The sequence below is a fragment of the Marinobacter sp. MIT930201 genome, from assembly GCF_047122665.1.
Lineage (GTDB): Bacteria > Pseudomonadota > Gammaproteobacteria > Pseudomonadales > Oleiphilaceae > Marinobacter > Marinobacter salarius.
Map to the genome: position 1 here is coordinate 976,671 of NZ_CP138916.1, position 56,876 is coordinate 1,033,546.

Annotated in this window: 56 protein-coding genes (2 of these 56 cut by a window edge); 21 read left to right on the forward strand and 35 right to left on the reverse strand. The window is 57.7% G+C overall.

The annotated features are described in order from the left end of the window. From thrC to ffh, 9 genes are all read right to left on the reverse strand, one after another. Positions 1 to 812, reverse strand: the 5' portion of a protein-coding gene (gene thrC, locus SIC19_RS04655; RefSeq protein ID WP_041333520.1) for a threonine synthase. Its footprint begins 592 nt before the window's first position; only the first 812 of its 1,404 coding nucleotides appear in the window; it begins with the start codon at positions 810 to 812; the stop codon falls past the left edge of the window. Between the two features lie 12 nt (positions 813 to 824). Continuing rightward, complete coding sequence (locus SIC19_RS04660) at positions 825 to 2,126, reverse strand: homoserine dehydrogenase (RefSeq protein ID WP_036204154.1); 1,302 nt, start codon at positions 2,124 to 2,126, stop codon at positions 825 to 827. Positions 2,127 to 2,238: 112 nt separating this feature from the next. Then, positions 2,239 to 2,982 (reverse strand): DsbC family protein, encoded by a 744-nt coding sequence (locus SIC19_RS04665; RefSeq protein WP_127400806.1) that lies wholly within the window; start codon positions 2,980 to 2,982, stop codon positions 2,239 to 2,241. Positions 2,983 to 3,130: 148 nt separating this feature from the next. Further along, a complete protein-coding gene (xerD, locus tag SIC19_RS04670) occupies positions 3,131 to 4,063 on the reverse strand; it encodes a site-specific tyrosine recombinase XerD (protein WP_127400805.1) in 933 nt (310 codons plus the stop codon). 109 nt (positions 4,064 to 4,172) lie between these two features. Continuing rightward, the gene (gene rplS, locus SIC19_RS04675) at positions 4,173 to 4,529 is read right to left on the reverse strand and encodes a 50S ribosomal protein L19 (RefSeq protein ID WP_007154388.1); all 357 of its coding nucleotides are present in this window, start codon (positions 4,527 to 4,529) and stop codon (positions 4,173 to 4,175) included. A gap of 26 nt (positions 4,530 to 4,555) precedes the next feature. Continuing rightward, on the reverse strand, positions 4,556 to 5,314 hold the full coding sequence (trmD, locus tag SIC19_RS04680) for a tRNA (guanosine(37)-N1)-methyltransferase TrmD (protein ID WP_036204148.1): 759 nt from the start codon (positions 5,312 to 5,314) through the stop codon (positions 4,556 to 4,558). A 3-nt stretch (positions 5,315 to 5,317) separates the two neighbouring features. Then, positions 5,318 to 5,845, reverse strand: coding sequence for a ribosome maturation factor RimM (gene rimM, locus SIC19_RS04685; protein WP_127400804.1), 528 nt, complete (start codon positions 5,843 to 5,845; stop codon positions 5,318 to 5,320). 32 nt (positions 5,846 to 5,877) lie between these two features. After that, positions 5,878 to 6,123: a 30S ribosomal protein S16 gene (gene rpsP / locus SIC19_RS04690; RefSeq protein ID WP_007154391.1), complete on the reverse strand. Its 246-nt coding sequence runs from the start codon at positions 6,121 to 6,123 to the stop codon at positions 5,878 to 5,880. Positions 6,124 to 6,276: 153 nt separating this feature from the next. Next, a complete protein-coding gene (ffh, locus tag SIC19_RS04695; RefSeq protein WP_036204143.1) occupies positions 6,277 to 7,665 on the reverse strand; it encodes a signal recognition particle protein in 1,389 nt (462 codons plus the stop codon). 182 nt (positions 7,666 to 7,847) lie between these two features. Between ffh and SIC19_RS04700 the strand changes: the two genes are divergently transcribed. The 4 genes from SIC19_RS04700 (at position 7,848) to SIC19_RS04715 (ending at position 13,372) form a co-directional block, all read left to right on the forward strand. After that, entirely contained in the window at positions 7,848 to 8,654 is an 807-nt protein-coding gene (locus SIC19_RS04700; RefSeq protein WP_036204139.1) for an inner membrane protein YpjD, read from the forward strand. A 96-nt stretch (positions 8,655 to 8,750) separates the two neighbouring features. After that, positions 8,751 to 10,028 (forward strand): HlyC/CorC family transporter, encoded by a 1,278-nt coding sequence (locus tag SIC19_RS04705; RefSeq protein ID WP_041333515.1) that lies wholly within the window; start codon positions 8,751 to 8,753, stop codon positions 10,026 to 10,028. A 283-nt stretch (positions 10,029 to 10,311) separates the two neighbouring features. Further along, positions 10,312 to 12,552: a DUF1631 domain-containing protein gene (locus SIC19_RS04710; protein ID WP_036204133.1), complete on the forward strand. Its 2,241-nt coding sequence runs from the start codon at positions 10,312 to 10,314 to the stop codon at positions 12,550 to 12,552. 25 nt (positions 12,553 to 12,577) lie between these two features. Further along, positions 12,578 to 13,372, forward strand: a complete 795-nt coding sequence (locus tag SIC19_RS04715) for an energy transducer TonB (protein ID WP_127400803.1) — start codon at positions 12,578 to 12,580, stop codon at positions 13,370 to 13,372. Between the two features lie 11 nt (positions 13,373 to 13,383). Here SIC19_RS04715 and grxD read toward each other — a convergent pair whose 3' ends face one another. After that, positions 13,384 to 13,710: a Grx4 family monothiol glutaredoxin gene (gene grxD / locus SIC19_RS04720; RefSeq protein ID WP_036204127.1), complete on the reverse strand. Its 327-nt coding sequence runs from the start codon at positions 13,708 to 13,710 to the stop codon at positions 13,384 to 13,386. Between the two features lie 312 nt (positions 13,711 to 14,022). Between grxD and argF the strand changes: the two genes are divergently transcribed. Both argF and SIC19_RS04730 read left to right on the forward strand, forming a co-directional pair. Next, positions 14,023 to 14,937 carry an ornithine carbamoyltransferase gene (argF, locus tag SIC19_RS04725; protein WP_126810491.1) on the forward strand — a complete coding sequence of 305 codons (915 nt, stop codon included), beginning with the start codon at positions 14,023 to 14,025 and terminating at the stop codon, positions 14,935 to 14,937. Positions 14,938 to 14,941: 4 nt separating this feature from the next. Further along, a complete protein-coding gene (locus tag SIC19_RS04730; RefSeq protein ID WP_036204120.1) occupies positions 14,942 to 16,012 on the forward strand; it encodes an ABC transporter ATP-binding protein in 1,071 nt (356 codons plus the stop codon). A gap of 11 nt (positions 16,013 to 16,023) precedes the next feature. On the opposite strand, the gene glpK is transcribed toward SIC19_RS04730, so the two are convergent. From glpK to SIC19_RS04745, 3 genes are all read right to left on the reverse strand, one after another. Further along, positions 16,024 to 17,505, reverse strand: coding sequence for a glycerol kinase GlpK (gene glpK / locus SIC19_RS04735; protein WP_036204117.1), 1,482 nt, complete (start codon positions 17,503 to 17,505; stop codon positions 16,024 to 16,026). 276 nt (positions 17,506 to 17,781) lie between these two features. Beyond that, complete coding sequence (locus tag SIC19_RS04740; RefSeq protein ID WP_036204115.1) at positions 17,782 to 19,356, reverse strand: ATP-binding protein; 1,575 nt, start codon at positions 19,354 to 19,356, stop codon at positions 17,782 to 17,784. Positions 19,357 to 19,414: 58 nt separating this feature from the next. Continuing rightward, the gene (locus SIC19_RS04745) at positions 19,415 to 20,152 is read right to left on the reverse strand and encodes a response regulator (RefSeq protein ID WP_036204113.1); all 738 of its coding nucleotides are present in this window, start codon (positions 20,150 to 20,152) and stop codon (positions 19,415 to 19,417) included. A gap of 299 nt (positions 20,153 to 20,451) precedes the next feature. On the opposite strand from SIC19_RS04745, the gene SIC19_RS04750 reads away from it, so the two are divergent. Together SIC19_RS04750 and SIC19_RS04755 are read left to right on the forward strand one after the other, a co-directional pair. Continuing rightward, complete coding sequence (locus SIC19_RS04750; protein WP_075195990.1) at positions 20,452 to 21,216, forward strand: GNAT family N-acetyltransferase; 765 nt, start codon at positions 20,452 to 20,454, stop codon at positions 21,214 to 21,216. Between the two features lie 36 nt (positions 21,217 to 21,252). Continuing rightward, positions 21,253 to 22,059: a lysophospholipid acyltransferase family protein gene (locus SIC19_RS04755; protein ID WP_075195991.1), complete on the forward strand. Its 807-nt coding sequence runs from the start codon at positions 21,253 to 21,255 to the stop codon at positions 22,057 to 22,059. Between the two features lies 1 nt (position 22,060). Here the strand turns inward: SIC19_RS04755 and SIC19_RS04760 are convergent, their stop codons facing one another. The 4 genes from SIC19_RS04760 to SIC19_RS04775 form a co-directional block, all read right to left on the reverse strand. Further along, on the reverse strand, positions 22,061 to 22,519 hold the full coding sequence (locus SIC19_RS04760) for an FKBP-type peptidyl-prolyl cis-trans isomerase (RefSeq protein ID WP_041333500.1): 459 nt from the start codon (positions 22,517 to 22,519) through the stop codon (positions 22,061 to 22,063). Then, complete coding sequence (locus SIC19_RS04765) at positions 22,519 to 24,729, reverse strand: acetyl-CoA hydrolase/transferase C-terminal domain-containing protein (RefSeq protein ID WP_075196024.1); 2,211 nt, start codon at positions 24,727 to 24,729, stop codon at positions 22,519 to 22,521. Before SIC19_RS04765 ends, SIC19_RS04760 begins: the two co-directional genes overlap by 1 nt. 160 nt (positions 24,730 to 24,889) lie before the next feature. Next, entirely contained in the window at positions 24,890 to 25,204 is a 315-nt protein-coding gene (locus SIC19_RS04770; protein ID WP_041333497.1) for a hypothetical protein, read from the reverse strand. A gap of 249 nt (positions 25,205 to 25,453) precedes the next feature. Next, positions 25,454 to 26,491 carry an NADP(H)-dependent aldo-keto reductase gene (locus tag SIC19_RS04775; RefSeq protein ID WP_036204104.1) on the reverse strand — a complete coding sequence of 346 codons (1,038 nt, stop codon included), beginning with the start codon at positions 26,489 to 26,491 and terminating at the stop codon, positions 25,454 to 25,456. Positions 26,492 to 26,581: 90 nt separating this feature from the next. On the opposite strand from SIC19_RS04775, the gene SIC19_RS04780 reads away from it, so the two are divergent. Together SIC19_RS04780 and SIC19_RS04785 are read left to right on the forward strand one after the other, a co-directional pair. Then, the gene (locus SIC19_RS04780; RefSeq protein ID WP_075195992.1) at positions 26,582 to 27,829 is read left to right on the forward strand and encodes a glycosyltransferase family 4 protein; all 1,248 of its coding nucleotides are present in this window, start codon (positions 26,582 to 26,584) and stop codon (positions 27,827 to 27,829) included. Further along, positions 27,795 to 28,370: a phosphatase PAP2 family protein gene (locus SIC19_RS04785; protein ID WP_036204101.1), complete on the forward strand. Its 576-nt coding sequence runs from the start codon at positions 27,795 to 27,797 to the stop codon at positions 28,368 to 28,370. Before SIC19_RS04780 ends, SIC19_RS04785 begins: the two co-directional genes overlap by 35 nt. On the opposite strand, the gene dinB is transcribed toward SIC19_RS04785, so the two are convergent. Further along, entirely contained in the window at positions 28,345 to 29,409 is a 1,065-nt protein-coding gene (gene dinB, locus SIC19_RS04790) for a DNA polymerase IV (protein ID WP_036204097.1), read from the reverse strand. The genes SIC19_RS04785 and dinB overlap by 26 nt on opposite strands. A gap of 124 nt (positions 29,410 to 29,533) precedes the next feature. Between dinB and SIC19_RS04795 the strand changes: the two genes are divergently transcribed. From SIC19_RS04795 to minE, 5 genes are all read left to right on the forward strand, one after another. Further along, positions 29,534 to 29,815 (forward strand): DUF1244 domain-containing protein, encoded by a 282-nt coding sequence (locus SIC19_RS04795; RefSeq protein ID WP_036204094.1) that lies wholly within the window; start codon positions 29,534 to 29,536, stop codon positions 29,813 to 29,815. Continuing rightward, positions 29,812 to 30,201: a HopJ type III effector protein gene (locus SIC19_RS04800; RefSeq protein WP_036204091.1), complete on the forward strand. Its 390-nt coding sequence runs from the start codon at positions 29,812 to 29,814 to the stop codon at positions 30,199 to 30,201. Before SIC19_RS04795 ends, SIC19_RS04800 begins: the two co-directional genes overlap by 4 nt. Then, complete coding sequence (gene minC / locus SIC19_RS04805) at positions 30,198 to 30,968, forward strand: septum site-determining protein MinC (RefSeq protein WP_036204088.1); 771 nt, start codon at positions 30,198 to 30,200, stop codon at positions 30,966 to 30,968. Before SIC19_RS04800 ends, minC begins: the two co-directional genes overlap by 4 nt. Positions 30,969 to 31,033: 65 nt before the next feature. Further along, a complete protein-coding gene (gene minD / locus SIC19_RS04810) occupies positions 31,034 to 31,846 on the forward strand; it encodes a septum site-determining protein MinD (RefSeq protein ID WP_036204085.1) in 813 nt (270 codons plus the stop codon). A 3-nt stretch (positions 31,847 to 31,849) separates the two neighbouring features. After that, entirely contained in the window at positions 31,850 to 32,104 is a 255-nt protein-coding gene (gene minE / locus SIC19_RS04815; RefSeq protein ID WP_007154416.1) for a cell division topological specificity factor MinE, read from the forward strand. Positions 32,105 to 32,112: 8 nt separating this feature from the next. On the opposite strand, the gene SIC19_RS04820 is transcribed toward minE, so the two are convergent. Next, positions 32,113 to 33,126 (reverse strand): DUF2804 domain-containing protein, encoded by a 1,014-nt coding sequence (locus tag SIC19_RS04820; RefSeq protein WP_075195993.1) that lies wholly within the window; start codon positions 33,124 to 33,126, stop codon positions 32,113 to 32,115. A 131-nt stretch (positions 33,127 to 33,257) separates the two neighbouring features. Here SIC19_RS04820 and SIC19_RS04825 point away from each other — a divergent pair, with 131 nt between their 5' ends. Genes SIC19_RS04825 through SIC19_RS04835 form a run of 3 tightly spaced genes read left to right on the forward strand, consistent with a single transcriptional unit; the run spans position 33,258 to position 35,963 of the window. Then, positions 33,258 to 34,007, forward strand: coding sequence for an START domain-containing protein (locus tag SIC19_RS04825; RefSeq protein ID WP_075195994.1), 750 nt, complete (start codon positions 33,258 to 33,260; stop codon positions 34,005 to 34,007). A gap of 58 nt (positions 34,008 to 34,065) precedes the next feature. Next, positions 34,066 to 34,557 (forward strand): CBS domain-containing protein, encoded by a 492-nt coding sequence (locus SIC19_RS04830; RefSeq protein ID WP_036204075.1) that lies wholly within the window; start codon positions 34,066 to 34,068, stop codon positions 34,555 to 34,557. Positions 34,558 to 34,577: 20 nt separating this feature from the next. Then, on the forward strand, positions 34,578 to 35,963 hold the full coding sequence (locus tag SIC19_RS04835) for a PhoH family protein (RefSeq protein ID WP_036204072.1): 1,386 nt from the start codon (positions 34,578 to 34,580) through the stop codon (positions 35,961 to 35,963). 70 nt (positions 35,964 to 36,033) lie between these two features. Here SIC19_RS04835 and SIC19_RS04840 read toward each other — a convergent pair whose 3' ends face one another. From SIC19_RS04840 to SIC19_RS04850, 3 genes are read right to left on the reverse strand one after another with little or no spacing between them, the layout of a single operon-like run. After that, a complete protein-coding gene (locus SIC19_RS04840; protein ID WP_036204071.1) occupies positions 36,034 to 37,560 on the reverse strand; it encodes a tripartite tricarboxylate transporter permease in 1,527 nt (508 codons plus the stop codon). Further along, complete coding sequence (locus tag SIC19_RS04845; RefSeq protein WP_036204068.1) at positions 37,560 to 38,006, reverse strand: tripartite tricarboxylate transporter TctB family protein; 447 nt, start codon at positions 38,004 to 38,006, stop codon at positions 37,560 to 37,562. The genes SIC19_RS04840 and SIC19_RS04845 overlap by 1 nt, the downstream gene beginning before the upstream one ends. Further along, positions 38,003 to 38,980 (reverse strand): Bug family tripartite tricarboxylate transporter substrate binding protein, encoded by a 978-nt coding sequence (locus SIC19_RS04850; RefSeq protein WP_036204065.1) that lies wholly within the window; start codon positions 38,978 to 38,980, stop codon positions 38,003 to 38,005. The genes SIC19_RS04845 and SIC19_RS04850 overlap by 4 nt, the downstream gene beginning before the upstream one ends. A 266-nt stretch (positions 38,981 to 39,246) precedes the next feature. Here SIC19_RS04850 and SIC19_RS04855 point away from each other — a divergent pair, with 266 nt between their 5' ends. Together SIC19_RS04855 and SIC19_RS04860 are read left to right on the forward strand one after the other, a co-directional pair. Further along, positions 39,247 to 40,839 carry a sensor histidine kinase gene (locus SIC19_RS04855; RefSeq protein ID WP_075195995.1) on the forward strand — a complete coding sequence of 531 codons (1,593 nt, stop codon included), beginning with the start codon at positions 39,247 to 39,249 and terminating at the stop codon, positions 40,837 to 40,839. Continuing rightward, a complete protein-coding gene (locus SIC19_RS04860) occupies positions 40,836 to 41,516 on the forward strand; it encodes a response regulator (protein ID WP_075195996.1) in 681 nt (226 codons plus the stop codon). Before SIC19_RS04855 ends, SIC19_RS04860 begins: the two co-directional genes overlap by 4 nt. A gap of 16 nt (positions 41,517 to 41,532) precedes the next feature. On the opposite strand, the gene SIC19_RS04865 is transcribed toward SIC19_RS04860, so the two are convergent. The 11 genes from SIC19_RS04865 to SIC19_RS04915 all read right to left on the reverse strand — a co-directional run bounded on the left by SIC19_RS04865 (position 41,533) and on the right by SIC19_RS04915 (position 54,036). Then, positions 41,533 to 42,885, reverse strand: coding sequence for a sigma-54-dependent transcriptional regulator (locus SIC19_RS04865; RefSeq protein WP_075195997.1), 1,353 nt, complete (start codon positions 42,883 to 42,885; stop codon positions 41,533 to 41,535). After that, positions 42,882 to 44,696 (reverse strand): sensor histidine kinase, encoded by a 1,815-nt coding sequence (locus SIC19_RS04870; protein ID WP_075195998.1) that lies wholly within the window; start codon positions 44,694 to 44,696, stop codon positions 42,882 to 42,884. The genes SIC19_RS04865 and SIC19_RS04870 overlap by 4 nt, the downstream gene beginning before the upstream one ends. 113 nt (positions 44,697 to 44,809) lie before the next feature. Beyond that, positions 44,810 to 46,990, reverse strand: coding sequence for a TRAP transporter permease (locus SIC19_RS04875; protein ID WP_075195999.1), 2,181 nt, complete (start codon positions 46,988 to 46,990; stop codon positions 44,810 to 44,812). 90 nt (positions 46,991 to 47,080) lie between these two features. Beyond that, a complete protein-coding gene (locus SIC19_RS04880) occupies positions 47,081 to 48,061 on the reverse strand; it encodes a TAXI family TRAP transporter solute-binding subunit (RefSeq protein ID WP_036204049.1) in 981 nt (326 codons plus the stop codon). 241 nt (positions 48,062 to 48,302) lie between these two features. Continuing rightward, the gene (locus SIC19_RS04885; RefSeq protein ID WP_075196000.1) at positions 48,303 to 49,292 is read right to left on the reverse strand and encodes an ornithine cyclodeaminase family protein; all 990 of its coding nucleotides are present in this window, start codon (positions 49,290 to 49,292) and stop codon (positions 48,303 to 48,305) included. A gap of 100 nt (positions 49,293 to 49,392) precedes the next feature. Further along, positions 49,393 to 49,818 carry a secondary thiamine-phosphate synthase enzyme YjbQ gene (locus tag SIC19_RS04890; protein ID WP_075196001.1) on the reverse strand — a complete coding sequence of 142 codons (426 nt, stop codon included), beginning with the start codon at positions 49,816 to 49,818 and terminating at the stop codon, positions 49,393 to 49,395. A gap of 14 nt (positions 49,819 to 49,832) precedes the next feature. Next, complete coding sequence (locus SIC19_RS04895; RefSeq protein WP_036204041.1) at positions 49,833 to 50,900, reverse strand: succinylglutamate desuccinylase/aspartoacylase family protein; 1,068 nt, start codon at positions 50,898 to 50,900, stop codon at positions 49,833 to 49,835. Between the two features lies 1 nt (position 50,901). Next, entirely contained in the window at positions 50,902 to 51,807 is a 906-nt protein-coding gene (gene rimK, locus SIC19_RS04900; protein WP_036204038.1) for a 30S ribosomal protein S6--L-glutamate ligase, read from the reverse strand. Then, complete coding sequence (locus SIC19_RS04905; RefSeq protein WP_087148985.1) at positions 51,804 to 52,289, reverse strand: ATP-dependent zinc protease; 486 nt, start codon at positions 52,287 to 52,289, stop codon at positions 51,804 to 51,806. Before SIC19_RS04905 ends, rimK begins: the two co-directional genes overlap by 4 nt. Further along, complete coding sequence (locus tag SIC19_RS04910) at positions 52,282 to 53,142, reverse strand: mechanosensitive ion channel family protein (protein WP_041336562.1); 861 nt, start codon at positions 53,140 to 53,142, stop codon at positions 52,282 to 52,284. Before SIC19_RS04910 ends, SIC19_RS04905 begins: the two co-directional genes overlap by 8 nt. Before the next feature lie 75 nt (positions 53,143 to 53,217). Beyond that, entirely contained in the window at positions 53,218 to 54,036 is an 819-nt protein-coding gene (locus tag SIC19_RS04915; RefSeq protein ID WP_036204032.1) for a hypothetical protein, read from the reverse strand. A 106-nt stretch (positions 54,037 to 54,142) separates the two neighbouring features. Here SIC19_RS04915 and phrB point away from each other — a divergent pair, with 106 nt between their 5' ends. Beyond that, complete coding sequence (gene phrB, locus SIC19_RS04920; RefSeq protein WP_075196002.1) at positions 54,143 to 55,543, forward strand: deoxyribodipyrimidine photo-lyase; 1,401 nt, start codon at positions 54,143 to 54,145, stop codon at positions 55,541 to 55,543. Positions 55,544 to 55,682: 139 nt separating this feature from the next. Here the strand turns inward: phrB and SIC19_RS04925 are convergent, their stop codons facing one another. Beyond that, on the reverse strand, positions 55,683 to 56,441 hold the full coding sequence (locus SIC19_RS04925; RefSeq protein ID WP_075196003.1) for a HesA/MoeB/ThiF family protein: 759 nt from the start codon (positions 56,439 to 56,441) through the stop codon (positions 55,683 to 55,685). After that, positions 56,428 to 56,876, reverse strand: the 3' portion of a protein-coding gene (gene prmC / locus SIC19_RS04930; protein ID WP_075196004.1) for a peptide chain release factor N(5)-glutamine methyltransferase. It continues 403 nt past the right edge of the window; only the last 449 of its 852 coding nucleotides appear in the window; its start codon lies beyond the right edge, outside the window; it ends in the stop codon at positions 56,428 to 56,430. The genes SIC19_RS04925 and prmC overlap by 14 nt, the downstream gene beginning before the upstream one ends.

The following is a 56,876-nucleotide window of genomic DNA, read 5'->3' on the forward strand; positions in this document are numbered from 1 at the left end:
ATTTTCTTGGCCAGATAACCCGCGAAGATATCGCCGAAGTTACCCGTGGGCACCGAGAAAGCCATACTCCGATCCGGACCGCCGAGCGCCAGGGAAGCATGAAAGTAGTAGACGATCTGAGCCATGATACGGGCCCAGTTAATGGAATTCACCGCCGCAAGCTGGGTTTGACCACCGAGGAACGACTGGTCACCAAAGCTCGCCTTCACCATGCGCTGGCAGTCATCAAAGTTGCCGCGCACCGCGATGTTATGGATATTGTCACCCTTCACGGTGGTCATCTGGCGACGCTGCACCTCGGACACCCGTTCATGGGGATGCAGGATGAAAATGTCGACGTGTTCGCACCGGCGGCACCCCTCAATGGCGGCGGAGCCGGTATCACCGGACGTTGCCCCCATGATCACCACGTGCTGCTTGCGTTTCTCCAACACGTAGTCCAACAGGCGCCCCAGCAGTTGCAGGGCAAAATCCTTGAACGCCAGGGTTGGGCCACGGAAAAGCTCCATGACCCACTCATTGGTGTCCAACTGAACCAGTGGGGCCACCGCTTTATGGGCAAATACATCACCGTAGGTCTCGTCCAGCATCCTGCGGAAATCCTCCGCAGGAATCGCATCGTCGACAAACGGGTGCATTACCTTGAAAGCGAGCTCGCTGTAGGAAAGCCCACGCCAGCTGCGAATTTCTTCCAGGCTGAAATGAGGCAATGATTCCGGGACATACAGGCCACCGTCGGTGGCCAGGCCTGTCAGCAGGACGTCTTCAAAGCCCAGGGCGGGAGCTTCGCCCCGTGTACTGATGTATCTCACCTTGCGTTCCTGTCAGTTAAAGTTTTCGGCGCGGATACGGACGACTTTTTCGTCGATATCGCTCAGGGCTTCCAGCTCTTCAATAGCGCGGTTGATCTGTCGCTCCTGGACCGTGTGGGTCAGGATAATTACCGGGATGCGGCCATCTTTCAGCTCCGATTCCTTCTGCATAATGGACTCGATGTTGATGCCGTGCTCACTGAGAATGGAAGCGACTTTCGCCAGCACGCCGGGACGGTCCAGCGCCTGTATGCGCAGGTAATAGGCGGACTGAACATCCTCCATCGGCAGCACCGGCAGATCTTCCATTGCCGCAGGCTCGAAGCCAAGGTAGGGAACCCGCTGGTTGCTCTTGGCAGCCACGGAACGGGCCGCGTCGATGATATCGGCGATAACCGCTGATGCCGTGGCCTCATCGCCGGCGCCGGGGCCGTAATACATGGTCTGGCCAACGGCATCACCGTCCACCAGAACTGCGTTCAACACACCATCCACCTGTGCAATGAGATGGCTGCGCGGAACCAGCGTGGGATGCACCCGCAACTCGATGCCCTCATCGCGGCGACGTGCGATCCCCAGGTGCTTGATGCGATAACCAAGAATTTCCGCGTGAGCGATGTCGTAAGGGGTGATTTCCGAAATCCCCTCGGTGTAGGCTTTTTCAAATTGCAGCGGCACACCAAAGCCTGCAGAGGCCAGGATCGTCAATTTGTGTGCAGCGTCAATGCCTTCCACATCGAAGGTCGGGTCCGCCTCGGCATACCCCAGGTCCTGAGCTTCTTTCAGCACTTCAGCGAACTCGCGACCGGCGCGCATCTCGGTGAGAATATAGTTACCGGTGCCGTTGATGATGCCGGCGATCCAGTCAACGCGGTTGGCGGCCATGCCTTCGCGAACAGCCTTGATGACGGGGATACCGCCAGCAACGCCAGCCTCGTAGGAAACGATCACATTCTGCTTCGCCGCTGCCTCGAAAATCTCGTTGCCATGGACCGCAATCAACGCCTTGTTGGCGGTGACTACGTGCTTGCCATTTCGGATGGCAGCCAGCACCAGCTCCCGAGCGGTTTCGTAACCACCAATCAATTCGACCACAACATCCACAGACGGGTCGTTCACCACGTCAAAAATGTCGGTACTGAACGGGATATCCCCCAGATCAATATCATTGCGCGGGGTGCGTGTCGCCACCCGGGCAATACGGAGATTGAAACCTGTCCGGCCTGTGATCAGGCTGGCATTACGGGTCAGTACGTTGAACGTACCACCACCGACTGTTCCCAGTCCGCAGATTCCGACATTGACGTCTTTCAAGCTTTCACCTCTGTTCCCGATGGGTTGCTGTGGGGAGCGATAGTATAACGGTTAACGGGCGCCCGAATAAGCCCCGCCTGATGAACAGGCAAACAAGGCATTCCGTAGCCTATCAGAGCAGCCCCAGGCCTTCAGCCAGTTTTTCAGACGGCACGTAACCACGCACCATATTACCGTCTTCCAGTACGATCGCCGGGGTACCCGTCACACCGACGCGACTACCCAGCTCGAATTGCTCCCTGACCGGGTTCTCGCAGCTCTGATCATCCACGGATCGACCCTGCTTGGCGGCATTCATGGCAGCCTGCGGATCATCGGAACACCAGACGGAAATATACTTGCGAAAAGAGGGCGTATTGGGGCCGGAACGGGGAAAGCCATAGTAATTGACAGTAATACCCAATTCGTTCAGTCGCGGAACCTCGTCATGCAGCTTGCGGCAGTATGGGCAATCGATATCGGTGAACACAGCAATAGAAGCCTTTTCGGTGCCCTTGGCCGGAAAACTGATCAGCCCCTCATCACCGAACTCGTCCATGGTTTGAGCGCGCTGGGACGCCCTGCCCTGTTCAGAGATATTGGCAATACCGTTCGCGGTCACTTTCAGCAGGTCGCCGGTCAGGAGGTACTGACCATCGGCCGTTGTGAAAATGGTATCGCCGTTATTACTGTACACCTCGTACAAACCCTCAGCCTCCGATTTGCGGACATCGGATATCTTCAGCCCCGGAATCGCTGCGGTGAGTTTGTCGGCAATCGTATCCTCGACCTCGCCCGCATGAGCAGTGTAAGCGCCAGCCGCCAGAGCCGCGAGCACCAGTGGCAGCATGGGTTTAAACAAGTTCTTGATCAGCATATTGGTTTCCAGTTTTCCAGAATCACGAAGGTATATAGCCTGTCAGACGGCGAATTCCGCCGAGTTTGTGCGACACCGCTGCCCGCAAAAAGTTCAGTGTACCAAGCGCCATGCCCGCCGACTAACCCGGGATGTTACGACACTCTAACTAACCGCGCGGATGGTGAGCCTGATGCAGCGATTGTAATCGCTGACGTGCCACATGGGTGTATATCTGGGTTGTCGACAAGTCCGAATGCCCAAGTAACATCTGAACCACCCGTAAGTCGGCACCATGATTCAACAGATGCGTCGCAAAGGCATGGCGAAGGGTATGGGGTGACAGATGCTTGAGAATTCCAGCACGGAGTGCGTAATGTTTGATCCGATGCCAGAAGGTCTGCCGCGTCATCGCAGCGGGACGGTTACCCGGAAACAGTGCGTTGCTGGCCCGCCCCTTGAGAAGCTCACCTCGCCCCTCCCTCATGTAACGTACCAGCCAATCAACTGCCTCTTCACCAAGCGGAACCAGGCGCTCCTTGTTTCCCTTGCCAACAATCCTGACCACCCCCTGGCGCAGGTTCACCTCATCCACCGTTAAAGCCACAAGCTCCGAAACCCGCAAACCGCAGCCGTACAGGATTTCCATCATCGCCTTGTCGCGAAGCTCAATGGGCACTTCAGGATCGGGTTCCGACAACAGGTTTTCCACGTCGTCTTCCGACAAAGAATCCGGCAACCGTCGAGGAAGGCGGGGGCTATCTATTCGCAGCGTAGGGTCTTCAGCGATCACGCCTTCTCGCAAAAGGTAGCGGAAAAAACGACGAAGACCGGAGAGGCGACGGGCAGCCGTGGAGGTTTTGAAACCATCAGACAACCCACGGGATATCCAGCCCAGCAAGTCGGTCCGGCGCACCTCGGTCAGCAGGGGCGTTCCCGGCTGCTCCTGCAGCCAGGCCGCCAACCGCTCAAGATCACTCCGGTACGCCTGACGGGTTTTTTCCCCCAAGCCATCTTCAAGCCAGATGGCATCGGTGAAGCGCACAATGACCGCTTCATCCTGCGATCTAAGCTCAACTCTGGAGGTGGGTTTCCGGGGCATGGCGGCCTACTCGAAACGAAACGGGAACGAAAAGTTCCGGCAACCGGATACGAAAAAGGCAGCCTTGGGCTGCCTTTTCCTGACGAACTGTACCAGCAACTTCTGCTGATCAGCCCAGCTTTTCCTTGATACGAGCTGCCTTGCCAGACAGGTCGCGCAGGTAGTAAAGCTTAGCCTGGCGAACGTCACCACGACGCTTCACACTGATGCTGTCGATCAGCTTGGAGAAGGTCTGGAAGGTACGCTCAACACCCACACCGTAGGACACTTTCCGTACAGTGAAGGAAGAGTTCATGCCACGGTTGCGCTTGCCGATCACAACGCCTTCGAACGCCTGCAGACGCTCACGGTTGCCCTCGGTAACGCGAACCTGGATTACCACGGTATCACCCGGCGCAAAGGCAGGGATTTCCTTGGTCATCTGCTCTGATTCAATTTGACTGATGATGTTGTTCTTGCCGCTCATCGTATGTGCTCCTGATACCCAATCTTTTAATGCCCTGATGATTCAGAGGCACCCGGTTCGTTCAAAATCTCTTCCAGCAGCTCACGCTCTTCGTCCGTAAACACCCGCTTATCCAGCAGGTCGGGGCGTCGCTCCCGGGTTCGCCTCAACGACTGTTTCAGCCGCCAACGCCGGATCTGATCATGGTGACCGCCTAACAAAACATCCGGCACAGCCTGACCTTCGTAAACCTCCGGCCGGGTGTAGTGCGGACAATCCAGCAAACCGTCAGCAAAGGAATCCTGCTCTGCCGACTGCGCATGACCCAACGCTCCGGGGATGAGGCGTGTAACCGCATCAATGACAGCCATGGCCGCCAACTCGCCACCGGAAAGCACGAAATCTCCCAGTGACACCTCCCGATCGACTTCCGCCGATATCAGGCGCTCATCAACACCCTCATATCGCCCAGCGACGAGAATAAGACTCTCTTCCGCTGCCAGCGATTCAACCACGCCCTGATTCATCGCCTCCCCCTGGGGAGACAGATAAACCACGCAGGCGCGTCCGGGTGCAGACTCCCTTGCCGCATGGATGGCATCCCGCAGTGGCTGAATTTTCATCAGCATACCCGGGCCTCCACCGTAAGGCCGGTCATCTACCGTTCGGTGACGATCATGAGTGAATTCCCGAGGATTCCAGGCCGTGAACGTCAACAGACCATCACGAACGGCCCTTCCGGTAATCCCGTAATCCGTCACCGCAGCGTACATCTCCGGGAACAGACTGACTGCGCCAATCCACACCCGTCAGAACTCCGGATCCCAGTCGGCCACCAAACGCGAGCCGGCCAGATCCACACTCCGGACCACTTGGTCCGGAAGATAGGGAATCAGCCGCTCACGCTGGTCAATGGAGGCGTCGGTTGCCCGCACCACCAGGACGTCGTTGGAGCCTGTTTCTATCAGATGATGCACCTTACCCAGGTACTCATCCTCTGTCGTGAAAACGTCAAGGCCTTCCAGTTGATGCCAGTAGTATTCCCCTTCGGGGAGCTGCGGCAATTCCTCGGTAGACACAACAACGTCGGCACCACAGTAACTGCGGGCCACTTCACGATCATCGATACCTTTTAGCCTGACGACGATCCCCTGGCCTTGCCGGCGACCTTCCTCAAGCTTGGCCGGGATACGCTTGCCGTTGTGAACCAAGGTCCAGTCCCGGTAGTTCAGTATTCCGTCCTTGGGGTCAGTATAGGAGTAGACCTTGAGCCACCCCTTAACCCCAAACACCGAGGTAATCTGACCAATCACAGTTTCCTGCGAATGTTGAGCCATACCCTAACCCCGGTGGTGAAACGTTCTTTCAATTACTCTGCAGCAGCGCCTTTCAGCAGCTGTGCAACGCGCTCGCTGGTCTGGGCGCCTTGACCCAGCCAATGATCGATGCGATCACGATCAATACGCAGACGCTCTTCCTGGCCACGGGCAACCGGGTTGAAGAAACCAACACGCTCGATAAAACGACCGTCGCGGGATTTGCGGCTATCTGTCACTGTCAGATGGTAGAACGGGCGCTTCTTGGAGCCGCCACGAGCCAAACGGATTATTACCATTTCGACCAATATCCTGTTCTGTTGTACGAACTTTGTACGATTCACACCCGCCAAGCTTCAGAAATCACTGGCTGGCGCGAAGACCCATACTCGAAAGGGGCGCTATTCTATGCTAAATGAACGCCAAAGAAAACAGGGAAAACATCCCGGTTTCTACATACGCCCACGCGGAGGCATACCACCGCCTGCGCCACCCGGCGGCATCATACCGCCAAGACCGCGCATCATGTTAGCCATTCCGCCCTTCTTGCCGAATTTCTTCATCATTTTCTGCATTTGCTTGTGCTGCTTTAGCAGACGATTCACATCCTGGATTTGCGTACCGGACCCCGTCGCAATGCGGCGCTTGCGAGAGTTATTGATCACATCCGGGTAGCGGCGCTCCTTTGCCGTCATTGAGCAGATAATGGCCTCCATCTGCCCCATGGACTTGTCATTGACCTGTTGCTGGGCCATCTGTGCCATCTGGCCCATGCCGGGCAGCTTATCCATCAGACCGCCGATGCCGCCCATGCTTTTCATCTGCTGAAGCTGGTCACGGAAGTCTTCAAGATCAAAGCTCTTACCCTTCTTGATCTTCTTTGTCAGTTTCTGGGCTTTCTTCTGATCAATCTTGCGCTCGGCTTCCTCTATAAGGGAGAGCACATCCCCCATACCCAGAATCCGGGACGCCACCCTGTCAGGGTGGAATGGCTCCAGGGCATCGGACTTCTCGCCCACACCCAGGAACTTGATCGGTTTACCAGTAATGTGACGCACCGACAGCGCGGCACCGCCACGGGCATCGCCATCGGTCTTGGTCAGGACAACGCCCGTCAGTGGCAGCGCATCATTAAAGGCCTTGGCCGTGTTGGCAGCATCCTGGCCCGTCATGGCGTCGACCACAAACAGGGTTTCAACCGGGTTGACGGCTTTATGAAGACGACCAATCTCGCCCATCATCTGCTCATCGACGTGCAGGCGGCCGGCGGTATCCAGAATCACAACATCAACATGTTTCTTGCGGGCTGCATCCATGGCGCCATTGGCGATATCAACAGGGTCCTGGTCCTCAGAACTGGGAAAGAACTCCACACCCACTTCACCGGCCAGCGTTTCCAGCTGACGAATGGCCGCCGGGCGATACACGTCGGCGCTCACCACCAGAACGGACTTTTTCTGCCTTTCCTTAAGGAAGCGGGCAAGCTTGGCCACCGTGGTGGTCTTACCGGCACCCTGCAAGCCGGCCATCATAATCACTGCCGGTGGCTGTACTGCCAGGTTGAGGGATTCGTTGCCATCCCCCATCACGCGTTCCAGCTCCTGCTGGACAACCTTCACGAATACCTGGCCCGGACTCAGGCTACGCTGAACTTCCTGCCCGATTGCCCGCTGACGCACGCCCTCAATGAATGCCTTGACCACAGGCAGGGCAACGTCCGCCTCCAACAGCGCCATGCGCACTTCACGCAGCGTTTCCTTTATATTGTCGTCGGTCAGCCGCGCCTGCCCAGATATCTTGCGCAGACTGCCGGAAAGTCGGTCCTGGAGGTTTTCAAACATGTTGCTCTTCCGTACCCGGATAAATTGGTTGCATGAAACACCGGAACCCGATCAGGTTCCTTGATTCCTGTTGCATAATCGCGACATTATAACCAGACTATCGCCCTGAAACGACCAGCCCGGTCAAATCGGCGTGGAACCCCGCCGATCTCGAGTCAGAAAGTGGTTATAAAAAGGACGTCATGGGAACGTTGATCCTCGCGGTCACTTCGTTATTGCTTTACAGCGTAGGTACCGCCCTGCAGGCTCTCAGCTTCCGGGGACGGGTACACACCAGCATTGCCATCACCACCCTTATCGGCCTGCTGGCCCTGACAGCACATGGACTGTTGATTGCCCAGACCGTTCATCGTGAAGGCGGTTTCGATTTCGGCTTCTTCCAGAGCTCTGTCCTTATTTCCTGGCTGATCGCTTTTTTGCTGCTAGCCCTCAACCTTCGCAAACCGGTACAAAGCCTTTTCCTTGGCGTTTACCCGCTGGCAGCGCTGACCATCATTATGGGTCTGATTACTCACTCCCCTTCCCGATTGGTGCCGGAAGACCACTACGGCATGCTCTCCCATATCGCACTGTCGGTGACAGCCTACAGCCTGTTTACGCTGGCCGCCATACAGGCGGTGCTGCTTTACCTGCAGAATCGCCAGCTCAAACAGAACTATAACAGCGTCCTGATACGCAACCTGCCGCCGCTGCAGACCATGGAGTCATTGCTGTTCGAGCTGGTGTGGGCAGGCGTGGTCATGCTGATTCTGGCCATCGTGACCGGCGCCCTGTTCATTGACGACCTGTTCGCTCAGGATCTGGCCCACAAAACGCTGTTCTCGCTGTTGTCACTCATCGTCTTCATCGCATTGCTAATCGGACGCTACACGAAGGGCTGGCGCGGCATTACCGCCAGCCGCTGGACACTGGCAGGGTGCGCCCTGTTAATGCTCGCCTTCTATGGAAGCAAGTTCGTGCTGGAACTGATCTTTCACCGGGGCGGCTGACGCTACCATGAATTTCCCCGGACAGACACCAACTTGACACCCCGACTTTCAACCACCTATTTTCCCAACTTGTCGGTAACATAAGGACACTCAGTCTTGAACGAAACATCGCTTACTGCGCTGTTCATCATCCTGGCAGGACTCATCCTGCTTTCCGCCTTCTTCTCCAGCTCTGAAACCGGGATGATGTCACTGAACCGGTACCGGCTGAAGCACATGGCCAAGACCGGCCATAGAGGCGCCCGCAGAGCCCAGTCTCTCCTCAATCGCACCGATCAGCTGATCGGCGTCATCCTGATCGGCAACAACTTCGTCAACATCTTTGCCTCAGCCATCGCCACGGTGATCGCCATCCGCATTTGGGGCGACGCCGGGATTGCCATTGCCACCGTTCTGCTGACCATCGTTATCCTGATTTTTGCGGAAGTCACCCCCAAAACCCTTGCTGCACTGTTTCCCGAAAAGATTGCCTTTCCAGCCAGCCACGTACTGGGACCGCTGCTCAAATTACTCTATCCCGTGGTTTGGGCGGTTAATCTGTTTACAGGCGCCATCCTGAAGATCATCGGCGTGTCCGCCGACGATGCCGCCAACGAGCACCTCAGCCGCGAAGAACTGAGAACCCTTGTAAATGAGGCGGGCGCACTGATCCCAGCCAAACACAAGGACATGCTGGTTAGCATCCTCGACCTTGAGAAAGTGACCGTGAACGACATCATGGTGCCACGCAACGAGGTGGTCGGCATCGATCTGGATGATGACCTGGACACCATCCTGCGCCAACTAAGAAGCAGTCAGCACACTCGCTTGCCGGTGTTCAAGGGGGACATCAACAACATTCAGGGCGTGCTTCACCTGCGCAACGCCTCAAAACTCCTGCTTCACGATGAAATCAACAAGGCCATGCTGATGCAGCTGTGCCGTGAGCCCTATTTCATTCCGGAAAGCACACCCCTCAACACCCAACTGATCAACTTTCAGAAGGAGAAACGACGCTTCGGCATCGTTGTTGACGAGTACGGAGAAGTACTCGGCCTGGCGACACTGGAAGACATTCTTGAGGAGATCGTTGGCGAATTCACCACCGATTACGCCGCCACCAGCCCCGACATCATTCCCCAGGACGACGGCACATACATCATCGATGGTACGTCCGCTGTGCGAACCATCAACAAAACCCTTGGCTGGAAGCTACCTATTGATGGCCCCAAAACACTCAACGGCCTCATCACCGAAACCCTGGAAAACATCCCGGACACCAACGTGTGCCTGAAGGTGGGCGGGCACCGCGTTGAGGTGCTCCAAATCAAGGACAATGTGGTCAAGGCTGCGATCGTTCACCCCAAAAAGAAGAAAAAGCGCGCTATGGGCTAGATCATCTGGCTATAACACCTGACTATTTAGAAAGATCAAATTTTAATATTTTTCTTGACCGAAATGCGGTTCCACCCAAGACTGGAGTCACGCAAAAAATAATAACAACATGCCGTAAGGCATATGATCCGCCGTTCCTTAGGGTGCTTTGGAACATTAGTGGGTTTTGTTAGCGTTTGGTCATGTTACCGTGTGTTAAAATGCGGTAGATTTAACGTATAAAGAAAAAATACAGCTGTAAGCTCGGTCATGTATCCGGTTGAGGCGTACACAGGAGTCGGCCATGAATAAGCAGTCCGGCATACATTATCTCCGCGAGCACCGGGAGGCAGGGAGCTCAAATCCCGTACCTGCGCAGGTGGTTCGCATCCGCGACACTGTCGTTGCTGGACTGGGGGATTTGTTGCAGGGTGCATTTGATGCAGTTGATGACTCGCTGTTCGAGCTGGCAAACAACGCCAGAAGCAACAACGAGCAGAACCGCTATTTCGAGGCCATGCGCGAAATCCGTATCAAGCGGAAGGGTGTAGAGCGTCACTTCCAGAATGCGGTAGCACAACTGTTCGCCAATCCGCCTCAAAGCGGCAGCGTGGCAGCCGACGAAAGTCTAGCCAGCCAGACCAGCTCAGACAGCCTGTCGCTGGTAGGCGACGACGACCTGGAAGAACAGGTTGCCCTCAATGCCATGATCACCAAGTCCAAGGTCCACTTTCAGGGTCCCCTGTTACAACTGCAGACACGCTTCAGCGTGGTTTATCCGGGCGCCAGTGACGAAGCGCCGGTTAACCCCATGGCGCCAGAACATCTCTGCAGCGCCTTTGTGGAAGCCATCCAGGCGCTGGAAATCCAGATACGCGAACGCCTGATTCTGCTCAAGCAATTTGATCGTTACGTTGTTTCCAACCTTGGCATGTTGCTGGACGAAGCCAACCGAATCCTCATCCAGGCCGGCGTGATTCCGAATTTCCGCTACCACGGCAAGGCTGGTAAACAGCAGAGCAAGACAGCATCCGGCACTCACGCTGACGAAACAGGTGGGAACGCCAGCGCGATGACGGAACCCGCTGCTGCGGAAAGTCAGCAAGGGCACCATGAAGGCGCCATGTTCGACCAGATCCGGCAGATGCTGGCGCTCCAGCGCGCCAACGCAGGCATTCCGCCGCGGGCATCCGACCCCAATATTCATGTCGTTGGGGGAGCGGAACTGGCAAGTCTGCTCGGCTCACTTCCCCAACACCCCCCTGGCGAACAGATTAGCGGCAACCTGAGTGCCGGCGAGCCGGTGATGGTTGACCTCCATCAGGTTGTCCAACAGTTGCTGGCACAGGCCGGAACGACCAGCGATGGCAAAAAGCCGGCGTTGGCGGAAATGGACGAGGACCTGATCAACCTCGTGTCCATGTTGTTTGAATTCATTCTCGACGATTACAACCTCTCGGCCCCCGTGCAGGTCCTGATCAGCCGATTACAGATCCCCATCCTCAAGGTGGTGATCAAGGACAAGTCATTCTTCAGTAAAGCAACTCACCCAGCCCGCCGCCTGCTGAACTCCCTGGCACGGGCCGGCATTGGCTGGAGCGAGAGTGACGAGAAAACCCGCGACAAGCTGTACGAGCAGATCCACGCCATTGTCGTTCGCATACTGAACGAATTCGATGGTGACGTAACACTCTTTGAAACCCTGGGCGAGGAGTTCGAACAGTTCCTGGCAAGGGAAAACCGCAAGTCCTCCCTGGTGGAGCAGCGCACCCGGGAATCCGAGCGCGGACGTATCAAATCGCAGAAAGCTCAGGAAACCGTCGATCAGTTGCTGCAGAAAAAACTGGCGCGATACAAGCTTCAGGAGCCAGTGCGGAACATCCTGATCAACGGCTGGAGCCGAGTGATGTTCCTGGCTTACCTGAGGGACGACGTGGAACACCGCTGGCTACAGACTGTCCGCGTGGTGGATGACCTCATTTGGTGCCTGCATCCGCATCAGGAAGATGAAGAGCGGGATCAGTGGGTTCGCGTGGTTCCCGGCTTGCTGAAGTCACTCCGGGCCGGGCTTGAAGAGGTTTCCTACAACTCATCCAAGCTGGATGAGATGATGGCGGACCTCAAGCACGAGTTAACGGAAGCTTTTCGGGCCAACGCGCTGGCCGAGGCCATGGAGGACTCTCCCGAACCGGAACCCGAAGAAGACATCCCCACGGCTCATCAGACTGCCATTGAGCGCCAACAGGAGCTTGAGGACGCCGCCATCGCCGAATATGTGGCACAGATCGATGCTATTGAAATCGGCAATTGGGTGGAGTTCAACCTGGTCAACGGGGCCAGCTTCCGCTGCAAACTGTCCGCCATCATTGAGGAAGCAGACTGCTTTGTTTTCGTAAATCGCATGGGGCTCAAGGTGATCGAGAAAACCCGCACCGACCTGGCGCATGAGATGCGGCGCGGCCGTCTGACCGTCCTTGAGCAGGGAGCGCTGATTGACCGGGCGCTGGACGCAGTCGTGGGCAGCTTGCGGAGCAAGGCAGGTTAAAAGCACTGGGAGCGTCTGAGCAACAATGCTGGAGTATGGCAGTGTTACCGGCCTCCCGGACAAATACCGGATCACCCTGGCGATATCGGTTGCCTTACTGCTTCATACCCTGATAATGGCCACCCTTCCCTATACGGCTCCAAGCGCGGAAAGCCATCGCCAGACGGTGAAAGTGGAACTGGTCAGTCCTGGCAGTATTCCCTTGCCGGAATCCGCCGCCAGCGCGACATCGCCGACTCGCACGACAGCTCCGGACCGCAACACGATCACAACTGAACCAACGTCCACCAGCGACCAGCGTGACCCCGTTGCTGTGGAATCGCCGCAAGTCGACACCAGTCATCCCCGGCACAAAGAACCAACTGCGCGTTCGGCGCCATCACCACAAACACCCGTGGTGGAGCCCCAATCTCCAGCACGGACAACGCCCTCGCAGGACTCGGCCGCTACTGCCGCAGGCAACCCGGAGCAACCGGTGGAGGACACGCCGAAAAAGGTCACTCAGATAACATCGTCGCCACGAGATGTGGATCCCTATACGGCAAGCCTGGCCGTACACATTGGTAAGGAACTCGGCAAACGACCGGTTCCTTCCAGCCGCAGTGTCACCGAGCCGGTGAGCAGTCAGCTTGAGCTGAAACTACTCCCAAGCGGAGCACTTACTGGTGCCAAAGTCACCAAATCGACGGGGTTCAACGACATAGACCGAGCGATTTATCAGGCTGCCCTGCTAGCCAGCCCTTATCCAAAACCACCGGAAGAATACTCAGGAAGGAAGCAATTCCGGGTCGAACTCATTTTCGCCCCGGAACGCATTTAAACGCGGTTAACTCAGGCTTCTGCCTGTTTCGCAGCGGCTTTGACCTGCTCGGCCAGCTCACCACTTTCCGACATTTCGAGAATAATGTCGCAGCCGCCTACCAGCTCACCATTGATATAGAGCTGCGGGTAGGTGGGCCAGCTTGAATAGACCTTGAGGCCTTCACGCAATTCCTGGTTATCAAGAATATTTACAAAGGCGAACCGCTCGCCGCATGCCATCAGCGCCTGGACGGTCTTCGCTGAGAAACCGCACTGCGGAGCCTGTGGAGTGCCTTTCATATAGAGGATAATGGCGTTTTCCTCAAGCTGGCTCTTGATGGTTTCGTTGATGTCCATGAACTCTCACCTCTCATTGGAAACGGGGTCGCCCGGTTGCGACATGCCTGCCACTATTGTACACGTCCCGTGACGCTCACCAAACACCGCCTGACACCTGCATATGCCCTGGCGTTGTCTTCAGTCCCCTGACGGGCTAGACTTGAGCCCCTGCCTTTCAGGCAACCTCCGTTTCCGTATTTCCCGCCAGTGCGGCTCTCACCGCGTGCTGGCGTATTGCCGTTTCAGGACAATGACCACCGCGGGCCGGTTGTAACCACGAATAGATCCGGATTTCTTGGATAGGGTTATCGATTAATTAAGGGCCACTCCATGGCAGCAAGACATTTTCTCACACTCAATGACTTAAGCTCCGACGAGCTTGAAAGTCTGGTCGACCACGGCACTAAACTCCGCAACGATTGGCGTCAGGGCGTCGTGCGCGAAACCCTGAAGAATCGTGTCCTGGCAATGATCTTCGAGAAGTCGTCAACCCGTACGCGGGTATCCTTCGAGGCGGGCATGACCCAGCTCGGTGGCGCTGCGCTGTTCCTCTCTCCCCGTGATACCCAGCTCGGACGAGGAGAACCCATTGAAGACTCCGCCATCGTGATTTCAAGCATGGTGGACGCTGTCATGATCCGGACGTTTTCCCACGATACCGTCGACGCATTCGCGGCGGCCTCCAGAGTGCCCGTCATCAACGCTCTGACAGATGATTTCCATCCTTGCCAGCTGCTGGCCGACATGCAGACGTACCGGGAACATCGCGGCAGCATTCGTGGCGGTACGGTTGCCTGGATTGGCGATGGCAACAACATGTGCCAGTCCTATATCAATGCAGCGACGCAGTTCGGCTTCAACCTGCGCGTTGCCTGTCCGGAGGGTTACGAACCTGACAGTGAATTGCTGAAAACCCATCAGGATCGGGTGTCTGTGGTTCATGATCCGGCTGAAGCCGCCAGAGGTGCCGATCTCCTGGTCACGGATGTCTGGGCCTCCATGGGGCAGGAAGATGAGCAGAAAGCCCGTCAGAGAGTCTTCCAGAACTACCAGATCAATCCCTCGCTGATGAAATTGGCGGACAAGGACGCGCTGTTCATGCACTGCCTGCCGGCGCACCGTGGCGAGGAGATATCCGCGGACATGATGGAACACCCGCGCTCGGTGGTCTGGGACGAAGCCGAAAACCGCTTGCACGCCCAGAAAGCGCTGCTGGAATTCCTGATCCTCAATCGACTGGACTGACCGAATGACCGATAGCCTGGCTCAGCCTGCTGACTGGCTGCTGGAAGTAAACAACCTGTCCTGCGGGTATGGCGATGGCTCAGTGGTCAGGAACGTCAACTTTGCCCTCAGTCACGGCGACATCGGCTGCCTGCTGGGCCCCAGCGGTTGCGGAAAAAGCACCATCCTCAGGGCATTGGCAGGATTTCTTCCCATCAATACCGGTGAGATTTGCCTGCAGTCCAGTTCCATCAGCCTGCCCGGTCGCACTCTCGCCCCTGAGAAGCGCCGAATCGGCATGGTGTTTCAGGACTACGCCCTGTTCCCGCACCTGACAATTGCCGAAAACGTCGGCTTCGGCTTGCGCAGAGAGGATCGCGAGGAAAAACATCAGAAAGTCACCGAGTTGCTCAAGGTGGTTCATCTGCAGGATCTTGCCGACAACTACCCCCATGAACTGTCGGGTGGGCAGCAACAAAGGGTGGCGCTTGCCCGTGCCCTGGCACCGGAACCCACGTTGATACTGCTGGACGAGCCGTTCTCTAACCTCGACGCAGATCTGCGCCGCCGACTCAGCCTGGATGTGCGGGAAATCCTCAAGACACTGGGCATCAGTGCCATCCTGGTCACTCACGATCAACAGGAAGCCTTCGCCATGTGTGATCAGGTGGCGGTTCTGAAAGACGGCGGAATACAGCAATGGGACGTGCCCTACAACTTATACCACGAACCCGCCAACCGTTTTGTTGCAGGTTTCGTGGGCCAGGGAGGTTTCGTTCCAGGAAAAGCGTTGGGGCCGGACACGATTGAGTCCGAGCTGGGAGTCATCCGCGGCAACCGCGCATACACCTGGCAACCCGGCACGCTGGTCGACGTGCTGATCCGGCCAGACGACATCGTCTACGATGCCAACTCCGAACTTAAGCCAAAAGTGGTGGAAAAGACCTTTGCCGGGACGTCGACGCTCTATCGCTTTCGCTGCTCGGAAGACACCGAGTTCGAGGCCCTGTTCCGGAGCCATCTGGACTTTCACCTGGGCGAACACGTGCCAGTCCGGGTGGAGGCAGACCATCTGATCGCCTTCGAGAGAACCTGAGAGCCCGAGCCTCAGTTATTACAAACCCGCTCCACGGAATCCAGCCAGCCGGCGTACAGGGTCTCCCGCAGTGCCGGCTTCATAGCCGCCTCGAAGCGATGTTCCCGCTCCCAGAGTTGTGCTATCTCGTCCAGCCCCTGGTATACACCGGTCTGCAGCCCGGCCAGATAGGCCGCCCCCAGAGCCGTGGTCTCTGTCACGCGGGGGCGGTCCACTGGCACGTTGAGGATATCCGCCAGAAATTGCATCACCCAGTCGTTGACCACCATGCCACCATCCACCCGCAGTGCCTGCAGGGACGCACCATCGTTCTGGATGGCGCGGATCAGGTCCTTGGTCTGATAGCAGACGGATTGCAGGCCGGCGGTGACGATCTCGCCGATTCCGGTGTCCCGGGTAAGGCCAAGAATCGCCCCGCGGGCGTGAGGATCCCAATGTGGCGCACCCAGACCGGTAAAGGCCGGAACCAGATAAACAGGGTTTTCCGCCCCCACTTTCGAGGCGTAATCAGAGGATTCGCTGGCGTGACTGATAAGCTTCAACCCGTCCCTGAGCCATTGCATGGCGGCGCCGGCAACAAAGATGCTGCCTTCCATGGCGTAGCACGGTTTGCCATTCAAACGATAAGCCATGGTTGTCAGCAACCGGTTTTCGGAGCGTAGCGCCTTTTCGCCGGTATTCAGCATCAGGAAACAACCGGTGCCATAGGTGCTTTTCGCCATGCCGGGCTCGAAACAGGCCTGCCCAATCAATGCTGCGTGCTGGTCGCCCGCGATACCGGCGACCTGCACCGATGCCCCCAGCCACTGCCTGTCGGTGGTGCCAAAATCCGCGGCAGAATCGAGCACCTCCGGCAACAGCGCCCGGGGAACCCGGAAGAGGGTCAACAACTCGTCGTCCCATTGCTGACTATGAATATTGAACAACGCGGTGCGCGAGGCGTTAGTGGCATCGGTCTTGTGGGAGCGCCCACCAGTCAGATTCCAGAGCAGCCAGCAGTCCACAGTACCGAAGGCAAGCTCGCCAGCTTCCGCCCTCTGACGGGCACCGTCCACATGGTCGAGTATCCAGGCAATCTTGGTGGCGGAGAAATACGGGTCGATCAGGAGCCCGGTGCGTTCCACCACCCTACCTTCATGGCCATCGGACTTGAGTTTGGTGCAAACAGACGCTGTGCGTCGATCCTGCCAGACAATCGCGCGGTGAATTGGCTCTCCGGTTTTCCGATCCCAGATCACCGTGGTTTCCCGCTGATTGGTGATGCCGATACCTGCCAGGGTTGAGGCATCCAGCCCTGACGACTCGAGAACCTCCCTGCACACCGCCAATGTACTTTGCCAGATTTCGCCGGCCTCATGTTCCACCTGGCCATCTTTCGGAAAGTACTGGTGAAATTCCTGTTGCGCCGTGGCGATGGCTTGGCCGGAGGCATTGAAAATGATCGCGCGGGAACTGGTGGTCCCCTGATCGATGGCGAGCAGGTGCTGGGTCATGGGGCGTCCTTTCAGGGGCTTCAGCATTATTCTGGTCAATGCTGCAATCTTCTCAAAGGATTGCTAAGAACGCTACGGTAAAGTCGGGCATAAAAAAAGGGCCGGAAAACCGGCCCTCAAATGACGAATGAAACAAGGAAAGTTCGTAAGAACTACAACCTCAAAAGTCATCCCTTACACATTTAGTATCGGCTCGGATTGCCCAGCCTTCAGTTGAGGTTGTGTTGCGCCTTTGTTACATCAGGTTAGGGGCTGAGAGGCGCATCACAAAACGGCTTAGAGGGTGTGCTCCACCGGCTTCTTGCGAGGCCAGACCAGACTGAAGCGGGCTCCGCCCAACTCGTCGCTGCGACTGACAAACGCCTGCCCGCCATGCCAGTAGAGGATTCTCCTGACAATGGAGAGGCCAAGGCCATAACCGCCCGAGGTTCGGGTACGGCTGTCATCGAGGCGAGCAAATGCAGTAAACACTTTTTCCCAATCCTCTTCGGGAATACCAGGGCCGTCATCCTCCACATCAATGCGGCAATTATCCTCATCAAACTGGCAGTGGACTTTCACGCGGCCGGCCGCGTAGCGTGCAGCGTTTCCTACCAGATTCTGAACCGCCCGGTGCAGATACCGAGGCTCCACATCAGACAGTGACCAACGCTCGGATTCATCGTCAATGTCTGCCTCGATGGTGTGATCCGGGCGGACCATCTGCTGCTCGCTCACCACCTGGCGAACGATATCACTGACCGACCGCTCCTGAAGCGCAAATACGGGACCACCCTGCTCCAACCGGGCGTAGGTCAGGATTTCATCGATCAGCTCATCAAGCTCCTGGATGTCGCCGTCAATGCCATCAAGCTGCTTCTGGAGCGCCTCCGGAGAATTGGCGCTTTCGATCATCTGGACACCGAATCGAATACGGGCAACCGGTGTTCTCAGCTCATGGGAAACCGCGTGGATCATTTCCCGCTGAACCCCTACCAGCCGCTGAATATGCTCCGCCATACCGTTGAAGGCTGCGGCCAACCGGGACACAAGGCGACTGTCGCCTGCATCCACCCGCGCCCCCATCTCGCCGCGGGCTATGCGAATTGCCACCGACTCCACGGCCCGGAGATTGCTGTCTACATCCCTTAACGCCAGATAGAGAGCCAGTGCGAGAACGCTTCCCGCCACTACAAGCAATAGCAGCATTACCGGCCATGCCCAGGGACTGAAGGGCGCAGGCATAGCCATGTCCACGAGAGTGCCATCTTCCAGACGGATCAACACCTGGGCACGATCCCGGGAGGGATGATGGTATAGCGAGATACCCCGCTCGGAGACGCGTTCGAGAACCTCGGAATCCGGGAGTGCGGCCTGATCCCGAACCGCCATCAGCTCTACCCCGAGCGTATCGGATAGCTGCGACATGGCACCTTCCCTGCCATCCGAAGACATGTCATCAAGATGCAGGCGAGCGATGAGAGCGGTTGCCTCGGCAACATCGCTGTAGATATCCCGAAATCGCAGGTCGATGATCCCACCGCTATCGTTCCGGACCATCACCTGCTGGCCGATACTGGTGTCCATCGCCACTACCTGGCCATAGGAAAGGCGCTCCATGATGACATCGGACACCGACAGGTTACCCGGCGGCGTCACCCGGAAATCGTAGAAAGACTTGAGCCAGGGATACTGTTGCTGAGGATGAGGAGTCGCGACAAGCCAACGCAACAGGGGCTCTGAAAAACGCTCCTGCCAGTACTGCTCCCTGACGGAATTCACACCCAGGAACAATGCGGCACAAAACAGGAGAATCAGAAAGGTAAGACCAATCAGCCGGGCGTAAAGCTTGAGAAAAAACTTGAGGGGCATTGCGATAACCCTGGCAATGAACGCCGGCCCCGCCGGGCCAGCGCCAGAGACTGAACAGTCAGGCTTCCTTTACGAACAGGTAGCCTTTGCTGCGTACGGTTTTAATGCGCCTCGGGTGGATGGGATCGTCGCCAATCTTGGGACGTATCCTCGAAACCCGGACATCGATCGAACGGTCCTGGCCATCGTATTCGATCCCTCTCAGGGCGGTGAAGATTTCCTCCCGACTGAGCACTCGGCCAGCATTGCTTGCCAATAGCCAGAGCAGGTCGAATTCCGCGCTGGTGAGGTCGATACTGTCGTCGCTCAACCATGCTTCACGCATTGACCTGTCCACCACCAGGTTGTTGAACTGCAGCCTGACCGGTTCTTCACCGCTACCCTCTTCCGCAGCCACCGAACCATTCTCGGTAACCCGCCTCAGCAAGGCGCGGATTCTCGCCAGCAGCACCCTTGGCTGAACCGGTTTGCCGATGTAATCGTCGGCACCCATTTCCAGGCCGAGCACTTGGTCCAGATCGTCCGTGCGGGCAGTAAGCATGATAATCGGGCCTGGATAAAAAGGCCGCGCACGCCTGCAGATAGACAGTCCATCCTCACCCGGTAACATCAGGTCAAGCACGACCAGGTCCGGCTGTTCCTTGCGAATGCGCTCCACCGCGTTCCCACCGTGAGTTTCGAGGGTGACAGTCAACCCGTTACTCTCCAGGTACTCCCTGGTCAGCTCTGCCAGCCTCTCATCATCTTCGACTATAAGAATCCGCCAACTTTCGTTCGTCTGTTCCACGCCATCCATCTCTGATTTTGTTTTTCCGGTTTCTGAAACGTCCGGCCAACGTCACCCCACATGGCCGGAACAGAGCTGCCTGTCAGAAGATCAGCTACCCAACTGACAATACAGGCTACCTCCTGTAACAGCAATTATACATGCTATTCAGAAATATACATGGAACCGCCTGTTCGTTACAGCCCGTGACAAAGGTCACACCTCCACACCGATAACGGGACTTGTCACAAAGTCGTCATCCCCCGTTCATTCCGATGTCACACGGGATTCATAGCCTTGTCGAAAAGTGGAAACAAAGAGACATTGCCATGAACGCCCAGACCGCCCGCCTGTCACGCTCGGCCCGACAGCTCAAAACCGTCATTACCCAACAGCCGGATCTCGTTGAATCCGCTCAGAAATTGCGCTATCAGGTTTTCTCGGAAGAGTATGGTTCTGACCTGGGGGCTACCGTCCCTGGCATTGATGCGGACGAGTTTGACCGATTCTGCGATCATCTGATTGTCACCGATGAGAACACCGGTGAACTGGTCGCTACAACACGAGTGCTTCACCACAGCCAGGCCATGGAAGCCGGAGGCTTCTATTCCGAGGGTGAGTTCGAACTCTCTTCCCTTTACCAACTCCCCGGGACTGTCGCCGAGCTTGGGAGAACCTGCGTGCACCCGGACTATCGTAATGGTGCGACCATCAGCCTGTTGTGGGCATCCGTTGCGGAATACCTGGTATCGCGAAACGTGGATTACCTGATTGGCTGCGCCAGTATCGGTATGTCAGATGGCGGCCTGAAAGCCTGGCGCATAGCCCGATACCTGCAGCGGGAATTCCTGGCCGGCGAGGAGTACCGGGTAACCCCGTTACGGGCAATGCCGCACCTGACCCACACTGTCAGCGAGGATCGCCCGGTGGACGTTCCCGCGCTGATCAAGGCCTACATGCGCCTCGGCGCCCGCGTCTGCGGCGAGCCCTGCTGGGACCCGGACTTCCGTTGCGCAGACCTGTTGGTGGTGCTGGACGTCAACAACCTGGCCAGTCGCTACAGCCGCCATTTCATGCGCAAACAGGCCCAGTAGACAACCGGGACTACCCTGGCAACCCGAGGATTGGTTATGGAACTGATACGCCTGACCGCAAGACTGGTACTCTTTACCGGCTTCATGGGCCTGACGGCAACGCTTGCCGGCACTCTGTTACTGGTTGAGACCCTGTTCCGTTGCCAAATCGACCGCGCGCCCTTCGCCCGCATCTGCTTTAACGGAGCCAGTCGCTGCCTTGGCTTTCGCATGTCCACGCAGGGCACCTTCAGCAACAGGCCCGTGCTCTATGTCAGCAACCACATCTCCTGGTCGGACATTCCTGTACTTGGCGGACAGGTGCCCCTGCGCTTCCTGTCCAAAGCGGAAGTAGGCCGCTGGCCGGTGATCGGTTGGCTGGCCACGCAGGCGGGCACGCTGTTCATTCAGCGCGGCAGTGGCAAAGCCGGCCAGGCCCGCGACGAAATTGCCCGCACCCTTCTGAACGGGCAATCGGTGCTGGTGTTTCCCGAAGGCACCACCACAGCCGGAGTGACCGTCCTGCCCTTCCATAGCCGGCTGCTTCACGCCGCGGCGGATGCAGGCGTGGACATACAACCTCTGAGCATCGGTTATTTGAGAAACGGCCATCCCGACCATTTGGCGCCGTTCATTGGTGACGATGAGTTTCAGCATCATTTAATGCGCATGCTGCGCCAGCCGGCGGTCGAGGTCGGCGTTATCGCCCATCCGGTGGTGACTATCGACGACAGCACGGACCTGACAGATGTAACGCGGGATTTGCGGCAGACAGTACACGATGGGTTGCGGCAGATTCAGGCGGGACGCCTTTCAGACCAGGCATCAGACGGGCCGACAGCGGTTGCCGGCCCGGAGCTGTAATTCAGCTCAGCGGATGGCCGGCGTTGATTTCCTCTTCCGTGGCTTCACGCTTACCGATGATCTCCAGATCAAAGTACAGGGTAAAACCCGCCAGAGGATGGTTGGCATCCACCCGCACCAGATTGCCATCAATGCTTACCACCTGTACCACCTGGGCCGTGTCGCCGGTATTGGTTTGAAACTTCATCCCTACCTGCAGGTTCTCCACGTTCTCGAACATGGAACGGGGTACTTTGCGGATCAGCTCCGGATTATGTTCTCCATACGCCATGGCCGGAGGTACGGTCACTTCCAGGCAATCACCGACATTACGGTCTTTCACCGCTTTCTGGATGCCTTCGATGATTTCCGGGCTGCCTTCCAGGAAATGAAGCGGCTCGCTGCCCTCGGAGGTGTCAACCAGCTCACCGAGCTTGTTCTTGAGGACATAGTGGACGGTTAATACAGCAGGTTTTTGCATCAGGCGTTTGTGTTTCCTGTATTCGGGGGTGTATCAGTCAGATTCAGGCCATGGATAACCAGGCGCCGGTCCAGTCTCGCCTTCAGGCTCCGGGGTTTATCCAGGCTCATGCGCTCCAGCAACGGCTGGTAGCGATTGTCGTCGTCGTTTGCCTTAACGGCGCGCCAAAAAGTCAACAGTTTACCACGACGAGTCGCCGTTGCGGCCTTCAGAGTTTGTAAAGCCTTGCCCAGCCGGAGTTCTTCATCGGTAAAGTCCCGCCCGAACGGGAATGCTGGAAACATATCCGTGTCTCCGGCGATCTTTACAGCCTCTCCAACCGCCTCCGGCGTGTTATTGCACCAGTGCTCAGGCAGACGAAACGAAGCATCCACTTTTCCCGCTTTCTGGGCCTGCTTCAGCAAATCGGCCTGGAAACGGGAATCTGCAATGCGGATCAGTTGCAGGTATACCTGCTCGTCGGACTGACCCCTCAGATCCGCAATACCGTACTCGGTGATGACTATGTCGCGAAGATGACGGGGAATGGTGCAGTGCCCGTAACTGAAGACAATGTTGGACAGTGTTTCCTCACCGGACTTACGGGTGCTGCGCAGGGTCAGGATAGACCGCGCGCCCGGCAGCTCGTGGGCCATGGCGACAAAATTGTACTGGCCGCCAACACCGCTAACCACACGGCCGTCTTCCAGCCCGTCGGACACGGCCGCACCGCTTAGCGTATGCATCATCGCCGAGTTGATAAACCGGCCATGCACCCTCTGTGCAGCTTTCAGACGCTGGTTGCCGAACGCGTGGTCATATAAGTGGTTGATGTAGTTGACGCTGGTCATGCAGATGCGTTGGCGGTCGCGCGGCGCCAGGTCCCGCAACCGCTGATAGAAGGCTTCGGGGCCGACGAAGAAGCCACCATGCACCACAATCCCTCCGGTCAGTGACTTTCCCAGGGCCAACGACTCAATGGCGCTTCTCGCCTCCTCACTGTCGAGATCCGGATCCAGGGATTGCTCGCCCACACGCAACCGCCCGCCTTTGAACTCGACCTCCGGATTAAGGATGCCGTAACGACACAGCCACTGCACGTCCCTGGCCCGTAACGGCGAGTCGATCAACTGTTCCCGCCGCAGGACATCCAGGGTGTCGAGAGAAACACTGTGAGTAAGTTCGCCCCGGTTTATCAATGTTTGCAGTCCGGCATGATCAAACACCTCGCGGGTCAGGACACCCGCCTCCATGAGGTAAATAAAACCATCCACCATCATTTCACTGCAGCCGTAGAGTCCCTCCTCGAAGACATCCGTGCCACCGCACTCGGAAACCACCGGGAAGCGGTCTGCCACCTTCAGGTGATCAAACACCTGCGTCCAATGCTCGTTGTGACGATGCCGCAGAATCGCGCTGTGAACCAACGCCGCGCCCAGCGAGCCAATCCCCACCTGCAGGGTCCCTCCATCCCGGAGCAACGCACTGGCGTAGAACCCGATAAGGTGATCCTCCGGGCTGACCGACATTTGTGGTGCCGAAAACAGGGGGTAGTCGGAGGCGGCATGCTCCAGGACGATATCAAACTGGCCCGTCTCGACGGCGGCGTCATTGCCGAGAAAGGGCAAATGGCTGTTGGTCTCTGCCACCAACGCCACGGGGGTTCCGGCCGCTTCCCGCGCCCGTAACAGGGGCAGCAGGTCCAGACTCAGATCCGGGTTGCAGCTCAGGCTAACGTAGCCTTCCTGATCCGGCTCGGTCGCCGGAGCCACCATCTGGCCGACGACATTGACACCGAGCGCCATAAGGTCGCGCACTGCATGGGTGTAGTTGGTACAGACATAGTTGCGCTGTTGGTCCTTGTTATTCAGGAAGGACCCGGCCTTGAAGAAGAACTCGGATACCCGCACGTTCTCGGGCAAACGCTGACCAATCACGTCCCGTGCGTAATCAAGTTCCGGAATCCGCCCGTACAGGCGCTCGGCGAACGGGCCCATGAAACGCTTTTCCAGCGATGAACTGCCACCGGGCGCGGTCAGGGATAGCGCCGTGACAATGTGAAGCTCTATGGACGGATCGTCCTTGGCACGCTGGTAGAGAGCATTGGCAAAACGTATGGGTTTACCAAGCCCCAGTGGCAGGCCGAGTGTGATGCGCTTACCCACCCGGCGAATCAGCTCGTCTACACAGGCGCTGCTGTCTGCGAGCGTTACCGGTTGTTCCTCCACCATCGCGGCCATAGTGTTACTCCCTTAGTTGCCGTCAGAATGCTTACCGATATGGATAATCACATGTGCCATTGCGACAGGCAATGCACTGAGACAGATAAGCGGTGGCGAGGATTCGTGGGAGGTCAGTCAGGGTTCAGAAGGAGAAAACGTCGGCGGGAGTTCAGAAATTCCAGCGAAGGTTGAGGCAGGCGCCCTCTTCAAGCAATGCAATACCGTGGTCCGGCTTGGCACGATCAGACGCGTAGGACTTCTTTCCCGAATCTGAGCCGCTGAGACTGAGGCTCAGCAGGCGAGAACCAATGGTCGCATACATGTCGGATTCTTCACGCTCGAAGTCACCCGACATCTCTTCCTGAAGCTGATACACATTCTCGGCCGGAACTTCGTCTGCAAACACACGTTCGCTCGCTTCGGCGCGAACGACGAAGGCGATCATGTTGAGTGCAAGTAGTGCGACGAAGATACGGATAATCATAATAATTCTGGCGACCTGTAATCGAAGCGGAATTCTACTGTCATGTAATGCTTAAGTCTAATGATTAAAGGTCAGAAAGATGTGATTTTGCACACAAAAGCGCCGCTTTTTTGTCACAGGATCACCGCATTTTTGTCAAGAAAACAGCAATTTTTGTTGCAAACTGTAAGCACCCCACTCTGCCGCCTGTAACGGTCAGAGTGGCTGCTTCACGATGGGAGTTGTTAAAAAACCGTAACGCTTGCAGGATTAAGGGCAGGGGTAGGTGTACACCTGGTTAAGGTTCTCTATCTCCCCAAGCACCTCTTCGCTCAGGGACACCGACGCTGACCCCAGGTTTTCACGAAGCTGCTCAAGCGTCGTGGCCCCAATAATGTTGCTGGTAACGAAATCACGGCTGGTCACGTACGCCAGCGCCATCTGTACCGGTGACAGCCCGTGGCTGGCCGCCAGGTCTACGTAGGCTCGGGTCGCCTCGGCACCACGACCGCTGGTGTAACGGGTGAAGCGCTCAAACAAGGTCATCCTGGCGCCTTCCGGGCGCTTGCCATCGAGATATTTGCCAGAGAGCATGCCGAAGGCCAGCGGGGAGTACGCGAGCAGACCAACCTGTTCACGGCAGGCAATTTCCGCCATTCCCACCTCAAACGTGCGGTTGAGCAGGTTATAGGGGTTCTGGACGCTGACCACCCTGGGCCAGTCATGCTCCCGGGCCAGCCTGAGGTATTCGTTCGTTCCCCATGGGGTTTCGTTGGAGATTCCTACGTGGCGGACTTTGCCTTCCTTGACCAGCTCCGCCAGTGTGCCCAGTGTCTCTTCAATGGGGGTCGCCTGCTCGTCCACACTGTGCCGGTACCCCAGCTTGCCAAAGAAATTGGCGTTACGATCCGGCCAGTGCACCTGATAGAGGTCGATATAATCGGTCTTGAGCCGGCGCAGGCTGTCTTCACAGGCCTGACGAATATGGTCCCGGGTCAGGCGCGGGCCATCCCGGAGGTAACCCAGTCCATTACCCGGCCCCGCCACTTTGGAAGCAATCACCAGATCGTCGCGACGGCCCCGCTTCGCCAGCCAGTTGCCCAGATAGCTTTCCGTGAGGCCCTGGGTTTCAGCCCGCGGGGGCACCGGGTACATCTCCGCGGCATCGATGAAATTAATGCCCTCGGAGGTGGCCAGGTCCAGCTGCTCAAACGCTTGCTGTTCGGTATTTTGCTCGCCCCAGGTCATGGTGCCCAGGCAAATCTCGCTTACATCAATGTCGGTCCTGCCGAGCTTGCGGGTTTTCATGCGTACTCCCGAATCTGATTGGTGAAAAAGGTAAAGGGATTGTCACGGGATTGTCCCGGAACTGTCATGCCAGGTTTCCATAGTGGAGGCATGAAAGAGGAAACCACAGGTAACACCGCGATGAGAGTCACCCAGGCTTCAGGGCGCAAGCACCACATTACCATTGTTTCGGAGACCTTTCCTCCGGAAATCAATGGCGTGGCGAACACCCTCAGGCACCTATGCCTGGGCCTGATGCAACGTGGCCACAAGGTGACGGTCATCCGTCCACGCCAGCGCCATGAATCGAAAGGACGATTCGATGGTGCCGGGGAATGCCTGTTTTCCGACGAGCAAGTTGTGACCGGCCTGCCGCTACCGGGTTACAGTGACCTGAGGTTCGGAATGACCCGGCCGGGCTTCCTGGCCTCACTCTGGAAGCATCAACGCCCGGATGCCATTTACGTTGCCACTCAAGGCCCCCTCGGCGTAGCGGCCGTTGCGGCCGCCAGACGGGCCGGCATCCCGGTCAGTTCCGGCTTTCACACCAACTTCCATGCCTACAGTCGCTACTACGGTGCCGGGTTCCTGGAAAAACTGTTGTGCAGCTACGGCCGTTGGTTTCATAACAGGACGGCCATAACACTGGTCCCCACCCGGAAAATCGCACAAACCACCCATGACATGGGCATTCAACCGACATCGGTCTGGAGTCGCGGCGTTGACTGCACCCGTTTTTCGCCCCACAAACGGGACACGGTGCTCCGGCAACAATGGGGACTGCAAGCCAACGACCGCGCGGTACTCTATGTTGGTCGCCTCGCTCCGGAAAAAAACCTTCAGATGGCGGTGTCATGCTTTGAGCGTATCCGCGGGCTGCACCCCTGCGCGAAATTCATACTCGTAGGTGATGGGCCGATGCGCAAGCGCCTTGCCGAACGCCATCCGGATTACATTTTTGCAGGAACCCGCCGTGGCGAAGATCTGGCCCGGCACTATGCCTCCGGTGACATCTTCCTGTTCCCCAGCAAAACCGACACCTTCGGCAACGTGGTTACTGAAGCCATGGCCAGCGGCCTGGCGGTGGTTGCTTTTGACGATGCCGCCGCCAGCGAACATATCCGCCATGAAGACAACGGCATGAAGGCTCAGCTCAGCAACGACGAAGGCTTTGTCGATCATGCCCTGCGCCTGGCTGACCAGCCAACCCTGATGAACAGGGTACGGGCACAGGCACGCCTGGACGCACTGGACCTGAATTGGGCCGCACAGGTTGAGCAGTTCGAACACCTGATACTGAACCAGCCACTGAGGAACAGCTACAATGCCCTCCACAAGCAAGGCATCTCGCTTCTTTAACGTGGTGGATCAGAGGGAATTTGCCCTCTGCCAGTCCATCAATCGCTCTCTGCGGTTTCGACCGGTTCAGGGGTACTTTAAGGTTGTCAGCCGGCTGGGTGATGGTTGGCTATGGTATCTGGTCATCCTGTCGATGCCAGTGCTTATGCCTCAGGCCGGGCTCGCCATCGCGCTGCTGATGGTGGCTACCGGCCTGACCTGCACCATTACCTACAAGCTGCTGAAGCGCTGGCTGATCCGCGAGCGCCCGTTTATATCGTTTCCTTCGATAAACTGCGGCACACCGCCCCTGGACCGTTACAGCTTTCCGTCCGGCCACACCCTACATGCCGTCTGCTTCAATACGGTGCTGGCCATGACAGCGCCTGAGGTGGCCTGGCTGTTGTTGCCGTTCACCCTGAGTGTTGCCGCCTCCCGGGTCGTGCTCGGCCTTCATTACCCCAGCGATGTAGCGGCAGGCGCCTTGATCGGCGGTTGCCTGGGCCTGGCTTCGGTTAACGGCCTGTACGACCGGTTTATTCAAATAGCCGCAGTTGCATAACCGGCGACTCATCACTGCGAAAGCGCACGCCCAGCCCCAACAGGCGCACCGGGCGACCCGTATCAGTCACCAGTTCATCCAGCAGCGGCTGATAGTCTTCCAGCTCGGGCTCCTGAATCCGGTCGCGCACACGCTCCAGGGTATGGGTGGAAAAGTCGCTGTAACGAATCTTGATAAACAGCTTGTGAATGGGTTTTCGGCCGGCCTTGCGGCTGAGCCGGAGGTTCAGGTCGGCCACCAGCGAGGCCATCACCGACTCGCAGGCGCGCTTGTCCGGCAGGTCCTGGGAAAAGGTCCGTTCCACGCTGACGGACTTGGCAATGCGCGACACCACCACATCCCGGTCATCACGGCCGAACGCCATTTCCCGCAGCCGGTACCCCTGCTTGCCAAACTTCTCCGGCAGGGCTTCAGCGGGTAGCGCCTGAATGTCGCCACAGGTGGCAACGCCCATCGTGTGAAGTTTGCCAGCGGTCACTTGCCCCACGCCAAAAAGCTTCTCGACCTTCAGGTCCTGAACGAAACCCTTGACGTCCTCAGGGCGGATCACGAACAGGCCGTCAGGTTTTTTCCAATCACTGGCAATCTTCGCCAGGAACTTGTTGGGGGCCACACCGGCGGAAATGGTGATACCCACCTCATCTTTCACTCGTTTGCGCAAGTACTGCGCCATCAACGTGGCACTGCCCTTATGCTCGGTTACCTCGCTGACATCCAGGAAGGCTTCGTCCAGCGACAGCGGCTCCACCAGATCGGTCAATTCCCTCAGAATGGCCATCACCTGTTTCGACACCGCCCGGTAGCGGGCCATGTCCGGCGGCACGGTCACCAGGCCGGGGCACAAGCGCCGGGCTTCGCCGCCAGGCATGGCGGACCGCACGCCAAAAGCCCTCGCTTTATAGTTGCAGGTGGTAACCACTCCGCGGCCACCTTCGCCACCCACGGCCAGCGGAACTTCCCTTAATGAGGGATCGTCCCGCATTTCCACGGCGGCGTAGAAGCAGTCGCAATCTACATGGATAATCTTGCGCTGGGCCATGACTCTTCAATCAAGTAAATTATCTGTACATATGTACAGCCTTGTATCTTACGGTAACATGCTGAGAATGTCAGGAGCTCCGAGTAGCAACTCCCAACGACGACAGAGACAGGTGTGAGCAATCATGACAAACCCGATCCCAGAACAATCGCAGACGGAAATCGAAGCCGCCGCGTTTCGAAAGCTGGTCAACCATCTGCGCGAGCACACCGAGGTCCAGAATATTGACCTTATGAACCTGGCAGGGTTCTGTCGCAATTGCCTCTCCAAATGGTATCGCGCCGAAGCCGCCGAGAGAGGCTTCGAGCTGTCTGACCCGGACGCCCGGGAGATCATCTATGGCATGCCTTATGAAGAGTGGAAAGCCCGCTATCAGCAAGGGCCCAAACAGGACCACAAGGCATGAACGTCAATGACGCGGTTCGTATCCACCTGGCATCGGTTGAGGCCGGCCATGGCGACTTTGACGATACCCTGGCGCTGATTGACCGATTCTTCGACTATCAGCCCACCGGGTTTCACAACGGACCGCTGTACAATGGCACCGGCGAGAACGCCGGTTCATGCCGGGTATTTTCCCTGGCCCAATACTGCAACCTGACCGAATCCGACACGTTGCGTCTGTTTGCCCAGCACTACCAGCAAGTGCTGGACGAACCGGCAGGTGAAAGCCATGGCAATATCCGCCAGTTCATGGGCACCGGCTGGTCCGGTATCCGCTTTGACGGCCCGGCGCTTCGCAAACGCCCGGGCACTACTCAGGACGACACCACGGAAGAGACCCATCCATGAGCGAGACCGCCGTATCCGGGGTAAAGCAGTGCTTCCAACTGAAGAGTGCGAACGTTTCCATGACCGCACTGGAGCTGTATTTTTTTGACAATGACGACTTCGAAAGCACGCTCAGAGACAAAATCAGCCAGGCACCCGGATTCTTCAAGGACATCCCCCTGATCATCAGCCTGGAAAAGTATGAGGGGCTGAGCAGCGAACTGGATTTTTTCAAGATCATCGGCGCCTGCCGCCGCCACAACATCCATGTCATCGGCGTACGCGGTGGCAACGATGATCAGCGCCGCCTCGCCCGCGGTGCGTCATTGGCGCTGCTTCCCGGTGGCAACCAGCGCGACCGGGACATCGATACCGCGCCGGCCACGGAATCGGCCGCCACTGAACCGACCGAAAACCCGACTCCCGCCAGGGTCGAGAATCCGGGTGAGCCAGCGCCCGCGAAAATCATCAATCAGCCAGTCCGTTCGGGCCAGCAGGTTTACGCACCCGAGGGCGACCTGATCATCCTTGCGCCGGTTCAAGCCGGCGCCGAAGTGCTTGCGGCCGGCAACGTTCATGTGTACGGACCATTGCGCGGGCGGGCCCTCGCGGGTATTCACGGCGCGGAACATGCACGGGTATTCTGCCAGTCTCTTGAAGCAGAGCTTGTGTCCATCGCCGGACACTATAAAATCTCCGAAGATCTTCAGGACAACGGCTGGAAAACCGCCGTACAGATCCAGCTCAGGGATGACCTGCTGGTGGTAACGCCACTGGAGAAGGCCTGAAAAGAACGTAACTACCCGCACGGGCGGGAAAAACGACGAATCCACCGCAAAACAGGAATGCAACCTTGGCTAGAATCATTGTCGTTACCTCAGGAAAAGGTGGCGTAGGTAAAACCACAACCAGCGCCTCTATCAGCACCGGCCTGGCGAAGCGAGGCCACAAAACCGTGGTGATCGATTTCGACGTGGGCCTGCGCAACCTGGATCTCATCATGAACTGCGAACGCAGGGTGGTGTACGACTTCGTGAATGTGATCCAGGGCGAAGCCACTCTCAACCAGGCTCTGATCCGGGACAAACGGGTCGACACCCTGTATATCCTGCCGGCCTCCCAGACCCGGGAAAAGGAAGCCCTGACCAAAGATGGCGTTGAGAAGGTGATCAACGAGCTGTCCGAGCGGTTTGACTACATTGTCTGTGATTCTCCCGCCGGCATTGAGCATGGCGCCCTGATGGCGCTCTACTATGCCGATGAGGCGGTAGTTGTTACCAACCCGGAAGTGTCCTCGGTGCGGGATTCAGACCGTATTCTCGGCATCCTGCAGAGCAAGTCGCGGAGAGCCGAGATGGGGCAGGACCCCGTAAAGGAACACCTGCTGCTATCCCGCTACAACCCGGATCGGGTGGAAAAGGGCGAAATGCTTTCCGTGGCCGATGTGGAGGAAATTCTCGCCATCCCCCTGCTGGGCGTGATTCCGGAGTCCCAGGTGGTACTGAATGCCTCCAACCAGGGCGTTCCGGTCATTCTTGAGGAAGACAGCGATGCCGGACAGGCCTATGATGATGCCGTGGCCCGCCTTCTGGGTGAGGAGCGAGAACATCGCTTCATGACGTCCCAGAAAAAAGGTTTCTTCTCACGGATGTTCAAGGGGGGCTGACGGATGAGTTTCCTGGATTATTTCAAGAGCAAGAAAAACAACCGGTCCGCCAGCGTTGCCAAGGAACGCCTACAGATCATTGTTGCCCACGAACGGGGCCAGCGCGACCAACCTGACTACCTGCCAGAATTGCAGAAAGAGCTGCTTGCGGTCATCCGCAAGTACGTTCAGATCAGCGATGACCAGGTCCAGGTGGAAGTTGACCGCAACGACAGCTGTTCGGTACTGGAACTGAACGTTACCCTGCCGGAACACTGACCGCGCCACTACCAGCGTGCGAAGTGATCCTCCATCAGTCCCCGTAGCCCGTCTACGGGGACTGAGTTGCCCGCCTCATCGCGCACTGTGCCGGAAAAGGCACCAATGTACTGGCGGAAATTGGAGGCAATCAGCCATGCATTGAGTCGCTCCCGCCGAACCCCCGATGGCTCAAACCAGAGATCGATCCTGCCATCGTCCGTGGTGACCTGCCAGGGTGCGGTTTCATTGTAGCGATCAAACACGAAACGGGCCTGCCCGAGCTTGATACAGCGCCCTTCCAGCCAGAGCGCATTTTCCGTCATACCGGTTTCATTCACGCCCGCCGCCAGATTGAGACCAACGGCACGACCATCTGCCAGCACCCCTGCCACACTCGCCCAGTTCCAGGCGGTTTCGCGCCTCATAAAGCCGCAACTCCAATCAACGGCTGCGCGTGACAGCGAGTCGCATTGCCAGCTCTGTCCCTGCCACCGAATGTCTCCGGACACCGGCAGACCCGCTGATTTACGGGTAAACACCCAACCGCTGTAACCGGCTGGGCACACCAGTCGCAGAGGGCGGGTGTCCCCTTCTATATTCAGGGCTATCCGGAGGTCACCGGGGCCGGAAACCAACACACCACGCGAGTGGCCGTCCGACGTAATACGAACGCATGTTTTCCCTTTACGAAACTCCGTCACCCCGGTTTCAGGCCTTGGCTCAATGTGAGTTCCCTTCGCCAATGGCTGCGTCAGGGACTGCTCCAGCATCTGCCCGGTCTTGAAATCATAAAGATAGAAAAACGCCGTACTGACCAGTTTCAGATCCACTACCGCCAGCCCGAACACCCAACCCGGCGCCATCGCACTGACGAACTGGAACTGGTTAAAACGGGTTTTACGGGCCAGGGCCGAGCGCGGTTTATCCATCACCGTACGGAGGTCAAAGTCCCGGTAGTTGATGACATCCACTGGTGTGTCCAATACGCCGTAGGGAATCCGCCCTCGGTCATCGATCAGTCGCTTGTTCGGTTTTTTCATCGTCAATTCGGGCCAAATGTTAACGTCAGGAATTCAGTCAGTTACCCAGTTCACAAACCCCCGATCGTAGCAGGTTGGCACCAGATCAGTCGTGCTAGACTCGCCCGACCATGTTCAAGGAAGTGTACCTCATGCAAAACCTGAGAGCCCGTGGCAACCAACGCCCGGCCAATCGACGCGTCATCTGGCTCGCAGCCACCACGGTTTTCCTGCAGGCCTCAGGTTTGACCTTCGCCGGGCTGCCAGCCGAAGACTCAGAAAACTGGAGCCTTCGCAAGGAAACCGATCGTATCCGGGTCTATACCACTGATCAGCCGAACTCCAGCTTCCAGGCCTTCAAGGCTGTGGCTGTGCTTGATGTGCCGATCGAGAATCTGATGGCGGTTATGATCAATCCCAAATCCTGTGTTCAGTGGGTTCATAACTGCTCGGAATCCTATGCCTTCGGCTCGGGTGACTTTGATGAGCGCTACGCCTACTCGGTCAACGATATGCCCTGGCCGGTCACCGACCGGGATTACGTACTACGGATTCGCACCCGGGGCCAACAGGTCGACGGCGAAATCGTGATGGACCTCAACGCCATTCCCGATCAACGGGCCGAGGAAGATGACTACATCCGTGTCGACAAGTCCGACACCCTTTACCGCTTTATTCCCGAAGACGGCCAGACCCGGATGATCTGGGTTCAACACACCGAGCCAAACGGTTCGATACCCGGCTGGCTGGTCAACACCCTGCTGGTGGACATTCCTATCCGTTCCATGGAGCAGTTGGAACGGGTTGCCCAGTGGGACCGTTACCAGAACTACGAACTGATCTATGACTCGCAGGGCCAACTGAAAGATGTAGCCCCCAAAGCTGAATCAGGGGATGACTAGAACATCAGCAACAGCTAAGCTCTTTTACAAAGGACCTGCTAACGGAGCCGATTCGTCAATGACCGTTCTCGCCTACGAGATCATGACCCCGAGCATCAAGGCCGTACCCCAATCCTGGACGATGGACCGTCTGGCCAGGTTCCTCACTGACAACGAAATCACCGGCAGCCCGGTTACCGACGAAACGGGCGAGATTGTCGGCATTGCCACCCTGAAGGACATCACCGAATTCCGCTGGAACGCCAGCCGTTCCGAGTCCGATGCGCGCATGACCCCGGAAGAAGAACACGAAGCCCGGCGCCTGCGCATGGCCATTTTTGAGGAGATGGGCAAGGTGCCGGTGGAAGTGCGTGACATCATGACCCCTATCGTTTTATCGGTTGACGAGCAAACGCCTGTGCGCGACATTGCCGATATTATGATGCGTGAACACCTGCACCGGATTTTCATCACCAAAGACGAAAAGATCACCGGTATTGTGACCACGTATGACATGCTCAAACTGATCTCCGACCAGGAGCTCACCAACCGCTGTGCCGGGAACGGCTGACCAGAGAGGTATCACACCCTATGCCAAGAGCATCGCAGGCTCGCAGAAAGATGTATGTCCTCGACACCAACGTCCTCATCCACGACCCGAACGCCCTCCTGAACTTTGAAGAACACGACGTCATCATTCCGATGACGGTCCTCGAAGAACTCGACAGTCTCAAATCCGGCAAACAGGCCGTTGCTGCCGATTGCCGACAGGCCATCCGCAACATCGACAAGTTGCTGGGTGACGCCAGCCCAGGAGAAATCGAGAAAGGCGTACCCATCGTGCGCGGCAAGAAAGCAGAACCGCTCGGCGCGTTATCGATACTGATGAGCACGGACTACCAGGGCAACCATGGCCTGCCCGAGCACCTGAACGACAACAAGATCATCAATACCCTGGCGGCCCTGCAAACCCGCCACACATCGCGCGACATCATCCTTGTCAGCAAGGACATCAACATGCGATTGAAAGCCCGGGGCTTCGGCGTGGAGGCCCAGGACTATCACAACGACATGCTGCTGGACGATATTGACCTGCTGCCGAAAGGGTACAAAGAATTCCCGAACTCGTTCTGGGACACCATCGAGAAAGTCGAAACCATCCAGCGGGAGGGTATTACCGAACACATCCTTCGTCGTGAGGGCGACCTGGCCAGGCTGACCATCAACGAGTTCGTTATTGATGAACAGGGATTCGTTGGCAAGGTGTCTGATGTGGGCGAAGACCAGATTGTCATTCGGGATCTGCACCAGCACGATCTGATGCACGAGGAAGTCTGGGGCCTGGTACCGCGGGATATATACCAGGCCATTGCCCTGAACCTGCTGCTGGACCCCGATATCCACCTGGTAAACCTGACCGGTTCCGCCGGCTCCGGTAAAACCATCCTCGCCCTCGCGGCCTGTATCGAAATGACGGTTGCCAGCAAGCTGTACAAACGCATCATCGCCACCCGTAGCACTCAGGGTCTGGACGAGGACATTGGCTTCCTCCCCGGCACCGAAGCGGAGAAAATGGAGCCCTGGCTGGGGGCCATCGTGGACAACCTCGAAGCTCTCCACGAAGACGATGAAAATATGACCGCCAGCGTGGACTACATCCTCAGCAAGGTGCCACTGCACTTCAAGTCGATGAACTACATTCGTGGCCGCAGCTTCCAACACAGCCTGATCATCATCGACGAATCCCAGAACCTGACACCGCATCAGATCAAGACCATCATCACCCGTGCCGGCAACGGCTCCAAAGTGATCTGCCTGGGTAACCTGGCTCAGATCGACACCCCTTATCTGAGCGCCCTGAGCTCAGGCCTGACCTACATGACCGAGCGCTTCAAGAGCTTCCGCCATGGCGGGCACATTCACCTGCAGGGCGTCCCGCGCTCTGTTCTAGCGGAGTACGCCGAAGCGAATCTCTAACCAGCGCGCACAAAAAAGCCGCACCGATCATCCGGTGCGGCAAAGCGGAGGTTAGCGACCGGGAACCGAATCAGTCGCTGGCCGGGCTTTCCTTCATGGCCGCGTTCATGCGGCGACGCAGCACCGGACCCACCACATAAGGCAACACCAGGCTCAGAGCGGCAACCAGCCAGAAGCTCTTGGCCAGGGTGCTTTCCCACAGAATGCTCCAGTCGCCGTCTGACAACACCAGGGCATGCCCCAGGTTCTTCTCCATCTCCGGTCCGAGCAATAGCCCGAGAATAATCGGCACCACCGGAATTTCCAGTTTGCGCAGGAAATAACCCGCCACGCCAAACGCCACCATGAAATACAGGTCGAAGGCGCTGTTGCTGATGGAATAGATGCCCACGAAGGCAACCATGGTCACAATCGGCAGCAAGTACATGGGCGGCACCGACAGCAGGCGCACAAAGAAGCCAACCAACGGGATGTTAAGCACCAGCAGCAGCACATTGCCAATCAGCAGGGCGGCAATGACGCCCCAGACAATATCGGCGTTCTGGGTAAACATCAGCGGGCCCGGAGTGATGTTCAATGAAATCAGCATCGCCAACAGCACCGCGGTGGTACCGCTACCTGGCACGCCCAGGGTCAACATGGGTACGAGCGCGCCTGATGAGGCACCGTTGTTGCCCGCCTCAGGCGCCACCACACCCCGGATATCGCCCTCGCCGAACGTGCCCTTCTTGCCTATCACGCTCTTTTCGAGGGTGTAGCTGATAAAACTGCCCAGGGACGCACCGGCACCCGGCAGCACGCCGGAAATGAATCCAAGCACGCCGCCACGAAGCTGGGTGGGAACCGTGGAGACCAACTCCTTGAAGGTAAGGGTCAGCTTGCCCACGTTCATTTTCTTACGCCCACCGCCCATGCGCGACTCGACGAAGAACAACAACTCCGAAATGGCGAAAAGGCCAACAATCGCCAGGATGAAATCAATACCCTCGTACAGCTCCAGCACACCGAAGGTGTAGCGCTGGGTGCCGGTGGAGATATCGATGCCCACAGTGGAGATCATGATCCCCAGGGTCGCGGCAATCACCGTCTTCATCGGGTTCTTGCCGGTAATACCACCCAGGGTGGCGAAGGCCAGCAGGAACAACGCGAAATACTCCGCCGGGCCGAAACTCAAGGCAAACCTCGCCAGCACGGGGGCAAGCATGATCAACCCTATAGTGCCGATCAGCCCACCGGCAAAGGACGCAATAGCAGAGATCGCCAGCGCATCGGCCGCCCGCCCCTTTTGGGCCATGGGGTAGCCATCCAGGCAGGTCATCATCGCCGGTTCGTCACCGGGAATGTTGAGCAGGATGGAGGAAATACGGCCGCCATACATCGCGCCGGCGTAAACCGATGTCAGCAGGATCATGGCAGTTTCCGGCGGCAAGCCAAGGGTAAACGCCAACGGGATGAGGATCGCCACACCGTTTGCCGGCCCCAGGCCAGGCAAACAACCAATCAGGGTGCCCACGAAAGCGCCGAAGAGCGCAAACATCAGGTTGTACGGTGTCAGGGCAACCGCAAACCCCTCCATCAGAAAACCGAGCGTTTCCATCAGTTCACCTCCAGGATGCCAGCAGGCAAGCTCAACGCCAGGCCATAGTTGAACAGGACGAACACCACCACGGCGCTGATCAGGCCCGTTAAAAAGGCATTCCTGGCGGGCGCGCCCATGCGCCAGCTAAGGGTGCCAACCGCCAGGGTTGTCGAGATGACAAACCCCAGGGGTTCAAGCAGCATCGCGTAGACCACCAGCACAACCAGCGACACCACCAGCTCAACTGCGGACCGGCCCAGCGGCCACTGGGCGTCGGGGTCCGGCTTGACCATCAGATAGATGCTGCCGGCAACCAGAACCACCGCAAGGATGGTTGGAAAGGTTTCCGGCCCAACGGTTTCGGCGCCGCCAAACGGCTCGGGCCACTGCTGTGCAACCCAGCCGTAAGCCACCGCCAGAACCATCAGGCCCAGGCCAAGAAGCCGATCACCCAGGCCTGTCATTTCAGCAGTCCTATTTCGCGGGACAGGTTCTCGATGTCCTGTACCTGTTGCTCGACAAAGCTGTCGAACTCATCTGCAGGCGGATGGAACGGGATGAGACCATTGGCCTTCATCACCTTTTTCCACTCCTCACTGGCATACAGGGTATCGACGGTCTCGACCCAAAACGCCTTGGACTCACTGGAAGCACCCTTGGGCATGTAAAAACCGCGCCAGTTCGGGCCAACGGCGTCAACGCCCTGCTCTTTTGCGGTCGGAATATCGGAAAATTCACCCGGCAGGCGCTCGTCGGCCAGCACGGCCAGAACACGAAGGTCGCCCGACGACAGGAAACCGGTGACTTCGGAGATATCACCGGTGAAGGCGTCGACCTGGCCACCGACCACCTGGGTCATGGCCTCACCACCGTTATTGTAGGAAAGGTACGGAATGGCGGGCAGTCGATCGGCGCCGGCGGCCTTCGCGGTGATCAGCACCTTCAGATGATCCCAGCCACCCCGGGCACTGCCGCCCGCGAACTTGACGGATTTCGGATTCTGCTTGATGGCATCGAGCAGTTGATTCAGGTTCTCATACTGTGAGTCCTTGCCTACGGCAATGACGCCGTAATCCGCGCCCAGTGCGCCAATCCAGGTCACCATATCGGCATCCAGCCCGGGGAACTGTTTCTGGGCGAGACGGGTGGTGGTTGCCGTTGATGCGGCGACGATCAGCTTGTCATCTTCCGCTCGTTTGCTGACCGTGTGAGCATAGGCAACACCGCCGCCAGCACCGGCCATATTGATGGTCTGTACGGTGCCATCAACCAGGCCAAGGTCCCTCATTACATTACCAGCGCTGCGACAGGTAAAGTCCCAGCCGCCACCCGGGTCGGACGGGGCGATGCATTCCACTTTTCCGGAGGGTTGCCATGCCATGGCATTAAGGCTGAAAGCCGCTGCCGCGATAAACGACAAGCTTCGTTTGAGAGTCATGATTGTCACCTCTGTCTTGTTTTTGTGATCGCTTCCAGGGTACGGGCCCGCGTTCAGGGCCAACGTGAAGCGCTACCGGACTGAGGTTAAAGATTCACCACTGAGGCCAGAAGTTTGTGCGCGTAATGCCTTTAAAGAAACTAAAGGGCGTTTCGTTCATAAAATTTACGGGCAATCGTAAAGCGGGTGTTTTAACCTGACCCCATAACGACAACAAACCAATCACTGCTGACAACGTGTTCCGAAAAACCAAACTGAAAACCCGAATGATCCTCACGCTCGGATTCGTCAGCGCAGCGCAGACGATCCTCATAGGCGTGTTCGCCGGCTATTACCTCAGCGACTCCCTGTTTGATGAAATCGGACAACGGGCTCTCATGGTGTCGAAGACCGTCGCGGCAGCCCCCTCGGTGATCGAGGGCGTACACGAGCGTGATATTGAAGGGCTGAACCGGCTGGCAAATCGACTGACCCGCACCAACGAAGCTTTGTTCATCGTCATTGGTGACCACCAGGGCATACGCCTGGCACACCCCTCCCCTGATCGCATTGGCCACTCCATGGCCGACGATGACGGTGACCTGGGCCGGCGTGCCCTGGTTGATGGCAAGGCCTATGTGGCAAGGGCCACGGGCAGCCTCGGCGAGTCCATGCGTGGCAAGGCCCCGGTGATCGAGCCAGAAACTGGCGAGATCATCGGCATTGTCTCCGTGGGATACGGAGTTGACCAGGTGGATGCCACCATCAAACGCTACAGCTTCGTACTGTATACCGTGGTTGGCCTTACCCTGCTGGTCAGCATACTCATCGCGATGGTGATCGCCGGGCGCTTCAAGCGCGCCATTTTCGGCCTGGAACCCGAGGAAATCGCACGCCTGTTCCAGGAGCGGGACGCCACCTTGCAGTCCGTTCGGGAGGGCATCATCGCCATCAACCGCGACGGTGTAATCACGACCTTCAACCGCACCGCCCTGGAAACCCTGGGTATCGACCCCGACACGCCGCTGTCAGGCCGTCCCATTCTCGATGTTCTGCCCGAAAGTGACCTGCTGTCGGTACTAGAATCCGGCACGCCGGACTTCGACCGCGAGGTCTGGCTGAGAAACCGACAGATGATCGTCAACCGGTTACCTGTTCGCCAGGGCGCTGAGATTACCGGTGTTGTGGCCAGTTTCAGGCTGAAGGACGAGGTGGATCAGGTCAGCCGGCAACTGACTCGCATACAACAATACGCAGATACCTTGCGAAGCCAGACTCACGAATACTCGAATAAGCTCCACACCATCGCGGGCCTGATCCAGATTGAAGCCTATGACGACGCGTTGAATCTGATCGGCAGCGAAGTCAGCGACCATCAGGCACTGATTCACCTGCTTCTGGAAGCCGTCCCCGATCCGGTTATCGCCGGTTGCCTTATGGGCAAGTACAATCGCGCCCGGGAGATGGGGCTGGGCTTACAGATCGATGCCGAAAGCCGCATGGTGGACATACCCGCCGACATGCCGCGGGATCAGTTGGTGAGTGTCCTCGGCAACCTCATCGACAACGCCCTCGAGGCGACCCTTCATCAAACGGGCGAAGGAGGACGGGTTCAGCTATCCATGACAGACTTGGGGCATGAACTGATCTTTGAGGTTGAAGATCAGGGGCCCGGTATCCCGGAAGAATCTCAACAGAAGATCTTCGAGAAAGGCGTAACCACCAAGCCGGGCGCTGAAGAACACGGTTATGGCCTGCACCTGGTGCGTCAGTTCCTGAATCGCTGGGGCGGCTCCATCACGGTGGAGAATCTACCGGGCGTGGGCTCGCGATTTACCCTTTACCTTCCGAAAACCAGTCAGGGGAGTGACAGCCATTGAATACCCTTCGGATCCTGATTGTTGAGGACGACCGGCAGATCGCCGAAATCCAGCGCCGGTTTGTTGAACGACTCGAGGATGTGGAGCTTTGCGGCATTGCCCACAGCCTGGGGGATGCACGCGACCTTATCGACGTTATGGCCCCACACCTGATCCTGCTGGATATCTATTTTCCCGACGGCAATGGTCTGGATCTGCTGCGGGAACTCCGGGCGCGGGATAGCAGCAGTGACGTTATTCTTATTACCGCCGCCAAGGAAGTGGAACCGCTCAAGAGCGCCCTGCGCGGCGGCGTCTTCGACTACATCCTCAAGCCCCTGGTTTTCGAACGCCTTGAGGAAGCCGTCAACCGTTACCGCGACCACTTGCGGCAACTGTCTGGCCTGGTGCAAATCGCCCAGAAAGAAGTCGATGCCCTGCTGCCCAGAGGGTCAAGCGAAGCCAGTCAGCCCGCACCCACAGACAGACTGCCCAAGGGCATCGATAGCATCACATTGGATAAAATTCGCGAGGTGGTTTCATCCGGCCAGTGGAGTGCCGAGGAAGTCGGCCAGGCCATGGGCGCGTCACGAACGACAGCGCGACGCTACCTGGAATTCCTCGTTGGCCGGGGGGAGTTAACCGCGGAAGTTACCTACGGCAGCGTCGGTCGACCGGAACGGCGGTATCGCGTCTGAACCCCTGCCTTTAGGGTCAATCCCGGAACTGAGACTTGTCCAGCCCGTACTTCTTCATTTTGTCGTACAGCGTCTTACGGGCAATGCCTAGCTGGACCATGGTGTCCTTAATGCTGCCATGGCAGGCATTGAGCGCACTGACGACGGCGGAACGTTCAAAGTCGTCCATCATCTCGGACAGAGTCTGGCGCCCGGACACATTGGCGGTGACGGAGGAATCGTTTTCGTCCAACGCCGCTGGCCCCAGCAGAACGTAGCGCTCGGCCAGGTTCCTTAACTCCCGCACATTCCCCGGCCAGCTATGCTGCATCAGACGCGCGGCCTGGCTGGCATCCAGCGGGATGCTTTCGCGGTCGTAGCGGGCTGCCGCAATCAGCACAAAATGGTGAAACAGTACGGGAATATCGTCCTTGCGTTCACGCAGTGGCGGAATATCCAGCTTCACCACGTTCAGCCGGTAGTACAGGTCAGCACGGAACTCGCCTTCGTCGCTGAGCTGCTTCAAGTCAGCCTTGGTGGCGGCGATAATGCGAACATCCACATTCTGCACCTGATTGCTGCCCAGGCGCTCCACACGCTGTTCTTCGAGCACCCTCAGCAGCTTTACCTGCAGGGCCATGGGCATGCTTTCCAGCTCATCCAGGAACAGAGTGCCCTTGTGCGCATACTCGATTTTTCCGATGCGGCGCTTTTCCGCACCGGTAAAGGCACCGGCTTCGTGACCGAAAAGCTCGCTCTCGATCAGATTCTCGGGCACAGCACCACAGTTGATAGCAACGAAGTTGTGAGCGCTTCGGGGGCTGTTCTCGTGGATATAGCGGGCCAAGGCATCCTTCCCCGAACCGGTCTCACCGTGCAACAGGATATTGGCGGAGATATCCAGTACCGGGTCGATGGTCGCCATCACTTTCTGCATACCGGCTGAATCCCCCAGGATTCGGGGGCCTGGCCGGGCCAGATGCTTCAGCTGGGCCTTCAGCCGCCGGTTTTCCAGCGCGAGGTGGCGCTTTTCCAATGCATGGCGAAGCAGCTCCAGAAGCTCGTCGTGATCAAAGGGTTTTTCGATGAAATCATAGGCGCCCTGCTGCATCGCGGTGACGGCCGTGCTGATATCGCCCTGCCCGGTCAGGATGATCACCGGGATGGTTTCATCCATGGCGCGAATCCTGTCGAGCATTTCCAGGCCATCCATTCCCGGCATGTTGTAGTCACATAGCACGACGCCCTCATAGTCCTGTGAGATGCTCTCAAGACCAGACCGCGCGTCCTCGAAACACGCAATGGAAAGGTCTTCCAGGGTAAGGGTTTGCGCGATGGCCTGGCGGATGTGCGGGTCATCGTCCACAAAAATTACCGATGCGTCTGTCATTCGGTGGCCTCCCGCTTTCTGAGTGTCAATACGAACTCCGCGCCCGGTCCGTCGCTCCGGTTACGCCCCGTCAGGCTGCCGCCCAGCGCGTCCACGATCTGCCGGGATATCGAAAGGCCCAGCCCGAGCCCCTGCTTTACCGATTTGGTGGTGAAAAAAGGCTCGAAGATCCGCTCCGTACTGCCCGGCAGGCCGGAACCGTTATCCCGCACAAGGCAATACCAATGCCCGTCATCTTCTTCCACATCAATGGTGATCTCCGGCCGTTCGCTGCTTTCGACTGCCTGAATAGCGTTCGCCACCAGGTTCACCATAACCTGTTCGATCCGGATCAGATCTCCATGGCACTGTACCGGTTGTTCCGGGCGGTGCCATTGAATGGAGATATCGGATCGGCTCTCCTGCGCCGCCATTATCTTTAGGGCACCGTCGACCGATTGCCGCAAATCAACCAGTGCCGGTGGCCCTTCCGATTTGCGGGCAAACACCTTGAACTGGCGGGTAAGCTCCGCCATTTTGTCACACAGGGTGATGATCTCTGAAAGGTTGGCATCCACCGTCTCCGTCGCCCCTTTCTCAAGGAACCGACGACTGTTGCGGGCATAGGTCTGAATCGCCGTGAGCGGCTGGTTAATTTCATGGTTCAGGCCTGCAGACATCTGACCAAGCACGGCAAGCTTGGCTGCCTGGATCAACTCATGCTGGGTTTCCCGGAGCTCATCGCGGGTTTTCTCCCGCTCGCGGATTTCATCCAGAAGTTGCTGGTTGGAACGCTCAAGCTCCGCCGTTCTGCTGGCGACGCTGAGCTCAAGCTGCTCTCCCCTGTGTGCCAGTTCAGCCTCCCGCCGATAGCGTTCCCGCAAATACAGCGAGGCGAGCAAGCCGACCACGAAAATCGCCACGCCCACCGCCGCAAACCCGAGCCGACTCCACAGCACAGTGCGGGTACTGACCATCACCTGAAGCGTCCAGTCCAGGCGTGGCAGGGGTGTAAGCACCCTGAGGTATTCGCGGCTTTCTCCATCGTTGTGGATACGCATGGTCCCTGCCCTGTCGGAAAGCCCCCAGGGTGATCCCAGGCTGTCGAAATCAATCGGCGAAAGCTCACGGTCAGGGTAACGCTGGCGAGACTGCTCACTGGGAGCGCCGCCGCTGTCACCGGTAAAGTTCCGGTACAGCCACTCGCTCTTGCTGGACAGGAAACTGATGCCAGCGTCGTCCAACACGACCATTTCCGAATCCCTCAATGAGGCGGGGCGACGCCACTGTGATTCCAGTTCATGCACCAGCACTTTCATGGCGATAACACCCAGAATCTCGCCGCTGTCATCACGGACAGGATGGGAGAAATACAGCCCGCGGACATCGGAGGTGACGCCCAGGGCAAAATAGATGGCGGAATCCCCGCTCGCCATGGCGTCCTGAAAATAGGGCCTGAAATCAAAGTTGCGGCCCACAAAGCTGTCCCTGCGCAGATAGTTGTTAGCCGCAATAGTGGTTCCGGAGGCATCCATAAGATAGACATCCGAACTGCCGACGATGGTCGCCATTCGCTGCATCTGGTCGTTAGCCCGCAGAAGTGTACCTGGGTCACCCGGTGATGCCAGGGCTTCTGCCAACAACGGATGCTCGGCCATCAACTCGGGGATGGGCACATACCGGTTAAGCTCATTGGCCACAAGTTGGCGATAACGAAACGACTCTTCCACGCTCTCCTGTTCAACCTGCCGGTAGCCATACCAGCCACCCAACATCCATGAGAAGGCCAGAGTCACCAGAAAAACAAGAAACGCGATAATCCGGTAGGACATACACTCCGGTTCCTGAAAAACCGTTGAAAGCCGCTAGAGTATAGCCCTGTCCGGGCCAGGGCAATCGAGTTTCAACTCGACCGCCCTGGCCCGGACACTCCAGCCGCTGCTGTTCAGGTGCTCGCCGGACGCAGTTTGCTCTGACGCTGCGCCAGGAACGCAACCACCGCCAGAGCAATACCGCTGAGGTCTGTCCATAAACCGCCTTCGATCATCAGCAACGCCGCACCGATCAGCAGAAGACGGGTGATCACACCGGCGGAGGCCCGTGCAAACCAGCCCAGCACACCACCGGACAGCATATACACTCCGAACAGAGCGGTGATCAGTGCTCGGGCGATATCAAACCAGCCGGCATCCATCAGCAAGGCGCCGTTGTAGAAAAACATGAATGGCACGATGAACGCTGCAATACCAATTCGGAACGAGGCCACGGAGGTCTCCATCGCATTGGCGCCCGAAATCCCGGCAGCCGCATAGGAGGCCAGTGCAACCGGCGGGGTAATGGCTGACACCACCGCAAAATAGAACACGAAGAAGTGTGCTGTAAGCGGCTCGATGCCCAACTGAACCAGGCCCGGGGCGACCACCGACGCGGCAACTGCGTATGCGGCGGTAGTTGGCATGCCCATACCCAACAGGATCGAGATGAACATGGCGAAGATCAGCGCCAGCAATTGGCTGGCCTCGGCCACGTCCAGCAGCAACACGGAAAACCGCGCTCCAACACCGGTCAGGGAAATGACGCCCACAATCACACCGGCCGCCGCACATACCACAATGATCTGGATGGCCATGTACGACGCAATTTCCAGCGCCTCAAGGATCTTCCGTATGCCCATTTTGTTGGGCGAGAACCAACTGACAACTGCGGCAGACACGGTGGCAAGCGTACCGGCCCGGATCACTGAGTAGCCCATGAAGAGCGCCACAATCAGAATAATAATGGGCACAAACAGGTAGCACTGCTTCACCATGGTCTTGAGCTTGGGCAACTCATCCTCGCGCATGCCACGCATGCCGGTCTTCGCCGCCTCAAAGTCCACCATGAAATAGACCGAGGCGAAGTAAAGGATGGCCGGGATGATCGCCGCAATGGCAATCTCGGTATAAGGAATGCCGGTAATCTCAGCCATGATGAAGGCGCCCGCCCCCATAATCGGTGGCATGATTTGCCCACCGGTAGAGGCTGCCGCTTCCACGGCCCCTGCCGACCGTTTGCTGTAACCCACCTTTTTCATCAGCGGAATGGTCAAGGAGCCGGTGGAGACCACGTTGCCAGCGCTGGTTCCGTTGATCATACCCATCAGGCCGGAGGCAAAAATCGACACCTTGGCCGGGCCACCCCGGGTGCGACCCGCCGCGGCGAAGGCGAAGTTCACGAAATAATCGCCCACTTTTGACGCCTGCAGGAAGGCGGCGAAGACGATAAACAGGATGATATAGGTCGACGACACGGCGGTGGTCGGGCCGAGGATACCAGCGTCGGTATACACCTGACTGAAGAAGCGCTGAACCGATAAACCAGGATAACCCAGGAAGCCAGGCAGGTAGGGCCCAAGGAAGACATATACCAGGAAGACCAGCCCGATAATGACCAGAGCCAGACCTGCCACCCGGCGAGTCAGCTCCATGATCAGGGCTGTGCCGGCAATGGCCGCGAATGAAATGCCGACCGGCGCAAACGAGGTGCCCGTGGACATGCGCATGGAGGTGTTATAAACCACCAGAAAATAGGCAGCGACCGCCACCGAACACACAATCAGCACCAGATCCGGCACACTGAAGCGGGAGCGCTCGCGCTGGTGAAACCAGCTCATCACGATACCGATCGCACTGGCGGCCAACAGCGGCCAGCCGAAATGCCAGGTTTCGAGGTCAACTGGAACTCTCTGGGTGCCATCCAGGATCATCTGGTGGAATGAAAATGTCTGGTACAGCGCGTATAGGGCCGGCACCAGAGCCACGGCACCAATCCATGTTGTCCAGCGATGGCGTGCGGGACCGTCTTCGGCGGAGACAAAACGGGCACCGGCAAACAGGATGAAGCCCAACACCAGGGCCCCCGCAATGTGGACAATCCGGAAAGACCAGGTTTCCAGCGGCGCAATGTTCAAGCTGTAAAGATGAAACGACGAGTAGGCGATGGCCAGTAACGTCACGAGTTTCAGCATACCGCCTTCAAACAGGCGGCGATTGGCCTCAACCGGCTCTTCATCGACATCGTGGGCCAGGACGTGGTCATCGCCAATGTCGTTCACCGGGTGTTCTTCGGGGTGTTGCTTGTCAGTCATGATAGACCCTGCTCACGGGGAAACGGGGCCGGCGGTTCGCCGGCTTTGCTCAGGAGGGCCACCACCGCGACCCTCCTGAGCACACGATGGTTACTGATTGATCTTGCTGTCTTCGATCGTGTAGCCGTTTTCGTTGAACCAACGAGCTGCGCCAGGATGCCAGGGCAAGACGTTGTTCTTCGTGTAGTTTTCCGGAATGGAGTTTTTGGCGGCCTTGTGGATGGACACCATCTTGTCGTTGTTCTCCATGGTCAGCTTGGTAATTTCATACACAAAGCTCTCCGGCATGTCGCAGTTGACCATGGCGAAGTTCCACATGGAGACCACGCGGGACGGCTCATTCAGGGACTGGTAGGTGCTGGCTGGAATGGTGAATTCCGATACCGGGAAATTCGCAGTCACCTTCTTGGCCTCTTCATCCGTCATGCCGATGATGGTCACATCGGTCTGCACTTCCAACTGGCTGACGGCCGGGATAGGAATACCGGCGGCAAAGGCCACCACGTCAATCAGACCATCCTGCAACTGCCCGCCCAAGTCAGACCAGCTACCGTTGCGGCGTTCAAAATTGACGCCCAGGGTTTCCATGATGCGGGGGAAATAGGTGTCGGATGTGGAGCCGGCCGGCCCGAATCCGATGGTGGCGCCATCGGGAATATCAGAGATAGACGTAATGCCGGAACTGGAAAGTGCGGTGACGGAAAACGGCGTTTCATACATGGGAAACATCGCGCACACATTGTCCATTTTCATGCCCGGTGCCAGTGGGCTGTTACCGTCGATGGACTCCTGCGCCGGCCCCATGGTGGTCAGCCCGAACTTCAGATCGCCAGTATGAACCAGCGCCATATTCTGCATCGGACCACCGGTAATTTCAGCACCACCGGATACGCCCAGGTTCTCGGCGACAAAGTTTGCCCATCCGGACCCATACGCAAAGTAGGTTCCCCCCTGACTTGCGGTACCGACCGTGAAGTTATCCGGCCAATCAGACCGGTCCTGAGCAATGGCGGGACTGGTGGCGGCAAACGTTGAGACAAATGCCATGGCAAAGACGGATTGGGTTTTCATAGAGAATGCTCCCGTTTCGTTGTGTTTGTTGGGTGCTAGAACGGAGCCCAGCAGGTTCCGGTTGGACACTTACAGCAACGAACAACAGCAACTAGCAGGCCAGATACGGCAACTAATTGATCTTACAAATATTTCATTAATAAAGCCGGGGCAGATCAAGCAGTAGCGGGTAACATTCCACCCATTTCCAGGAAGGTAATGGGTGGAGATCCACCCATATTGCACGACAAAAACCGTGTGATCAGGCTTTACCCTGTTTACTGGAACTCGAGTAGTTCTCCCAAACCAGGATCGCCGCAGCCAGATCTTCCAGCGAAACACCCACGGATTTGAACAGGGTAATGGCATCATCACCGTTGCGGCCAGCATGGGTACCACTTGCCAGTTCAGACAACTCCGCCTGAATCTTGTCCATGGCAAAAACGCCATCGTTCACAGCAAAGTGCAGATCTCCCGCTTCGCCTCTAGCGCCGGCATAAGAGTCAACAAAGACATCAGAACGAGCAACGCATTCGCTGTCGGTCTCCCGCATATTCTTTCGGAATGCCCCAACCAGATCCAGATGCGTTCCGGGTTTCAACCATTCACCCTGAATCATGGGCTGGGTTGAGAGCGTCGCCGCACTGACGATGTCCGCCTCTGGAACCACCGAGGCCAGGTTGTCGGTAGCGGTAACGGACTCAAATGCCGCCTGCCCTTTACGGTAACCCGAGTACGACCGGGCCAGATCCTCAGCTTTGCTCAGGTTGCGACCATACACCACGACCCGGCGAATCGGCCGCACCGACGCATGGGCTTCAATCAACATTGGCGCCAGCTTGCCAGTGCCCACGACAACCAGGGTCTCGGCATCTTCGCGGGCCAGGTAGCGGGCTGCCAGGGCGGAGGCCGCGGCAGTGCGCCGACGGGTCAGCTCACTACCATCAATACAGGCCAGGGGCTGGCCCGTGGCGCCATCGCTCAGCAGGTAAACGCCGCTGATCGCGGGCATGCCGCGATTCGCATTCTGGGGGAAAACGTTCACCATCTTCACCCCAAGATAGCCCGGCTGTTTACCCTGATCTTCCCACGCCGGCATCAGCAGCATCGTAGCCTCCCCGTCCTGACGCTCAACGGCATGATGGTGGCGAGGTGGTGTTACGATGCCGCCAGCGAAAGCACGTTCCAACTGGTCGACGAGCGCATTCCAGGGCAGGTTTTCGGCGACGATTTCAGGGTCGAGTATTTGCATACTTTGAGCTCCCGTTCAGGGTGCCTACAGAGAAAGGCGCCCGTGATGCATGGTTTACAAGGGCGAACACCCAGCCACTTTCTTATGTGACAGCAAGCGGTTACCACCGTCCCTGCAAAGTTGCTACGACCCGTCTACCGCCGGCCCGGTCCCGGTGTTCGCACAGATAGATCCCCTGCCAGGTGCCCAGGGCAAGGTGTCCTTCGTTCACGGGAATGGTCAGTGAGGGGCCGACCAGAACACTTTTTATATGAGCCGGCATGTCGTCCGGGCCTTCCATGGTGTGCTCATAGTGGGGCGCATTCTCGGGCACCATCACATTGAAATGGCGCTCCAGATCGCCGCGCACGTCCGGGTCGGCGTTCTCGTTAATGGCCAGGGAGGCCGACGTGTGTTGGATAAACAGGTGTAAAAGCCCCACCTGACAGTTCTGCAGGGCCGGCGCCTGGGCCAGGATTTCATTGGTTACCAGGTGAAAGCCCCTGGGTTGGGGCTTCAGTTCGATAAAGGTCTGATCCCAGATCATGTCCAACCTCGTTTCTATTTCTGCCGGTCGTCCCAGGGATGGACGGGCACCACGTCGTCGCCCACATCTCCTTCATAGCTGCTGCGGAAATAGTCCATTGCCTTCTCCGCCTCGCTGAGTTCGTCAAATCGGGCAATGTGGTAGATCGCCTCGCCCTCGTTTACCAGCGGCAGGTTATTCACACAAATAACAATGCCGGAACAGGGTGATGTCACTGCGGTTTCCGACTCGCCGAACGGGTCGGCTACCATGGCCAGTCTCTGACCTTTACGGACTTTCTGGCCAAGACTGGCAACCGGGCGCATGATGCCATCGGTGTCCGTTCGCACCCACTGCGAGTTTGCCGCCGTTTCCGAGCGTTTCCTCGGGGCCTTGGGGCCTTTCTTGGCGGGAATCATCTCCAGTTCCCGCATCACCCGGATGACCCCTTTCACGCCGCTGGAAATCACCACATCGTCAAATCGCAGGGCCTCCCCGCCCTCGAAGGTGACCACCGGAATATCCTGGGAATCAGCGTAGGCGCGAAGGCTGCCCTCCCGCAGGCTGGCGTTGATGATAATGGGCGCACCAAAGGCCTCAGCCATACGGATGGTTTCCGGGTTTTTGAGCTCCGCGCGAATCTGCGGCAAATTGAACCGGTGTATGGCGCCCGTATGCAGGTCAATAATGTGGGAGACATTCTCCATGATCTGCGTGCGCAACAGGTAGGCAATGCGACCACCGAGGGAGCCGGTTTCGCTGCCCGGGAAGCAACGGTTCAAATCCCGGCGGTCCGGAAGGTAACGGGTGCGCTGGACAAACCCGAAAATATTCACGATGGGAACCGCCACTAACGTCCCCCGCAAATGCCGCAGGGCGGAGTTGGTCAGCACCCTGCGCACAATCTCGACACCGTTGATTTCATCCCCGTGTATCGCTCCGCAAACCATCAGTACCGGCCCGCTTCGACGCCCATGAACCACTTCAACGGGAATATGCAGTGGCGTGTGGGTATATAGTTTGGCAACCGGAATCTCAACAGTCTGTCGAGTGCCGGCCTTGACCTCGTGACCGGCGATAACAAACGGCGCCCGAGCAGCCATATCAGCCTCTCCCCTTGGTGCGGGTTTTCCAGGGCTTCTGGTTTTTCTCGGTCCAGTTGATGATCATGCCGGCCACGTTCTTGCTGGTGGCATTTTCAATACCTTCCAGGCCCGGTGAGGAGTTCACTTCCATAACCAGGGGCCCGCGGCTGGAACGCAGCAGATCCACACCGGCCACGTTCAGGCCCATGGATTTTGCAGCCGTGATCGCCGTTTTGCGCTCTTCGGGGGTGATCCTCACCAGAGAGGCAGTACCGCCCCGGTGCAGGTTGGAACGGAACTCTCCTTCCCCACCCTGACGTTTCATCGCCGCAATCACCTTGTCACCAATCACGAAACAGCGGATATCGGCGCCACCGGCTTCCTTGATGAATTCCTGCACGAGAATGTCCGCTTTCAGGCCCATGAAAGCCTCAATGACACTTTCCGCCGCTTTGCGGGTTTCGGCCAGCACCACGCCAATGCCCTGGGTGCCCTGCAGCAGTTTAATAACGACGGGAGCACCGCCCACCATCTGCAGCAGTTCCGGCACGTTGTCCGGCTTGTTGGCGAAGCCGGTCACCGGCATGCCAACGCCCTTTCGGGCCAGCAACTGCAATGAACGCAGCTTGTCCCGAGAGCGGGTAATGGCCACGGACTCATTGACGGGGAAAACGCCCATCATCTCGAACTGCCGCAACACGGCCGTCCCGTAGAAGGTCACCGACGCGCCAATACGGGGGATCACCACATCGAAATCTTCCAGGACTTCCTCGTGGTAGTGAATGCGAGGGTCCGCGGACGTGATGTTCATGGAGCAGTGCAGGCAATCGATCACCTTCACTTCGTGGCCCCGATTGATCCCTTCCTCCACCAGACGACGAGTTGAGTAGAGATGACGGTTACGCGACAGAATCGCAATTTTCATGTTTTCGTCCTTAGGGCCGGCTCGCCGGCAAGATAGGAACATTCAGGAAGAACAATGGCGCGCCTGGCCATTGCCGTTCGACCAAGCAGCATACGGAAACGCATGGAGTCACGATTGGTCAATGTCATTTCGATGGGCCACTCGATGTTGCCGAGCACCAACCGGGTTTCGATCACCAGGCGCAGTTCTTTATGACCACCGGAGTCCGAGACGTTGCGCTCATCCAGAACCGCCGCATCGCACTCCACCACGTGATGTAGATCGTTCTGAACCGGGTGCACCCAAAAGCGGACCCGGCGCTGACCGCTCTCTGTGTAGGGTTCGGTACGGAAGGTATGCAGACAAGAGGTGCGGGCACCGGTATCCACTTTCGCCTTGATCCGGGAAATGTCGAACTCCGGCAGGGCAACCCACTCGCGCCAGCCCAATGCCAGCTTTCCGTCTGTGTCCGGCACCGGGCCGGCTTTCGAGGCATCATCCATTCTGGTCGGCATCCGGGCCTCCCTTGTTGGTTGTGGTTTCCGGCCGAAGCAGCTCCACCCGGAAGGGCTCGGAATGGCTTCCGGCATAAATGCTCGTATGAGGGAAGGGTATTTCAACGCCCTCCTCATCAAGCGTTTTCTTGATGGCCACCATCATCTGGCTACGACCCTCCAACACTTTGTTGCTGGGCACCCAGAACGAGAACTGCAGGTCCACTGAGGATGGACCAAACCCGGTGACCAGTACAAATGCCTTCGGCTCTTCCAGACTCGCACTGTTCTGTCTCGCGAGCTCAAGAAGCAGTTTTTCAACCCGCTCCACATCCTCGGCGTAGGCAATGCCCACCGTCAGATCCATACGACGGATGGGAAAGCGTGAGCGGTTGACCACGCGGGTCTTGATCAGGGTTTCATTGGGAATACGCACATACAGGTTGTCCGGCGTGCGCAACTTCACACTTAGCATATCAATGGAAACCACCTCGCCAATGGTGTTCTCCACTTCAATAAAGTTACCTATTTCAAATGGCTTCTCCACCAGCAGGAACAGACCGCTGATCATATTGGAGGCGGACGTCTGGGAGGCGAAACCAATAGCAACCGTCAGTATACCGGCGGCACCGAGCACCACGTCGAGAGAGAAGCCGGCTTCACGCAAGGCGGCGACGAAGAATATGGCCAGCACGATGTAGAAAACCAGCCGCCTCAACATCACCGTGTGGTGCCGTGACGCACGGTCCTCCATGAAGCGGGTAACTCCACGGGCCGCAAATGAAGCCAGCACAATGCCAAGAATCAACAGGAACAGGGTGCTGATCCACTTGCCCCAGGCAATGGCACCAAAAAACTGCATCAGGCTGCTTTCAAACTGCTCAATCAAGGAGGTAACTCCGTTTACGGATTCGATGTCGACAATTGGCCGATGATATCAGCCAAATATACGGTCGTAGGCTCGTACCAACCCGCCACGGGAGGTTTGTTCCCGCGCCGGCGAAATAAGCTCGCACTGCCCGGCAGCAGCAATAAGCGACTGGTCAATCTTCAGGCGTGCTGAGTTCATATCGGTTTCGCAGGTCACCGTCACACGCGGTGTCCATAGCTGCCCCTTGTCATTGCGATGAAGGGACAGCAACGGGGTGGGCAGATTGAACCGCTCCAGCAACAGCGGTTCCTGTCGTTCATTGACGATCCGCACCGGGGTAATCGCCCGCCAGGGACGTTTGGGCACAGCTTCGAGCACCAGGCGCGCAAACGTGGCGGCGGAGTAGCACAGCTCGCCTTCCATGGTGGTTCTTCCCACCCAGGTCAACGACGGATCTGCCAGCGGCAGTTCCATCAGGTGCGTGCCTTTGCTTCCAGCCTGGATTCGCATCCACAGGAGGGTGCCCACGTAAATGGTGCACTCACTCTCGGCGGGGATGGTCAGCGGCTGATAGGGACGTATCACCGTAGCAAGGCTGGACATCGCTGGCAGGTAGCAAACCTGACTGCCATCATCCGGCCGTACGAACCGATGAACCTCCAGATCCGCATCGGGTAGCGTGTGGGTTACCCTTTGCTGCCAACGCTCCTGATTGTCGTCTTCGGGCATACGCTGGTAGCGGATCAGCCATTCCTGATCCAGCAGGGTTATCCAGATTCGGGTGTGGCTGAGTTCGTGGTATTGCGTCTGCCCGGGTTCCAATGTGTAAGGCGTTGCCCAGTGGCCATCCTGCATCGTTCGCTGTGTGTCCAGACTCGTCGTCATTCCGGCCCTTTGTCCATAAATTCTTCCATTAACTATAATCCAATCAGCACGTTCCAGCGAATATCCATCCGTAACTGTCGATCCGCCATCAAACTCAGGAAGCTCAATGACTCAGCTCGTATGGTTCCGAAACGACCTGCGCGTTGCCGACAACGCTGCCCTTACGGCAGCCTGCAAGCAACAGCAACCGGTGCAGGCCTGTTTTATCGTAACCCCGGCTCAGTGGCAGGAGCATGATTGGTCTCCGGCGCGGGTTCAATTTGTGCTGGACCACGCCAATGCGCTGTCGGAAGAACTGGCGAAATTAGGCATACCCCTATCATTCATGACCGCAACCACGTTCGCCGAGAGCGTTGAAAAACTGGAAAAATTCTGCCGGCGCGAGAGTATCCGGCATGTGCATTTCAATGAGGAATACGGAGTTAACGAAAGGCGCCGCGACAAGGCCGTAAAACACACCCTTGATGATATTGGCGTGGCGGTGAATAAATACCGGGACCAGACGGTAGCGCCTGTTGGCACCATCCTTACTCAACAGGGTGAGCCCTATTCCGTGTTCACCCCGTTTTCCCGTCGGTGGCGAAGCTGGGTTGATGAGGCGCAGCCAACCCTCTTTCCCGTTCCCAAGCCCGTCGGCGAGCCTGTTAAGCCTCTTTATTATGTAGGCCTGCCAAAATGCTTCGATAATCCACCACCCCGGCTTGTTGAAACGGGCGAGGACGCCGCCCACCAGCAACTGGAACAGTTCCTCGACGACCACGGCGGGGACTATAAGGATCTGCGCGACCTGCCATCCGTAGATGGTACCAGCCTGCTCTCCCCTTACCTGGCCAACGGGGTGCTTTCCGGCAAACAGTGCCTGATTGCCGCCCGCCAGCAGCAAGGTATGGGAGGCAACCAGGAAGGCCTGGCCACCTGGACCAATGAAATTGCCTGGCGGGATTTCTACATCAATATCCTTTACCACTACCCCAGGATTAGTATGCACCGGGCGTTCAAACCGGAGACCGAGGCCCTGCAATGGAATACACCCGGCGAGAACTTCGAAGCCTGGAAATCGGGCAACACCGGCATCCCCATTGTCGACGCCGCCATGCGCCAACTGAACCAGACCGGCTGGATGCACAACCGGCTGCGCATGATCACGGCGATGTTTCTCACCAAAAACCTGTTCATCGACTGGCGACTGGGTGAGGCCTATTTCATGTCAAAACTGGTGGACGGCTTCCTGGCCTCCAACAACGGGGGCTGGCAATGGAGCGCCTCCACCGGCACCGATGCGGCGCCGTATTTTCGGGTATTCAATCCGGCCACTCAGAGTGAGCGGTTTGATCCGGATGGCGAATTCATCCGCAAATACGTTCCCGAGATCGCAAAGCTGGACAATAAACGGATTCACCAACCCTGGGCCGGTGGTGTGATTCCCGGTGGGTATCCACGACCTATCGTTGACCTGAAAGAAAGCAGGAAAGAGGCAATTTCAAAGTTTCAGGCCCTGAAAAATTAAAGCGCCGGCTTCGTCGTTGGGAGGAAACGGCCGGCTGGGGGAAGGCTCTGCCAAAACACGCTGTGAATACGTCCATGTACGCTCGGCTCCGCCATCCATGGCTCCGCACGGTTTTGGCAGAGCCTTCCCCCAGCCCGCCTTATGCTGACTCTCTGCTTTTGCAGACTGGACATTCTGGGTCTCTGGCGAGTTTCATTTCCCGCCATTCCATTTGCCAGACGTCAAGAATGAGCAGGCGCCCAATCAACGGTTTGCCGACACCGGTGATGACTTTCACGGCTTCCATTGCCTGGGAAGCGCCGATCATGCCAACGAGGGGGCCGATAACACCAGCTTCGGAACAGGTCAGGTCTTCGTTGCCCTGTTCTGAGTAAAGACAGTGGTAACAGGGACTGCTGTCATCGCGGACGTCATAAACCGACAGTTGCCCTTCCCCACGAATGGCTGCGCCAGATACCAGTGGGACGCGGGCAGCAACACACGCGCGGTTGAGGGCGAAGCGGGTATTGAAGTTGTCGGTGCAGTCGACCACCAGGGTCGCCGAGTTTACCTGCCGCTGAAGTTCATCGCCTTCCAGGCGTTCAGTAAGGGTTGCCACCGACACATCGGGGTTTATGCGCCTAACGCGGTCAGCCAGATGTTCGGCTTTGGATTCACCCAGGTCGGACTGTTCGAATGCGATCTGGCGCTGCAGATTGGCGATCTCGATCTGGTCGTCGTCGACCAGCGTCATGTGCCCAATCCCGGCGGCCCCGAGGTAGAGGGCTACTGGGCAACCCAAACCGCCAGCACCGACCACCAGCACTCTTGCGGACTTGAGCTTGGCCTGGCCTGCGATATCAAACCGGGGCATCAGGATCTGGCGACTGTAGCGCAGCAGTTCCTCATCGTTCAGCATCTTGTTTTCTCCCAAGGGTGAAGCGGTCACGCCGGCCGTAGTCCTGGCGGGTTTCCACACAGGCCAATCCCGCATCGGTAAAAAGCTGCCGCACTGCCGCTCCCTGTTCATAGCCGTGTTCCAGTATCAACCAGCCCCCAAGCGAGAGCCAAGCGGGGGCTTCGGCGGTTATCCGCCGGATATCGTCGAGGCCGTCATCGCCGGCCACCAGGGCCGACGCCGGTTCGAAGCGCACATCGCCCTCTCCCAGGTGGACATCATTCCCTGCGATGTACGGTGGATTGGAAACGATGAGATCAAAAGCAACTGATGGTAAACCCTCAAACCAGTTGCTTTGCCGCACCGTCACCGGTAGGCCCAACCGGTCGGCGTTGTCGGTCGCCAGGTCTACTGCTTCCCGGACGGCGTCACAGGCGGAAACCCGCCAGCCGGGTC

Excerpts from the sequence above, each read along its gene's own strand:
- SIC19_RS04665 (WP_127400806.1), bottom strand. The coding sequence starts at position 2,982 with ATGCTGATCAAGAACTTGTTTAAACCCATGCTGCCACTGGTGCTCGCG.
- xerD (WP_127400805.1), bottom strand. The coding sequence starts at position 4,063 with ATGCCCCGGAAACCCACCTCCAGAGTTGAGCTTAGATCGCAGGATGAA.
- rplS (WP_007154388.1), bottom strand. The coding sequence starts at position 4,529 with ATGAGCGGCAAGAACAACATCATCAGTCAAATTGAATCAGAGCAGATG.
- rimM (WP_127400804.1), bottom strand. The coding sequence starts at position 5,845 with ATGGCTCAACATTCGCAGGAAACTGTGATTGGTCAGATTACCTCGGTG.
- rpsP (WP_007154391.1), bottom strand. The coding sequence starts at position 6,123 with ATGGTAATAATCCGTTTGGCTCGTGGCGGCTCCAAGAAGCGCCCGTTC.
- ffh (WP_036204143.1), bottom strand. The coding sequence starts at position 7,665 with ATGTTTGAAAACCTCCAGGACCGACTTTCCGGCAGTCTGCGCAAGATA.
- SIC19_RS04700 (WP_036204139.1), top strand. The coding sequence starts at position 7,848 with ATGGGAACGTTGATCCTCGCGGTCACTTCGTTATTGCTTTACAGCGTA.
- SIC19_RS04710 (WP_036204133.1), top strand. The coding sequence starts at position 10,312 with ATGAATAAGCAGTCCGGCATACATTATCTCCGCGAGCACCGGGAGGCA.
- SIC19_RS04715 (WP_127400803.1), top strand. The coding sequence starts at position 12,578 with ATGCTGGAGTATGGCAGTGTTACCGGCCTCCCGGACAAATACCGGATC.
- grxD (WP_036204127.1), bottom strand. The coding sequence starts at position 13,710 with ATGGACATCAACGAAACCATCAAGAGCCAGCTTGAGGAAAACGCCATT.
- argF (WP_126810491.1), top strand. The coding sequence starts at position 14,023 with ATGGCAGCAAGACATTTTCTCACACTCAATGACTTAAGCTCCGACGAG.
- SIC19_RS04730 (WP_036204120.1), top strand. The coding sequence starts at position 14,942 with ATGACCGATAGCCTGGCTCAGCCTGCTGACTGGCTGCTGGAAGTAAAC.
- glpK (WP_036204117.1), bottom strand. The coding sequence starts at position 17,505 with ATGACCCAGCACCTGCTCGCCATCGATCAGGGGACCACCAGTTCCCGC.
- SIC19_RS04740 (WP_036204115.1), bottom strand. The coding sequence starts at position 19,356 with ATGCCCCTCAAGTTTTTTCTCAAGCTTTACGCCCGGCTGATTGGTCTT.
- SIC19_RS04745 (WP_036204113.1), bottom strand. The coding sequence starts at position 20,152 with ATGGATGGCGTGGAACAGACGAACGAAAGTTGGCGGATTCTTATAGTC.
- SIC19_RS04750 (WP_075195990.1), top strand. The coding sequence starts at position 20,452 with ATGAACGCCCAGACCGCCCGCCTGTCACGCTCGGCCCGACAGCTCAAA.
- SIC19_RS04755 (WP_075195991.1), top strand. The coding sequence starts at position 21,253 with ATGGAACTGATACGCCTGACCGCAAGACTGGTACTCTTTACCGGCTTC.
- SIC19_RS04760 (WP_041333500.1), bottom strand. The coding sequence starts at position 22,519 with ATGCAAAAACCTGCTGTATTAACCGTCCACTATGTCCTCAAGAACAAG.
- SIC19_RS04765 (WP_075196024.1), bottom strand. The coding sequence starts at position 24,729 with ATGGTGGAGGAACAACCGGTAACGCTCGCAGACAGCAGCGCCTGTGTA.
- SIC19_RS04770 (WP_041333497.1), bottom strand. The coding sequence starts at position 25,204 with ATGATTATCCGTATCTTCGTCGCACTACTTGCACTCAACATGATCGCC.
- SIC19_RS04775 (WP_036204104.1), bottom strand. The coding sequence starts at position 26,491 with ATGAAAACCCGCAAGCTCGGCAGGACCGACATTGATGTAAGCGAGATT.
- SIC19_RS04780 (WP_075195992.1), top strand. The coding sequence starts at position 26,582 with ATGAAAGAGGAAACCACAGGTAACACCGCGATGAGAGTCACCCAGGCT.
- SIC19_RS04785 (WP_036204101.1), top strand. The coding sequence starts at position 27,795 with ATGCCCTCCACAAGCAAGGCATCTCGCTTCTTTAACGTGGTGGATCAG.
- dinB (WP_036204097.1), bottom strand. The coding sequence starts at position 29,409 with ATGGCCCAGCGCAAGATTATCCATGTAGATTGCGACTGCTTCTACGCC.
- SIC19_RS04795 (WP_036204094.1), top strand. The coding sequence starts at position 29,534 with ATGACAAACCCGATCCCAGAACAATCGCAGACGGAAATCGAAGCCGCC.
- SIC19_RS04800 (WP_036204091.1), top strand. The coding sequence starts at position 29,812 with ATGAACGTCAATGACGCGGTTCGTATCCACCTGGCATCGGTTGAGGCC.
- minC (WP_036204088.1), top strand. The coding sequence starts at position 30,198 with ATGAGCGAGACCGCCGTATCCGGGGTAAAGCAGTGCTTCCAACTGAAG.
- minE (WP_007154416.1), top strand. The coding sequence starts at position 31,850 with ATGAGTTTCCTGGATTATTTCAAGAGCAAGAAAAACAACCGGTCCGCC.
- SIC19_RS04820 (WP_075195993.1), bottom strand. The coding sequence starts at position 33,126 with ATGAAAAAACCGAACAAGCGACTGATCGATGACCGAGGGCGGATTCCC.
- SIC19_RS04825 (WP_075195994.1), top strand. The coding sequence starts at position 33,258 with ATGCAAAACCTGAGAGCCCGTGGCAACCAACGCCCGGCCAATCGACGC.
- SIC19_RS04830 (WP_036204075.1), top strand. The coding sequence starts at position 34,066 with ATGACCGTTCTCGCCTACGAGATCATGACCCCGAGCATCAAGGCCGTA.
- SIC19_RS04835 (WP_036204072.1), top strand. The coding sequence starts at position 34,578 with ATGCCAAGAGCATCGCAGGCTCGCAGAAAGATGTATGTCCTCGACACC.
- SIC19_RS04840 (WP_036204071.1), bottom strand. The coding sequence starts at position 37,560 with ATGGAAACGCTCGGTTTTCTGATGGAGGGGTTTGCGGTTGCCCTGACA.
- SIC19_RS04845 (WP_036204068.1), bottom strand. The coding sequence starts at position 38,006 with ATGACAGGCCTGGGTGATCGGCTTCTTGGCCTGGGCCTGATGGTTCTG.
- SIC19_RS04850 (WP_036204065.1), bottom strand. The coding sequence starts at position 38,980 with ATGACTCTCAAACGAAGCTTGTCGTTTATCGCGGCAGCGGCTTTCAGC.
- SIC19_RS04855 (WP_075195995.1), top strand. The coding sequence starts at position 39,247 with ATGATCCTCACGCTCGGATTCGTCAGCGCAGCGCAGACGATCCTCATA.
- SIC19_RS04865 (WP_075195997.1), bottom strand. The coding sequence starts at position 42,885 with ATGACAGACGCATCGGTAATTTTTGTGGACGATGACCCGCACATCCGC.
- SIC19_RS04870 (WP_075195998.1), bottom strand. The coding sequence starts at position 44,696 with ATGTCCTACCGGATTATCGCGTTTCTTGTTTTTCTGGTGACTCTGGCC.
- SIC19_RS04875 (WP_075195999.1), bottom strand. The coding sequence starts at position 46,990 with ATGACTGACAAGCAACACCCCGAAGAACACCCGGTGAACGACATTGGC.
- SIC19_RS04880 (WP_036204049.1), bottom strand. The coding sequence starts at position 48,061 with ATGAAAACCCAATCCGTCTTTGCCATGGCATTTGTCTCAACGTTTGCC.
- SIC19_RS04885 (WP_075196000.1), bottom strand. The coding sequence starts at position 49,292 with ATGCAAATACTCGACCCTGAAATCGTCGCCGAAAACCTGCCCTGGAAT.
- SIC19_RS04890 (WP_075196001.1), bottom strand. The coding sequence starts at position 49,818 with ATGATCTGGGATCAGACCTTTATCGAACTGAAGCCCCAACCCAGGGGC.
- SIC19_RS04895 (WP_036204041.1), bottom strand. The coding sequence starts at position 50,900 with ATGGCTGCTCGGGCGCCGTTTGTTATCGCCGGTCACGAGGTCAAGGCC.
- rimK (WP_036204038.1), bottom strand. The coding sequence starts at position 51,807 with ATGAAAATTGCGATTCTGTCGCGTAACCGTCATCTCTACTCAACTCGT.
- SIC19_RS04905 (WP_087148985.1), bottom strand. The coding sequence starts at position 52,289 with ATGGATGATGCCTCGAAAGCCGGCCCGGTGCCGGACACAGACGGAAAG.
- SIC19_RS04910 (WP_041336562.1), bottom strand. The coding sequence starts at position 53,142 with ATGCAGTTTTTTGGTGCCATTGCCTGGGGCAAGTGGATCAGCACCCTG.
- SIC19_RS04915 (WP_036204032.1), bottom strand. The coding sequence starts at position 54,036 with ATGACGACGAGTCTGGACACACAGCGAACGATGCAGGATGGCCACTGG.
- phrB (WP_075196002.1), top strand. The coding sequence starts at position 54,143 with ATGACTCAGCTCGTATGGTTCCGAAACGACCTGCGCGTTGCCGACAAC.
- SIC19_RS04925 (WP_075196003.1), bottom strand. The coding sequence starts at position 56,441 with ATGCTGAACGATGAGGAACTGCTGCGCTACAGTCGCCAGATCCTGATG.